Origin of the sequence: Paenibacillus oryzisoli (genome assembly GCF_050467285.1) — a bacterium.
Taxonomy (GTDB): domain Bacteria; phylum Bacillota; class Bacilli; order Paenibacillales; family NBRC-103111; genus Paenibacillus_E; species Paenibacillus_E oryzisoli_A.
In genome coordinates this window covers 115,344-172,096 of record NZ_JBCMUN010000016.1, presented here as the reverse complement: position 1 = coordinate 172,096, position 56,753 = coordinate 115,344, and the positions used below count along the sequence as shown (strand labels likewise).

Below are 56,753 nucleotides of genomic sequence, written 5' to 3'. Positions count from 1 at the left end.
TATATACAGAAATGACAGGGAAAATATCAAATGTGCATAAATATTTTGTGTTAAGATGGGATCAACCAAGTAACACAATTCCAGCTCATCTAAAAAAAGATGGTTTAAGACACATACACCCAGATCCTGCTCAAGCAAGATCAATTACTGTGCGTGAGGCCGCTAGATTACAAACATTCGATGATGATTTTGAATTCTTAGGTAGTATGGTGCAAAATTATGAAATGATAGGTAATGCAGTTCCGCCTGAATTCGCAAGAAGATTAGCCGCGGCTGTAAGTGAATTAATGTTAAGAACCAAGTTGCAATAAATGCAACTTGGTTCTTTTTTAGTGAATGAACTTTCCGAAAATGTTATTCTGGTGAAATGACAACATTTCTATATTTGGCCAAAATAAATGATTTTTGGGTAAATGTATTTCTTTACCGTGAATATCCTGCAATTGAGTAATTTTTGTTTCCATAGCTCTTTCATGAACCTTGATTTTGAAGTCATGTTGAATTGTAAAAAATCCATTATCGAAAGCCCAATGAAGGTCCATAGATAATGCAATGCCATTAGAGGGGTGATCAGAGCCACCGTATTCCTTGCCTTTAATATGGGCCGCATGGACATTTGTCAGTTCCTTAAATGAAATTGAAGTACCACTTACTGCACATTTTTTTTCATATGCGTCAATTACTGCTATCCTGAACCGGCGATTCCTTTTGATCTTTTTAACTAAGGATATTGTTCGTTCTACACCTTCATTTTGAAGGTTCTCCTTGAGTAGATCTGCCAATGCTTCGGAAGACAAAGATGATAAGTCTGAAGTTTCTTGTTGTAATTGTTCTTCGCTAGTTTCAGAATGAAAATCTAAATCCGATGTTTCAAGGTCCCACATTTCATCAAATAGGATACCATTACCAATAAGAGCAAGTATAGGAATTAATGCCGAGGAGCTTCTGCCAACTTTGAATTGTGTTACTAGATCTTTAATTAAGCCATAATTATTAGCTGTTGTCCTAATATGATATATCACGTGATCCTCTGTAGATTGAGAAGATGGCAAAAAAATAATAATATCATCAGGATCCAAATTACTAAAATAACCCGAATATATTCTGTACTCATCTCGGCCATTTTCTTTATGATATACATGTTTATCATTATGGTAGGTATAGATAAAATCATATACCACATCTTGATTTTTTACTCTAACCTTAAAATTCTTGTTAGGATTCGCATATCTTGTTGGAAGTTCTTCAAAATAATTTCTAGCAACATCCTTAGGGACTAGTGCAAATGAGCCAGCTCTTCCGCCTGAAGGACGGATACCAAGTTCATTAGACTGTAATATTTTGGCGAAGACAACTCCTGTATCATACATCTTTGAACCAATAATTTTGTAAAGGCTGCTTTCTGCTTTTAGGCGAGGCTGATAAGTTAAATGATTTCCTTTTCTTGTAAGTAAGGTTTTAAATTTGAAAGGGTTTAATAAGGCTTTTAGTGCTATCAAATTATCCGAAATCTGTTGTTCATTTTCTAAATCAATTTCCATAAGCCTAGAAAGGGAATTTTTTGAAATTTCGTATGTCTCTGTTAAGTTTTGAATTAAGAATTTTCCGTACTCTAATGAATTCATATCACCAACACCTCGCTGATTTATTGTTGATAAAAAGCCGATTTAAACAATATATATTAGTTAAATCAGCGTTCTTGATTAAAATTTACCACTAACGCTGATTTGAGTCAACTATTTCGTTTTATTTAGATGAAAAACCAGACCAAATCAGCGTATTTGGTCTGGTTTTTCATTCTTGAATTGTTCCTTCTTCTTGTATTATCCTTTCGATAAAGCCTTTGATTTTCTCTAGATCAATATCATTATTAGTTCTTAAAGGAAATGCCCCTACACTTGGAGTGACCGAACCAGGATAGTAATAATACAGTGATTCTTCCGTTCCAGGGTATAGAACATATGCTCCAGATGAACCGCGGATAGCATCTTTATAAGCGTGCATTTTAACAATGTCTTCATTTTTACTGAAGCCTTCCACTTCATCTTTCTCTATATTATCTTTTAGAAAATTGATCCGATATTTTGCGTCAAAATGAATGAAAGTCTCAAATGATTGTTCCTTTTTATCAATAACCAGTCTGATTGAGCAGTCAGGTCTCAAAGTAAGCGAATATGACATTTCAGACTTAAGCTTATGATGTTGGAATTCTTTGTTATAGAATAAGGTTGCAGTTACGAGCTTATCCTCGTATTTCTTTGTAAATATGGTTTTACTTTCTCTTCCTTTTTTCAAATTGATGCTGAATAAATCTTTTTCAACTTTGATGATAGAGTTTTCCTTTTCGACTCCAAAAATATCAACACATATTTTTCTCAATTTGATAAAACACCATATTTCATAAAGTTCGTATATTGGTCTAACATCAGCTAAGGTCTGCTCAAGAGCCATATTTGGATGCCATGAGAGTTTTAATCCTAGTTGTAGTCTAAGATCAAATTGTAAGATCTGACGATATCCGTTTCGCTTTTGTAGAACCTGTGAATTTGACGGTATATGATTTAATTGCTGGATTTGATTCCATAATGGTTCTGATAAATATTGTTCTAAAAGATCCAACCATCCGGTTAATTCTTTTAAGCTTGAATTAAAGACACTTTCATTTGCGTTCTCTTTGCTCACTTTTTCCTTTAATTGCACAAAGAGCGTCTCACACAAATTTTCAACTTCAGTTAAAAAGTGCTTAATATATCTATTTTCAGGTGTATCAATAGTTTCGTACTTAAGTGTTTCAAACATCTTAATTGGTGTGAAACCATTAAATATTGGCGCTAAAGCACCGCCCTTATTAAATGGCAAAGTTGTTCCCCGTGAGGCAATTTGGCTAATGTTTGGATACTTTACTAGTGAGGTGTCCACAATGTTATTTTCATTTACAAGTTTTGAGTGAATATTATTCATTATAGTATTCAAAGCTAAGGGCAGAGCATCCGCGGCAAATAATCCCCGTAGATGAAACATAATAATTAGAAAGTCAGCTTCCTTCTCATTTTGAGCATCGAAATGGTACCCCGTTGACATTCCCATTTGAAGCAAAATTTCACTAGACTCTTCTGCAATATCTGTCAAAAGAGAAAGGAAATCTTCTTGGTAGTTGATTTTTGATGAAGCAACCTCACAAAAAAGGCCCTCTTGTTCTCCTATCGACAAATCTAAGATTCCAACCTGGTTCTTAGTTTGTAGTGTACCTGATATAATTATAAACTTTTTGTTATCTCTAGTTTCCTGCTTCCATGTCTTTTCGGGATTAAGCTTAAAATTACTTGATAACCTCAGGTTATTAAAAGGAAACGAATTTATTCCATCTACTATCTTTTCCTTTAGTTCAATCAATGACAATGGAATCGTGACTGATATAAAATAATTTGTATTTTCTCTTAGTTGAATAGGATAGTACATACCGGATTCATCTAATCTTAGACCAATTGCAGGGGAATATGAAAAAGCCTTATCATCCGCTTCAGTTGTTGCAGTGTGGATATATTCTATTGGAACAGAAATACTCTCGCCTTGCTTACCATTCAAATAATCAATTTCTAATTCATATAGTGAGTTTGGCCATTTTATTAGAAGGCTTTTGATATTTATCATCTGATTATATCCCTCAATTAATAAAAGAAGTATAGCCCATAAATTCTAGATTTCTTTTCATTTTTTTAATTTTCTCCAGTGACTTTTCTAATTTAATTTCTGTTTTTTCGATTATTATTTCAAAACCTGATAAAGAACGGTTAATTGAATTACCTATTAAGAAATCTTCCAACACATCCAAACATGCACCAAGCTGTCTTTTGTTCCCATGAATTTTAGGTAAAATCTTTTGTAATACCGCATAGTCAAATGAGGAATGCCAGTTATGATTAGGAGCTATTTTATTGTACATGGCCATGTACTCAATTACCTCCTTCGTTATTCTATATCCAAAATCAAAGTTTGTAGTTTTTAAAATTTTATATATTCCATCAAGAAGTTTCTCAAGAGTTTGATGCGTTTCCTCATAATTACTCTTATCAAGCATAGAAGCTTTCAATAAGTCCAGTGGATGAAGATCGGAGGAACCTTCTCTCTCTCGGTATTGTATAGATTCATCGAATAACTGTAGGACGTTGGTGACATTTTCAACTTCTATTCTTTTGCTTACTTTATTAAAAAAAGTACTTGGTGATTCTGTTTGTAATTCGATTACATGAGCTCGATCGAGCACTTTGGGAGAGAACATGTAGGTTGTCTCATCGACATTAACAGTGCCAACAATAAAAACATTAGTTGGAAGTGTTATACTTCTGCCAGCTTTGGCAAGTATCTCGGCAGATTCTCTGATAAGTTTACCATCATAAGTCTCATTTTCTTCCGTTGCTATAGTGTCTGCAATTAGTGGAACAAGTTCTTTTTCAATTATACCGAGATTATCATTTGATTTTGCGCTGCGATTTGCTTCCATGATTGAAAGAAATGTACTAAAGTATCTTTCTACATGGGAGAGATTCATTTCATCTAAAATCACAAAAAAAGGCAATGTGGTGTTGTTTGGATGCAACGCTTTGAGTATTAATTTTAGTGTAGGAGTAATTTCAAAAGTCTTTTTACCTTGAGCTCCAAAGGGATTAACATATCCTAGCATGTTTCTAGAGTCTGTCCAATCAGCTCCTACTGGTACGTGAACGTAGCGTTTGCTTTCATTATTCTCTGCAACTGCCAACTGTATGTTATTTCTATCATTTTTCGATATTGCGTCATAGTAATTCACATCTTCGCTAGACACTTGAATATTCATAGAGATAGTAACAGTAAAATCCCTATCACCAAGCTTAGCTGTGAAAATATTAGATTGAAGACAAAGATCACGTACTTCTTCCTCGTCAGAACTTACGATCTTACCTGATCTGTTAATTACAACATCAACCCATTTTTTGTTTGTGTTAGTAGATCCCTCTTCTAAGGCTTCAGCAAATTGAAGGGCTAGTCGCGTTTTACCAGTTCCTGAGCTCCCGGTTAATATTACAAATGGTTTTGCTAATAATGCAGAAACAAAGTTGTTTAGTAATTCCATGTTTAACTACCACCCAATCTATATGACTTAATTAGTTTATTTGGTGCACTTATCATATCAACATAATCATTATGAGTTAATTTTTCAAAATCAGTAGGGGACTTGTCCCAAAATACGCACGATTGAATCAATTGCTCTAAGGGATATTTATCTAATTGGTAATATCCTTTAATTGCACTACTTTGAATAATTCTTGCATCGAGCATTCGGTTAAGAAGGATATTTGCTATTTGGCTTCTATTTTCAGGGGATCTATTGTATAGGTTAAACACTTCTATGTTGTAAATAAAGCCTTTATCAATAGTTGTATTTTCCCTAAATAGCTGAAGTACCTCGTATAGCGGATGTACAACTTTACTATTTATTAACTGGTTTAAGTTTAATAGATAATTAAGTAAGTACTCAGAAGAGACGATCCTACTCTTTAAAAAGTCGATTGCTAGACTGGAGAGATCATATCTTCGATATTTTCCATCTTTAAATACACCTAATTCTCTTCCAAGTGTGTAGGCACTGCTCCACTGTTTAGAGGTTCCTATATATTTTTTTTTACCACCATCAACATAAGCATCTAAAGCTTCGCCAAATCCAACGGCAATTTCATCATCGTCATATTTTTCAACTGCAGCAGTGTAGGCTCTTATTAAATCTTTAAAGTTCGCTTTTCTCCAAATGTCAAAATATAAGCTTTCTTGATTTTTCAAAAGTATCACTCCAAAAAAATATTCTATAATAGCAAAATTATATCATATTAGGTGCTTTTATTTCTGACAACATTTGTATCCGTATACCACTTTAAATCAAATCTATATTATTACTTTGGTAAAGACATTCAATTGCGTGCTAAGGATAAGTTAGGAATCTGTGCGCAGTTTAATGTCTTTAAATTCCACGTGAGGGGAGATATCCGATAAGGTTGAAATCATTTTTTGTGTAAATGAAACACCGTGGCGAGGTTAGATAGACGGGGTGAATATGAAATGAATTGACTGAACTCTAAGAAAATCTGGCTTTAACATTGCTGCTAGTTACTCATCCAGTTTTGGGAGAACTACAATCTAACCTATGGAGGCGTGTAATATCTTGGAAAATGCACATTTAGAAATAAAATCACTACTAGCCAGTTCCCTTAGAGAAAAGCCAGGAAGCTATATTATTGAGCAAATATTTAATCTATTCCCAAAGACAGAAGATTTAATTGAAGTTACTGAGCAAGAGCTTATTGCAATTAAAGGGATTGGGCAAATGAAAGCACGGCAAATTCTGGCCGCGCTAAAGCTTGCTCAGACATTAACGGTCCCCGCTCCTCCTACGTATAAGATTCGAAACCCCGAAGATGTCTATAAGCTCGTGGAACCTGAATTTCGCTATTTGAAGAAGGAACACTTCGTTTGTTTGTTCCTAAATTCAAAGAATGGGGTTATAGCAAAAGAACTTGTATCTGTCGGTTGTCTCAATGCTAGCATTGTTCATCCAAGAGAAGTGTTTCGTCCTGCTATTAAGCGAAGCAGCGCATCAGTCATCTGTGTCCATAATCATCCGAGTGGAAATCCAGAACCAAGCCCTGAAGACATTGCGATTACTAAGCGATTATCAGAGGCGGCAACGATTCTTGGGATTGAGCTTCTCGATCACATTGTTATTGGATATTCCCCCAAATATATCAGCTTAAAAGAACGAGGATTGATGTGATCACATCAATCCTCGTTCTTTTATTATTGAGAGTGTTAGAATTATTAGTTACTAAACTTATATAATGACTGCCATTAGGGATTGTAAAACTCAAAAAAACTTCTAATGGACACTTAAAGATGTAGTAATGGACCTCAGGCACCGATATTGTTTTAAAGGAGTGTAACTGGAAAGAGGTTTTTAATTGATGTTGGTGTTATTACCGGTGAAACGCTAATGGTAAATATAGTGAACACCTAAAACTGCCTAAACGCAGAGCAATGATTATGAATTATATATTATATTTATGACGCTATGCTAGATAGCGGTCTTCCGGAAGGATCGGAACATAGGGATACCGGATCATATGTGTGGTCTGGTACCCCCAGGCTCTAGATTAAGTATCTTCTTTTTCAAAGTGAGGTATCATAGCCTGTACAACATCTAAAATCATCTGTTTCTGACTATTATCTAACCCGTTAACCAAATGTGAAAAATGATTAATGAAAGTGTCGCTAGTAGCTTTGATTGAGTCTTGTAGGAGAGAATCCACAGTGACGCCAAGTGCATTGGCAAGTTTAATTACCGTTTCAAGAGAAGGAGTTCGTTCTGCTCTTTCTATGTGGCCCATGAAAGTGCTTGAGATACCAGAAAGCTCGGCCAGTTGTTCCTGCGATAATTTAAGTTTTAGTCTTTCAGTCCGTAATCTATCACCTAATAGGTTTAAGTTCATATAAAATCCCCTCTTATTCAAACTTTATTTGAAAAGTGGAGACAAATTAAACATCTATAAGGGGTATTTTACTATAACCATAAGTGTTGACTTGGGGTTTATTCGTTGCTACACTGATAATACTTTCCAAATGGTGTTAAAGCATCATTGCTTTCAACGGAGGGGGGACGTGGAGAGTTTTTTGAATCTACGAGATTATTGTTGTGTAACGTCAAAGGATTACTAAACAAATAGAAACGAGGATGAATATGAGACTATCTGCTATGGTAAAAGTACTCCTAACTCTAACACTAGTGTTTTCATGTATGAACGTGGCTTATGCGGAAGACGGAATAACCGTTAAGATTGATAATGTTGTACAAGTTTTTGAACAATCCCCGGTCATAGAAAATGGAAGTACTCTTGTACCAGTGAGGGCAATCTTTGAAAAATTTGGTGCGAAGGTAGAATACAGGGAGGTAAACCAATTTACTAAAGAAGTTAGTATTACTCAAGGGGAGAAGTTTATCACTTTAACATTGGATTTTAGTTCAGCAATTTTAGGTACGTATAAGAACGGAATTGGTTACTCCGATAAAACTTTAAAAATGGAAGTTGCACCAAAGATAATTAATAATACAACAATGATCCCTCTTAGATTTGCAAGCGAGAATTTGGGAGGCAAAGTACTGTGGGATGGAACGACAAGGACAATTCATATTTATACGAATCCCCAAGATCCTAGTATTGCAAAACAATCAGAAGAAATAAAACAAAATGAACAAGTCGCTAATAAAAAACAAGAGGAAGAAAAAAATAAAGAAGCATTGTCAAAGCCAAATGACAAAAATGGTCAATTAATTCAAGTAGGCGATAGAGTGAGGTTTTCATTCTTCTATGGAGAAGTCCAGAAGGTAGATGGTGGGAGAATCCAAGTTTACTGGGATAGCAAAGATGATCTGTGGTTAAAAGACAAAGATGTAGATTATATGGCAATGCTCGCTGGAATTCGTTATAAGTCAACTCAGTGGGTAGATGCTAAGGACTTGGAGTTAGAAAGATAATAAAGTTGATTCTTTAAGGGAGAGGCCTAGCCTCTCCCTATTTTTATTTTAATATTTGTAAGGTGATTCAATTAAATATGATAAACGAAAATATGTGATATCTATTGACTGCCACTATTTGAGGAGAGTTTTAAATACTTCTGTTAGATGCACGACTGCTGCGTTTAAAGATCCAATTGAAATCGTTTCTTTGCCAATTACAGCGTTCTTGGTATCAAGCAATGGAACAAAGCACATTTTTCTGCGGGTAGCCTAAATCTCCCTTTAAGAGCGTTAAACAACGCTTGGGGAACGAATGACTGTGTTTCTTCATACTGAAAATTGCTACATCCTACTAATTGCATAGCGGCAGAATTAATCTTTGCCACACCAGGTATTTCGGTGAGCTCGTCGACAGTAGCATCGAACAATCGAGGGATTGTAGGGTAGTGAGTTAATAGTTTTTTATAAGATAACTGTCTTTAATTGCTATAAGTCATTAATAGAAGACGGATGCATCTAATCAAATTTTATATTTGTAAATATTGATTATAGATCATATCGCAGTCTTTACTTTTTTTTGTGGTTCACTTGTTTGCAGAGGGTAAAATGTAACCGAATTTAATCAAGTATAAAGAACAATAAAGAAACACAAAGAAGGTGGCGGTTTAACATGTTTCATGAGTATAATGACTTAGTAACTGTAGATGAATTTGCAGAAATGCTCCGTATAGGGAAAAACGTTGCATATAAAATTGTTAACTTAGGAGAAGTTAAATCATTTAAAATCGGGGGAACACACAAAATTCTCAAGGAATCAATAATTGAATATATCATCGCAAGTTGCAGCCGAAGAGAATCGGATTGAACTGGAGGAAACTATATTGAAAATTTCAGACGATATAAAAAAGCAACTTTATCATTTCGAGAATATAGAACTAAATGGGACTCTCCACATCTCAAACGCAGATCAACTTATGTCTTCTATTACCCTCGGAGAGAGGGTAATGGCAGTATGTGATAGTCTTGAGCTAGATTTTTCAATTGCTAAAGACATGTTGCTCAAATATGGGGTTCATCAAATTAAGAAAAAATCGATAACCTTAACAGCAAATGAGAAAACCCTGCTTGAAAACTTTGCTGATGATACTTTAGGTGAACGAACTTTGGGAGATATATTAAATGAAACCCACTTTACTGACCCAGAAGCATATTTTAAGATGTATGATAGTTCCATCATGCGATTATTCCCTGTGAAAAAAGAGTTAGAGAGATCAAGTCTCTCAAAACAAATGTTCAAGGACATCCCTATCAGCTATGACCATTTAGAATATGGTAAAGAGTCCGGGCTAGGCTTTAATGCAAGATGGCATCCGTATTCCCATAAGTTAGGGTCATTTTTTCAGTTATACATGGAATGCGGTGTTTTGAGAGCGAAAATGGCGATTAATACTGCACCGCACAATATGAATATTACTAGTAATAAACTTTTGTTTGAAAAGTTACTATACCACTATGGAAAATATCAGGAGCTACTGACTGCACTTCCAAGTGAGTATGACATTTCAGAAGATTTGCTTCTTTTTGAGCGAAAAACTGATTTGTTTTTTTTACTTAAAGCCTACTCTATGCTTATTAACGATGAATGGTTTAATTCCATAGAATTTCACAAGCAAGAAGAATACCTGAAAGTTCTCAGTGCATTCACACTAGTAGATGACTTGAAATTAAAAATATACCTTGTCGAGAGATTTATTGCGGAAGGGTCAATTTTTATGTATGCAGATTTTGCACTGGGTTATATCCCATTACTCCGCCTTCTCTTTATTCAAATTCCACTAATGAGAGAGATCATGAATGATGCATTAGTGTATACCAGTTCAAACGTTATTAAAGAAAGAGAAAAAGCCAAAAAGGTAAAGATTAGGTTAAATAATTATCGAATTGTAGAGAACTTCCATTGTTATAATATCACTGAACTTCAAAGTGAGCCACTGTTTAAAATTGACGTTAAGGAACTAGGACATTCAGAGTTATTCTTCAGGCTTTATAAAAAGGTGTATAAAATTCGTGAAGTTAAAAAAGAGTTTATTGAGCAAACAACTAATAAAATTAGCAAGATTATACATGAAAACAGTGATGTACTATTCGGGGAATGGGACAGCCACATAGAGGCTATTTTATATTCAATAGCTGATCAATTTAAGACAGAGGGAGAATACTTATCATTAATCAAGCCTGAAGAAGAGAATAATATTATTGATGCTGATGCAATCAATTTTCATTTTGATCGAAAAGCTATGGTAAGGAAATTGGAGGAAAGTGGAATTAATTTTGAAAACCTAGGTTGGTAGCAGAAAAAACTTTATGAAAACCACTATTCCAGTTTCGGAATAGTGGTTTTCAATGTTTTCAAGGCTTTGTAGCAGTAGGATGAGCTACGTGGTGAATACCCCCACTGAAAATAGGGAGTTACACTTGGCATTGTAAAGCAACATTATAAAACAAGGAGTGGTGGTAATGAAACAAGAACCGGTTAGTGTGTTCTCTGCCGAAGAAGAGAAGTATCTGAAAAAAATGAAGAAGGGTGAGAGCATTCAGTTCATGTCTGCTGACGGTGTAGAGTTTTTCGCTTGCTTAGACAAGAGCAAGATACAATCTTTAGCTTTTATCTTATGTCATATATCCGAAGGGAGAAAGGCCTGCTTTGGAAAGGTAGCAGATCAGACAATACAGTTTCCCTTGGCGGATAATGATTTTTTAAGAGTCTTTTTTGATCGGCGTGATAAAGATAACCTTAAATTTTACGTTAATGATAACGGAGATACGGTGAAGTACTCTAGTAGATACAGTTCAGAACTGAAAAATGAGAGGTTTGTAATGTTTCTAGAAGATGAATACTTTGCTCAATTAGTGTTATTTGATAGCAGTTTGAAGCATAAGATAAGCCAAATTATTGTCACTGATAAGAGCACTAAGACGAACATTCGAACGATAGCTTTAAGTCACATATCCCAATTAATCCCAGAGATTAAATGGACTCAGGTAATGGGAGGTTCATTTGAACCTGAAGAGGATGGAGAGTAGTATGGCAAAAAAACATAGTTTTGAAAGGCTAATTGATTTTAAACCAGGAACCATTTCAAAAAAATTCGCTGATATCAATGGTACCAGAATTGATGAAGATGCTAGTCTTCTTGCTAATTATGGAGACGGTACTATTTCAAAAGAAACAATAGAAGAGTTTAGGGCTGATGTCGATGAAGAGATTCCGAAGGAATCTCTTCAAGAAAAGGTTAATTTAACTAGCGATAAAGATTTAAAGGAAAAAAAGGGGGAAAAGTCCGGAGGGATTGAGTATGATCTCTACATTAAACTGCTTGAGCAGAACCAACTTATATGTTGTCAAGGCAATGTTTTCAAACTCAATCAGAATGGCTGCTTTGACGAGCTCTCTAAAGTCGACCTTAGAATACTGATTAGAGCTAATTGGCCGGAGAAAATAAAGAGGCTACTAAATAAACAGAAAGTCGATGAGATTATTGATCGTGTAGTTCATTCGGAAGAATTACAAATCAATTTTGAAGAATTTGATAATTACTCACATCTTTTGAATTTTGAGAACTGTGTATTGGATGTTCGAACTATGGAAAAAACACAACAAGATAAGAAATACTTATTTACTTCATACATTCAAGCAAACTATACGGAAAGAATGTTGCGTGAAAGTATTTTTATGGAGTTCATCAATGTATGTACACAAGGTGATGAAGAGAAGGTTTTACTTATTCAAGAAATATTTGGCTATTGCATATCTAATTACTGTAATGCTAAGAAATGGTTTGCTTTTATTGGGAAACCAAACTCGGGAAAAAGTACAATTCTAGAAATTCTCCAACGACTAATTGGAGCAAAATATACTAGTGCCGTGCCTTTGCACAGATTAAGCGAAAGATTTCTTATAGCAGAGTTATTTAGAAAAAAACTAAACATCAGCGGCGAGTTACATAACGGTGACATTAGGTACTTTGATACACTTAAAGCATTGACGGGTAATGACGCTATGGTTGCTGAGCGAAAGGGCGAAGCCCCTTTTTATTTTATCAATAGAGCCAAGTTGGTGTTTGCTGGCAATCAAATGCCCTTAGTATCGAAACTCGACAGTACAACAGCGTTTACAGATAGAATTGTCTTTCTGCTGTTTGATTACTCAGTACCGGAAGAAGAGCGTGACTACAGTCTACTACACAAGATTATGGAGGAGAGAGATTTTATTGTAAGTTGGGCAATTGAGGGGTTAAAACGATTAATGCAGAATAGATTTGTATTTACTGAACCACAGGATTCGAAATTCTTTAAAAAACAGTATATACGTAATCAAAACAATGCTCTTGAGTTTGTTAAAGATAGATGTGAACTAGACAGTCACTATAAAGTCCTTAGAAGAGATCTTTATGATGAGTACCAAAATTACTGCAATGAGAACTGCATGAGGGTAATGACAAAAGAAGAGTTTTTCGCGGAAATATCCAAATTACCCGTAGAAGCACATAAATTTAGATATCGCGGTTCCAATCCCTTATACGGCTTCCAAGGAATTGCTCTAAATTCACATGTGAAATAATTTTCAGTTAAGAAAGCAATTTTGTTGTCTACATTATCTACAACTTCCGGGAATCCTTGATTTTACTAGCTTTTAAGACTAATTAAGTGTAGAGGGGGTAATCTACATTCACTCTACATAGAATCTACAATTGATTGGCGGAACCCGTCTTTCTAGGATCTGAAAATCTATATTATTAACTGGAGGAGATATAGAATGGCAAAAGATCAAGAACGTATCTGTTTCACCGTTTCAGAATTAGCTGAAATATTGCCACTTGGGAAGAACTCGCTTTACAAATTAGTTAATCGCAATGATTTCCCGAAAGTTAAAGTTGGAAAGAAAATATTGATTCCTGCTATTGGTCTGACAAAGTGGCTAGAAGACAATAGCGGCCTTATCAGCTAGCAGAAGGAGGGCGTGAAGATGAAGAGGCGAGTTCCAGTGGGTCATGATTCAAATCAGGAATGTTGGTACGGCAAAATCGATGGTCAAAAACATAATTTGGGATGTGGAGAGAGTTTTGAGATTCCCCAGGCGTTATCTTAACTTTTTTCCGGAAAAGAAAGGAAGATTGATGTGGCAGGGAGTATACAAAAGGTAAATAACCGCTTTAGAATTACGAAAGAACTTGGTAAAGACAGCAACGGGAAAAGGCTCAGGGAGTATGCATACGCTTCTACAGAAGCAGAAGCTAAAAAACTATTAGCTGAGTTTGAATACAATCTGCAACGGAACTTGCTTGTGCAATCTAGTGATATAAATTTGTTAGAATTCCTGGAGCACTGGATGGACAATTATGTGAAATATAATTGTGAAGAAACGACTGCATATGGGTATAGGAACATTGTTTATAAGCATATAGCTCCGTTCCTAGGTGATATCCCACTACAGAAGCTACAACCAAAACACATTCAGCAGTACTATAAGCATTTAATTGATGAAAAGAAGCTATCTCCGAATACTGTCCATAAACATCATGCCAGTCTAAGAAAAGCATTAGATTATGGATTGAAACAACAATACGTGTACAGAAATGTAGCAGATGCTGTTTCACTACCAAAAAGAAAAAGATTCGAGGGTAAATCTTATACAAAAGAGCAATTGAGCTTATTGTTAGAAAAGGTGCGTGATACCAAACTAGAATTACCAGTTAAGCTCTGTGTGTTTCTAGGGCTAAGACGTGAGGAGGTTTGTGGATTGAAGTGGGAATGGGTTGATCTTCAAAATCGAACACTTAAAATTCAGGAAGTAAGGACGGTTGCAGGGAAACATGTGATTGTTAAGCCACCCAAAACCGAAAAAAGTAGAAGAACCTTGTTTGTGGAAGATGAACTCTATGACATTTTGCTAAAGACTCAAAAACGGCAAAAAGAATTAAAGCAACTTCTAGGAAAAGATTACGAAGATAGTGGTTACGTATTTACCCGTGATGATGGCAAACCTTATAGGGTAAATTCAGTAACAGAGAGATTCAAAGAATTTCTTGAGAATAATAATCTTCCTCGGTTGAGGCTTCACGATCTTAGGCACTCTTTTGCAAGTATTCTATATGATGAAGGCGTAGATCTATTGGCAATATCCCAAGCATTGGGACACAGCGACCTAAGCACTACGAGTAGGGTATACCTCCATACCTTTGACAAAAATCACAAGAATACAGTAAGTGCCATGAGTTCGGCTTTAAGAATTAACAAATAATGGTTCATGGCATGAAGAAGCACGGTTCTTAGTGCTTCTTTTTCTGTGTCATAAAGTATGCTTTATGACACACTCTAAAAGAACTAGTTTCTACATGCCAAAACACCGTGGAATTGCTTTTGGCATGTGCCGCGGCTAGTAAGGGTGTTTTGGCAAAAATAATCGAGGGGGGAATACAATTGAGGATAGGATACGGGAGAGTATCAGCTAAAGATCAGAACCCTGAAAGGCAGCTTGTTAAATTTAGAGAGTTGGGAATTGATGAGCGATACATATTTGTCGATAAACTAAGTGGGAAGGATTTTAATCGACCTCGTTATCAGGCCATGCGTCTAATGATTAGGGAAGGAGACTTGGTTTATATAGATGCCCTAGATCGGTTGGGGCGTGATTATGATGGGATTATATCTGAGTGGAAGTACATCACTAGGGAACTGAAAGCAGATATAGTTTGCTTGGACAATGAAACATTATTTGATTCTAGGAAGTTTCGAACAATGGGTGACTTTGGCAAAGTAATGGAAGATCAATTTTTAAGTTTACTTGCGTATGTAGCTGAACAAGAAAGGAAGAAGAACAGACAGCGACAAGCTGAGGGCATCGAGGTAGCTAGGGCTAGCGGCGTAAAATTTGGTCGAAAAAGGATAGAGATTGATGAAGCCTTCATTAAGGTGTACAAGCAGTGGAGATCAGGTGTGATTTCGGCTACCGAAGCTATGAAAGAGTTGAATATAAAGCATCGGACATTTTATAGACGTGTGCGCGAATATGAGGAGGAATTACTATAAATTGATTGGACAATCCAGTCTGAATTAAGAATATCTGAAAGTTCGGATTGTTTTAGTAAGAAAGATCGGATATTCTAGGAGTATTGCATTGTTTTGTTAATAAATGGATTTTCATTAAAAAGCAGTATTTGTTTTAGGGGGGTATTATGGCTGCTACCGTTACAGTCGATCAAATTAAAAATGTGATTAGAGAACATTTCAAAAAATCAAATGTAATACCCAACATACTAGGAGAAATAGTTGTTTCTTCAGGTATTGGTCAAGGTGGAAATGCACTTGTATTCGAAGCCAAATGGGGAAATAATCCAGTTGCACTAAAAGTATTGGCTGAGGATTGCTCGCAAAGTATAACAACTAGAACAAAAAGGTTTTTTACTGAGGTTCGGGAAATTATCCAGCTCTCAGATACCTCCGCAGTTGTACCAATTTATCATTTTGATTTTATTGAGATAAACGATCTAAAGCTTCCTTATATGATTATGAGGTTTTACCCCTATACTTTAAAATCTTGGTTAGAGGTAAATCCCATTGATAACCTTGAGGAATTATTACCTATTATGATACAACTAATGAATTGCATTAATGTTATTCATAGCAATAATATTATACACAGGGATCTCAAGCCGGAAAATATATTAATGAGTGAAAATGGGAAGCTAGTATTAGGCGATTTCGGGATTGCTTGGTTTGATCCTGAGCATTACGAAAGAATTACTAAAACGACCACAGGAGAAAGGTTAGCTAATTATGCATTTTCTCCACCAGAACAATTTGAAAAAAGACCAATAGTCAAATCGACAAATGATATTTATGCATTTGGTCAAATAATTCAATGGATAATTACTGGTGAAACTCATAAAGGTACAGGTCGACACACTCTGGCTTCAGTAGATAGTTCTCTCGCTCCCATTGATTCTATTATTAACTCGATGCTACAGCAGGATCCTCTCAAACGTCCTCAGACTATTGGTGAAGTCAAAATGCAGCTTGAGGAGTCCTTGAAGCCCAAGAGAAAGAATGAATATGAAACTGTATATAACGATTTACAAAAGTTTAATGCAATTCTTCGTGAAGCCTTCCCAGGTACAAGAGGTATCTTTAATGTAAATCAAGCGGAAAAAATTGAGCTTGTTTTATCATTGCTCTCAGCTAATGTAGGGGACATTAATCTATGGTGGACACAAGGCTATTCTAACTCGGCGATTCCAGAGATAAAAAAGTTACCTAATGGATTATGGTTAATTGAAGGCGAAGAAAGTGATGTTGAGGAAATCTGGATAAACAAAACGCATTCTTATAATAGAGATTTTATACTGCTAAAAACAAGGCCAATGCAACCTTTCGGTTTATATAATAATCTACTTGAAGACGAATATGAAGAGGCTGGTTTGCATAACGGAGTATATATAAAGAGGTCTGAATTTGATGATGGTTTTGCCATTATCGACGGCAAAAGTGTTAAGCTTGACGCTTCTACAGAGCTAAGAACGCGCCATTTGGTAACTGAGTATAAATTTATAATAACTAATTCTCACTCCCTTGCCTTAATAGAGAATGATGAAATCACCGATACAGTATATGAAGGGATAAAGCAATTCCCTCAAAAAACTGATCAACTGTTGGCTAAACTCAATAAAACTAAAATACATCCCGTTTCCGCAATGCATAAGTAAATTATTGTACAGTCGGGATATATGACACGATAACAAGCAACGTGGATTATTCTGAACTCCTGTCCGTTTTTGTAGACATACTGTAGACAAAAGCCTTATGATTAGATAATCAGTTATAATATTCGATAATATAAGACAACCTATAAGATATTAGAAGCCTTATCATGTAAGCTTTTAAGGGACATAATAAATCTATAAGTGACAAAGTAGAATTGGAGGGACAACAGTTCGACTCCCCTCACCTCCATTACTGAAAACCCTGTACGTGATTTCGGTATCGTAATTGTTGATATCGGTCGAAGGTTGAATCACAATACGGTCGACGTACTCTTGGAGCACTTGTTTTTTGTCCTCGTCATCACCGGACAAAAGCAGGTGCTTCTTGTCATTTATGATGCTCAAAATTAAATCATCGTCGATCTCTTTGGCTGCCTGCATGATCGTTATTTTGTGCAGCTCATATTCCAATGCTTCCTGGCGCTGCTGGGCCTCAACGATTCGCTCCTCAAGACCTCGAATACCCTTCCCTAGAGACCGTATCCAGTTTTCTACAGTTTGCTCCAATTCCTTTAGCTCGTTCTTAATAGGAGCGATTTCAGCGCGGCCGTCACTGCGCTGCTTATCGTACAGTTCCTTAACCCTCGCAATGATTTCAGATGTTCCAGCCTCTGAAAAGCAGGTATCAAGCAGTTTCTCAATCGCGAGTGACTCGATATCGTCTTTGCGGATGCTGGTGTTTCCGCATTTTCCCTGGCATTTGTAATAGGTAAGCAGCGTGTTGTCTGCGCTCTTCGAGTTGCGATATGAGTTGCCTGCATACAATGCCCCGCATTGACCACATGTGATTTTCCCCGTCAGCAGATAGTTCACCTTCGCTTTCATCCTTCCTGCAGTTCGTTTTCGCTCACTCATCTTAGCATTGACCCGTTCCCACAATGCGGAGTCGATAATGGCAGGGATTATGCCAGGGATGAAAATTTGCTGCTCGGCTGCCTTTTTTTTGTTGGTGTTTCTCTTTCCATCCTCGTCCTTTTCACTGGATACGTCCCAGGTAAAGTCCCCTTTGTATTTCCGGTTACTTGCCCATTCTCCGAAGCTATTCTTTGTGAACTTTCGGCCTTCTTGAGTTCTGAAACCCTTCTCATTGATGGCATCCGCGATCCCCTCAAGAGGAAGGCCGTTATCAATGCCTTGAAAGTAAATTTGGACAGCTCTATATCTGTCTTCATCAATTTCCAGTTTACGGGTTTCTTTGTTGACTTTCAATCCGTATGGTGGCCGCCCACCGGTGTGTATCCCCTTCATTGCGTTTTCCAGCATTCCTTTACGCGATTCTCTGGCAAGATTCATCGAATAATACTCGGCCATTCCTTCAAGGACTGATTCTAGTATGACGGATTCAGGGGAGTCATCGAGCTGCTCGAGAACGCTCTCCACGCGAACGCCGTTCTTTTTCAGGATACGTTTATAATGGGCGCTGTCGTACCGGTTACGGGCGAACCTGTCCAGCTTATGGACAACTACAATATCGAATAAGCGCTTGGCTGAGTCTGCGATCATACGTTGGAAGCTTGGGCGCCGGTCTGTGGTCGCGGATCGTTCCTCATCCGGGTATGACTCCACAAGGACGTAACCCTTGCGCTGGCAGTAATCCTGGATCGCACGTAGTTGGGCTGTGATGGACTCTTCACGCTGGTTGTCTGAGCTGTAGCGCGGGTAGGCCGCGGCGCGGATAAGTTTAGTCATGGGTTCACCTTCTTAACTGCGATTTTGGAAAAGCACATCGAGATAAGCCTTTATCAACTGTTTGTCCTGATCGGTGAGTTGGTAGCCGTTGTATGTGATTTCTGGTTGGTTGAGATAAGTGGTAATTTCTTTTAATGCATTGCCAGAAATTTTCCTAATATCGATTTCAAAATTATCACTTTTGACTTTTTGTAATAGATTAAGAAGCCTTTCAATCTTTTCGGTTTGTTCCCAGTCTCCAAGTCTAGGGACTAATTCATCATCTGGTTCTTTGTCGTATAAATGTCCTTTTAAACTATTAACAGTGATAGTTGGATTTTTAAGTGATTCAATAAGTTGCTTTCGAAAATCATCTATTTCTTTTTGTAGATACCTATTTTTCTCAACGCTTTCTTTCAATACATCTTGTATGGCGAAAATTATATTGTAAACTGCGGCGTCCAAGTCGCTCATCAAGTGTCCCGCCTTAATCATTAATTCCTTCTCAGAATAATCATAAGCTTTTGCGAGCGACTTTATAGTTTCGAGCGACGGCTTATCCTTCTCACCTTTTTCAAGTGACCTAAGATAAGTATGGCTGATACCGATTTTCATGGCGGCTTCACGTAAAGGGATTTTACCGCGTAAGTTTCTAAGTATGGTACCAAGTTCAGTATTCATAATAATCCTCCATGCATCGTACAGTATAGAATAATTGTAAAGCATTGACGAACAAAAATAAAGTTTTTTGTAATTTATGTATTTACAAAAGACTTTTAACGCTGTATATTGAATTTGTAAACACTTAGATACCACCCTTGGAGGTGAACCTTTTTGCAAAATAAAGTTAAATATTTGAGGCGAAGTCAGGAATACGATGTTACTCAAGAGCAATTAGCAAAATCTGTAGGCGTGTCTAAATCCACTATATCTGCACTTGAAAGGGGTGGAGGGATTTCTGCGGAGTTAATGCTTAGAATCGCATGTTATTTTAATAAAGATCCTCGTGAAATTTTTTTTGCAGATGATGTAAACGATCAGATAACAAAATTTGAAATAAAGGTTTAGATGTTAGAAGAAAGGAGTTCAACCATGAGGGCAAACATCAATGTCACCGTGAAAACCGTCGAGCATCCGGAGCAGTCCAATCTAACAAATTTGTGGGCCAATCTAATTCTCAAGGAGATTCTGCGGCGTGAAAGCCAGATTGAGAATGTACAGGCGGAGGGGGATCTCGCATGCGGTTCTACGGCGTTCGCAGGGGCTTCCTGGGATTCTGGAAGAGTGGGCCGCAGATAAGGGCATCTCTACCTATATGAGGCACACAAGCCCTGATGGCAAGCAGTACATGATGGATGAGCACGGTCGGTCGACACCGGTGAGGAAGAAGCGGCCAAGACATTTGAAGCTCATATCGGGGCTCAAATGGCAATCGCCGGATTTGAATCAATAAATTTTGGGGGGAGAGTGTCCGTATGAACAAAAATGTGTTTCAAATGGCTATTACTTCAGCTATGAAAACGAAAGTGGCTGGTGCTATTGATTCTCTTCTTAATGATCAAAATTATGCTCGAGAAGATATTGCTTCCGACCTCACACAGGTTGTTGTGCAACTGCATGAAGAAGAAGCTGTGCTTTTAGAACAATTGAAAAAGCCGGCTCCGACAACATTCAATGAAAATGTACCTGCTCTGTCCAAGCAAGCTGTAATTGGCTATGCGCTCTTGGCTGCCGTGAAGGCGGGGGTGGAGTCTGAACAGTTGCATCAGCTTGTGCATGAACTTCACGGTGTGTTTGAGAAGACATCAATTAAAGAGGCTGCTCAATGTTACCGCAGCTCCAATTACTAAATTACGGGAGGCGTTTACCATGTCCAAACTAGAAACGAGCAACGATCCGTCAGTTGTTGAGCTGCGCATGTTGGTGAAAGAGTTCTGCGTCGAAGCGATCCAGGAGGACCGGGTGGATTGGGTTCTGAAGAATATCGCAACATTTCTAAATGAAAATGCTTCCTCCGCTAAAATGGCGAAGCAGCTCACCGCTTACACCTTCAAGGCCATGGGCGTAATCATGGAGCGCATGATTCGGCATTGCGGTCAGCCAGTCGGGACATGGGTATCCAATGAAGAAGGGGGTGGTTACCGTCTCGAGACGTACTGCAAGCATTGCGGATGGGTCGAGAAATATGGAGAAATCGAACGCGAAGAAGCCGCCCCCTCGGCACAAGGGAACGGCTCCACAGAAAGCTCGGAATAGCACTTATAGCATCATATTAACACATTTTCGATGAAAAAGGGGGATCGTCTATGTGCTGTGCAATTTGCAGCAAATCTAATTTGAGAAGGTGAGATCGTGGCCTGTTTTCTCAGAAAATTTTTGGCGCCTCTTACGACGTTTCGTATGCAATGCCAGGTGAAAGCATGGCTGCGGTCCGGAAGCGGAGGCGTAACATGGAAATCAGCGCAAATGATCAGCAAATGCTTCAAGATGACTTGGTTCGGGCAGAGCAGGACCTCAGGCGCCGTGCTTTGTGGGGAGCTATGGAGGATGAACCGACGGCGTCTAGGCTAATCGAAATAGCTATCGAGCACACGCGTCTTATGGAGGCAATCCATGCGCTCCGATCAATTGGACTGGAACGGAATCCAAGCAACATCCAACTGAAATTAAGCGTGGATACGCTGCAAGCCCGAATATCTCAGCTCGCAAAAGAACGTGAAAATCTCACCGAGTCATTCTATGAATACTGTGTTTAAAGCGAGGAGGATGTCCACAGATGGAAAGAACAACAGGATCCGCAGTAAGCAGCTCAACACGTTTGACGATCGACGTGGAAGAGGCGAAAGCAGAGCCTTTCGAGGAACGGATCAATGCTGTTGACGCAATCGTTATGGTGGAGTGCGAGATTTGTGGGCAACTCGCAGAAGAGGGAACGGTGAGTCGATGGAACGATCGGCAGGTCTGCAGGAATTGCGTGTCGGAGTTGGCGCTTGATTCCAGCACAGGGATTTCCTGCGACCGTGATATGGCGGTGAATCGGAACGATTAGCAACTTAAGGAGCTGGCTGGATGAAGATTGTAAGGATGTCACTCATTAGCTGTGACGGGAGAATTATTAACGAATATAGTGTGCCGTATCCGCGTCGAAAAGACGCACTAGACCATGCGATGGATCGAGCGGATCAGGAAGGGCATGCAGGCGTGCTATGGGCTACTTGTAACGATGGGGTAATCCAGTATTTCGCTTTTGATTCATACGATCTCAACATGATTGTAAAGTTCAGCCAAATCGCTGCTGACATCATTAATAATATGAATTTCAAACAAAATCCCGGGGTTCAAACAAAACCCCGGAGTGGCGCTAGAAGGTGATCTAGGACGATGAGTGATGCAGAGTTAATTATAGCCGTCGGTAAAAGTCGGACAGAGACTATTTGGAGAAATGATTATCTCACATGGAACGAATTCGTCATGCGATTGAAGCGTGTGCGCCGTACGGAAGAGACTATGGAGCAATATGCTGCCATGACTGATGCACAGAAGGGCAAAATTAAAGATGGCCCTGCATTTGTGGGCGGGGCGGTTCGCGGGGGCCGCAGGAAGCGAGATAGCATTGATTCTCGGTGCCTGTTTACTTTGGACGTAGATCACGCAGATGAGGGGTTTATCTCAATTGCACAAATAATCATTCTTGGCGGTGTAGCCCACGTCATTTACTCTACCCATAGCCATCGACCGAACAAGCCTAAATACCGTCTGATCGTATTGGCTTCCCGAGAGATGACTCCTGATGAGTATGCTGCTGCTGCCAGAATGCTAGCTTTCATAATCGGCATGGATTACTTTGACCGTACAACTTTTGATGTAAACCGGCTCATGTACATGCCGAGTTGCTCTAAAAATGCCGACCCGCTATTTGTAGACGGATCACAAGCCGCACCAATAGATGTGGATTGGTTACTATCGCAATACGAAGATTGGCAAGATATGGGCCAGTGGAAGAAGCACCCAAATGAAGCGGTAGATGTCGCCAAGGCTCGAGGAAAGCTCAAAGATGCCCGTGAAAAGAATGACCTTATAGGGCAGTTCTGTCGTTCCTACAGCATTGAAGAAGCTATTGCAAAGTTTATTCCGGATGTCTACCTGCCTGTCCCAGGGTATGATGACCGCTGGACATATTCGGGCGGCAGTTCTGCGGGCGGCATGCTCACTTACTCGGACGGCCATATGTATTCAATGCACCAGTCTGATCCGGCGAACACAGGGCATTGCCTTAATGCCTATGACCTGATTCGAATTCATAAGTTTGGTTCCTTGGATGAAGGAGTTAGCGATAAAACCAATTTCTCAAAATACCCTAGCCAAGTAGCTATGCGTGAACTGGCTGCCACGGATCCACTCGTACGAGAGTTGGCAATTGAGGAGACCTTTGGGGAATCGATGGGAAATGCTGAAATCGAAGACGATCTATCGGGCTCCGATGAAGGTGATATGGGATCAAAGTGGATGCTGCAGCTGGAAACGGATCACAGAAATCCAAACAAGATATTACCTACTGCAGAAAACGTAGAGATTATTTTGAAGAATGGCCCATTTCAGGGAGTGCTAGCCTATGACGAGTTCTTAAATACTGAGGTTATCCGGCGCCGGCTGCCCTGGAGGGAGCGGAAACGTGTAGGCGTGGATTACGAGCCTTGGCTGGGGGCCGATGATAGTCGCCTGCAGCATTATTTCGGCAAAGTGTACAAAATTAACTCAAAAGCAATCATTTCGAACGCTTTCAAAGAAGTCACGCATCAAAATGAATTTCACCCGGTGAAGGAGTACCTGATCTCCCAAAAGTGGGATGGCAATGAGAGATTGGAGAGCCTCTTCATTCAGTATCTTGGTACCGAGGACACTGAGTACGTGAGGGCTGTCACGCGGAAAATGTTCGTGGCTGCGGTGGCAAGGGTATTCAACCCTGGATGCAAATTCGACTATATGCTGGTTCTGGTGGGCCCCCAAGGCGCCGGTAAAAGCACGATATTGGCGAAAATGGGCCGCCAGTGGTTCAGTGATAGTCTGAAGTCCTTTGACACCAAAGAGGCCGGAGAGCATCTGCAGTCAGCATGGATCTTTGAATTCGGGGAGCTAGCGGGGATGAGCAAGACGGAGGTCGACGAGATCAAGCAGTTCATTACAAAGACCAGTGACAAGTATCGTGTGGCCTATGACCGCGTCATTACGGATTTCCCGCGAAAATGCATTTTCTTCGGCACGACGAACAATTACAACTTCTTGAAGGACGACACCGGGAATCGGCGCTTCTGGCCAATTGATGTCGATCCAAGCAAACGTACGAAAAATGTTTTCACCGATCTAACCGAATATGAGATCGGTCAGATATGGGCGGAGGCGCTCCATGTTCAGCAGCAGGGAGAGTCTTTAAAACTCTCGGATGCGCTAGAGAAAATGGCCGGTGCGGTCCAAGGAGACCACACGGAGGATGACCCTAGACTCGGTTTAATTGCAGAGTATTTGGAAAAGCCGCTGCCAGAGAATTGGCTCGGAATGGATGAGTACGAGCGCCGAGGTTACCTGGAGATGCCTACGGGACACGCGCAGCGAAAACTTGTCTGCGCTTCTGAAATATGGGTCGAATGCCTTGGGAAGAGACTTGGCGATATGCGGACTTGGGAGGCAAGGGAAATATACAGCCTTCTTCGCAAAATACCCGGATGGCGAGAACGAAAAACACGAGCTTACTTCCAAAAATACGGGAAACAAACGACTTTTGAACGCACCGTTTAGCCAAGCGTGAACACTGTCCGGTAAACTGTCGATGCTGTCGATGCTGTCCCTAGCAAAGACAATACGGACAATATGACGGACAGTAAATTTTGGGTTTCTGTCCGTCGAAAAAGTAAGACACGGCAAGGGTTACAGCTATTCAGGACAGTATGGACAGTAAATTTAATAATAATAGATTAAATTGTATTTAGCATATGGAGCATATGCAGACTTATATGCTAATGATGCTAAATGATGCTAATTCATTATTATATATACGCGACACGTTTTTTACTGCCATCTGTCCTGCGCCCTATGGAAGGAGGGCATTTGAGTAAATGGATTTTATAAGACAAGCCCGTATCGAGCTTCTTGCCTATAACGCCTTGAGGACCACTGGAGAAGAGCTTCAAGCCGAAATGCGAGACTTGGATGCAGATATACGGGGAAAGGCAGCTAGCCTAACCGGGATGCCGCAGGCGCGCGGCGGGTTGCCGAAGTCCATAGTGGAAAAGCAGGCGATCTATCGAGAGTCGAAGCTGAATCTTCTCAGCAGACGTTTGAAGCGAGTCAATCGCAGAATAGCCGCCATTGATTACGCCATAGGGCGGCTGGAGCCGATCGAGCGGGATGTGATTACCCGGTCCTTCCACAGCATGGACTATGAGAGCGATGGGGAAATTGCCGAGTCGTTGTCACTCACTGTGGATGTTCTGAACGACATCAAATACAGGGCGCTTCGCTTTATAGGTATTATACTTGAGACAAGCCGGCATAAGTACAGATATGAGATGGCGAGCAAAGCGGCAGGGCATTTCCTGAGATTTCGGAGCCCTTAAAAAGAGAAACGATTAATTGGTCACAGTATGGTGATGGGCGAGCGATTGCCCGCTTGGAGGTGATAAGAGATGGCTTTAACCCCGAAACAGAAACGTTTTGCCGACTATTACGTTGAGACAGGCAACGCAACGCAGGCCGCTGAGCGTGCCGGATACAGCGCGAAAACAGCCAGAGTGATAGGCCCTGAAAACCTGTTAAAACCTGTTATTCGCGAATACATCAATACCCTGATCGCCGAAAAGGATGCGCTGCGGATTGCAAAACAGGACGAGGTACTGGAGTTCCTGACCGCCGTTCTCCGCGGCCAAGTACAGGAGCAGATCCCGCTGGGCATGGGGATGGGAGAACAGAGCCTGGTCAAGAAGGAGCTGGACGGCAAAGATCGCTTGAAGGCCGCCGAGCTCCTTGGTAAACGCTATGGCATGTTCAAGGACAATATCGAACACACAGGTGAGATAACAATCAAAGTTGGATTGCCAGTAGAGATGATTGCTGCAGGTGATAGTTAATGTCGATCTTACGGAGTTGCACGGGAGTTGATGCTATGCCGGCGAGAGAGCCTCCAAGTGTATCGAACATATCAAAAATCAGTAGTTTTCACTGTTAAGAAAGTGAGGTGCGGTAATGGCAAAATTCCATGATTGGCTAACACCCGAGGGACTTGTGCAGATTGAGGGCTGGGCTAGAGACGGTCTTACTGACGAGCAGCTCGCCCATAACATGGGGATTAGGGCCGGTACCCTGTACGAGTGGAAAAAGCGGTTCCCTGACATCTCTGACGCCTTAAAAAAGGGCAAAGAGGTTGTTGACCGACAGGTTGAGAACGCATTGCTTAAACGGGCATTAGGGTACACATATGACGAGGTGACGAAAGAGCGGACTAATACGCTGGACGAGAACGGGAATGTCGTTGCGGCGCTTGTGGAGACGAAGGTCGTCACCAAAGAAGTGCAGCCGGATACAACAGCTCAGATATTCTGGCTGAAGAACAGGAAGCCGGCTGAATGGCGAGATAAGCAGGTCGTGGAGCACGAGGGAGAGATCGGCGTCAAAAAGCTTGAGGATCTGCTGTAATTAAAAATATAATGCGGATGAGTTCCGCAAGGAGGCATGAAGTATGAGTTTAGAACCGTTTGTTGAGTTTTCTCGCAATATGACATTGAGCCAAGTGATCGAGGCCGCAGCCACGAACTTTCAAAACACCGAGTGGCTGCTGCAAGGTGGGCTGGACGAGCTGAACATCCGCCGGGTGAACGCCGAGAAGATTTACACCGGTACCCTCGATACTGGTAAGGTAACGATTTATGGAAAAGACGGCAGTTATTTTTACAGCATTGATAAGAACGGGATTACGGCCAACAACGGCAGCGAAGACACATTGAAGTTCGATCTGGCGACTGGGTTGCTGACCATTGTGTCGGCGCTTATTCAGTCGGCTATGGGATTTCCGCGGGTGGAGCTTGATCCGACGAATAACAATTTCCGAATCGAGCAGGATGCGACAACGAACATCACGTTTAATCCGAATTACTTAGGGACAACGCCGGTGATTAATTTTCACGATGGAGCATTCGATGGGTACATCGGTTATTTCAATGCTCTTAATAAGCTGGCGTTAACTACTCCAGACGATGGCGGCGTCGAGGTGGAAATATCAAATGGCGGGCTATCAGGAGACGTGAGCCTGCGACCAGCAGACAATTTGAATGTTCCACGATGGTCGAACGTATGGAATGAGCCAGATGGGGTGTCGCTCCAGACTGAATTAGATCAAAAGGCTAATGGTAGTGGAATAAACGGGACGGTTTACGTTGCTAGTACTAGCGGAGGCCCTGCGACAACACCGATCACTTTTGTCGATGGCGTGAGAGTATCTTAACAGATTATGGTAATCGATGTATACTCAGTGTAGATCAACTACACTGAGAGGGATGTGATTTACATGAGAAAGTATATAATTGGGGCGATATTTGGGTTCCTTGTTGCTACGGCAGTTGGAGCGCGCGCCGAGGGGGTAAAATCATTGATCGGTGAAGTTATTGACGGAGCGTTTAATGTAAAAGTGGACGGTAAAGAACTAGCTGACCAAGCTGTCGTGATTCAAGGTACCAGCTATTTACCGGTGAGAGCGATCGGTGAGGCTACGGGCTACGATGTGGCGTTTGATCCGAATGCAGGAATTGAATTGACGAAGAAGGCCGACGAAGTAGCTGAGCAACCGGCAGAGCAAAATCCAAACATAGTCAGAGCGCAGCGGATAGAAGAACTCCGCGCCAAGTCGGAAGAAATAAAAAAAGAAATTACTGGTCTTTATCAAACAGTGAGAAAATATATGTCTCTTGAAATGACTGACCCGCAGTCCATTGATCAAAATGACTATCAAGCGGCAAAAAAAGCGTGGGAAGCTAAGAAAGAAGAGTTAGCGGCAGTTAATAAGGAGATCGCTGAATTGACTGGACGACCGGTGCAAGATTAATTTCGCGATTGGTTCGGAGGTATTGAACAGAGAATCATCCAGTGGATACCTCTTTCTTTGCCCTGCTGTTCAATTCATCCCTTTGTCATATGTTGAACAGGATATGAAGGGGTTTCCTACTTCGGACAAGCAAAAACCCTAAGGAGTCAAATCGCAGACTACGAGCAGCAGCTCGCCGCGTTACAGGCCCAACAGTAATTAAAAAGATCTACAGAAAGAGGATGGTTGCATGAGCCTGGTATCAGTGGTTGCTAGGGAGAACTTCGTTACCGTGATGAGTGATGGTAGAGTTCAGGACAAAGTTGGAACTATTCAGGAAGATTATCAGAAATTCGTTCAGCTATCTCCAAATTTGTTTTTAGCATTTACTGGGCATGCGGAGCCAGCCGAAGCTCTACTCAAAGCGTTTGAGATACAAGGGTTTAAAAATATGCTTCCTGAAATGGCATTTGAACAATTCAATTTTCTGATAACAGGTTTAATTAAAGCATTCATTAGTAAATCTCCCTACAAGCTATTGATGGCCTATGGAGGAGTAAATGAAAAAAACGAGGTTGTCGTCTACTATATTAATTCATTGGATCTAAGTTGTGACCATTATTCTCCAAAGGGAAATGACATTAATGTTATTTGTCTAGGCAATGGTCATGCAACGTCACCCTTGTTGGGAACGTATCTGAATAGAACGGGAAGCGATACTCCTCAACAGATTTTATCTGCTCAAAGGATGTTGAATGATCACGTTGCTGAGCTGGATGAGAGTGTGAATAAGCATACTTTTCAACTAATCATCGAGAAGTTAGAAAAATAGGGAGCGGAACTACACTTCAAAAAAATTCAGCCTTAATATAATACTATACAAACATTCCAGTTAATGGTATTATTTGTATAAATCGTGAAGCACACGTCAAAAGAGCCTCGTTGGGAAAGCATCCCGCGGGGCTCTTTTTGTGTTCTATTTGCTTCTTTTACCCCTGTTCGCATATAATGGGAACAAATGTTTGTGTTTTGAGGAGGTGCTTATGCTACGCGACATTGATCGCAAGATGCTGGCAATTCTGCGGAATTACATGGCAATCCACAAAACGGCTCCAGGCTTTAAGCTGTTGGCAGCAAAGACCGGCAAGATGGAGAACGAGATCAAGCACGTCCTTAACCGGTTGCGCGAGGCAGGCTACATCGAGTGGGACGGCAAGTACACACTTACGATTGCAGTTCTCCAAGCATGGGGGCCGCGGGCGCCTGCACCAGCTCTGCCTAATATGCTTGATTGATGGGTTTCCGCGAGTAATCAATTAGCAACTGCTACTGCCCCACCACGTGGAAGAATAAGCGGGGATGATGTCCTGAGTGGAGGTTCCAAGTGGGAAAAATAAGACCGAGTGAAGATGCCTGCAAGAAGTTCGTCACCGAAGTTCTTCCCCTTATACTGCAAGATCTTAAACGCAAAGGGAAGATTCGGATAATCAAAACAGATGACGGGAGTGAGAAAATTGAGTTTGTTAATAAATGATCAATCTATGCCATAGTGCATAGCAGTTTTAGATCAAAACCCAGGATTGCGTTCTGACCGATTCCTCCAAAGGAGCAGCTACAAAGCCGGCACCGGGAGTCTTATCAGAGCGATCTCTTCCGCAAAAGCTGCGACATGCAGTTCCGTCGCCCACGGCTCAATATTTCAATTCCACCGAAGCCTCTTCGTGCTGATGCCGCCGCACATGTGGATATGGCGGCATCGCGTGCACCGTGCGCGGCCTGTTCAGCAGAAAGAACTCAGTCAGCGTTGTCGCCTGCCGCCGTGTGAAGCAGCAGCTCAGGATCGTCGATCCCTGGGTCTACCGATACGACGAGGCGATGATGCTTCTCGAGAGGGAGCGTGCCTGAGGGCTTGTCATTACTACTTGATGGACGAACCAGCGGTCGCGTTCCTGCTGGGCCTCGATCAGCTCGATTTCTTCGGCTGTCTCGCAGTAGGCAGGACGCTGGATGTGGCGCTGGTCGCGTTGAATGACGAGAACCCTGCGTGCTCACAGTCGCCGCCGCGGGCCAGTTCTGATGCCGCGCGAACAGTCTTCGAGTGAGAGTCGCTGTAGTCAGGAATCAGGCTGTGTAGATCCGTTCTCGTTCGCGGTAGCGGTAGCGGTAGCGGAAGGTCGGTCAGGAACAGCGGCGTTACGAAGTCGCACTCGGCCGTCTGACCGGCGACGTACTGCTCATCGCATTCAGGCGGCCGAGTGCGAAACACAGCCCGGCCGCCCTGAGGATGAGTCCGAGGCCCCGGCGACGGAGCCTACGAGCGACGGCAGGAGAAAGCTGACGACTATCACGTCCTCGAGGTGTACCCTGCATCCAGAACAGCGCGCGGTGCAGGTGTAATACGAAGAACAGCCCTGAGCAGGACGGAGGTTGTCTGGACGAGCAGGAAGCCCCAGGCGGTCCACGCCTTCGTGTCGTCGCCGTGGTTTTCCACCAACGTCCCGTCGAGGTTGCTCAAGGTCCCATTCTCGGGCTCCGTCATCGGGCGGCCCCGATCACGACGACCACAGTGCGCATTCCCGCACCCTCTCCGCTGACAAGGAAGTGCCGCCCAACGGTCGCCTGTGGCGATCAGGTGCGCGAGGCCTTTGTACGAACGGTGCAGCCAGCATGACTTTCTTGATCCATACGTCACAGAAGCATACCTCGTGTGCTTCCTGACCGATCTTGCTGCGGTCGTACCCGGGCAAGCCGCCGTGGTGGTCCATTCCAGAAAGCCGAGTAAGAGCAGGACAACCGGTTCGTCCTGGAAGAACTTGTTGTGTAGCTCGCGCCCGCGATCGCATCGGACAGGCGGCTAAGCCCCCGGCCAACTGTCTAGCGGCCGACTTCGAAGGCCGTACAGGTGAGCGGGGATGAGTCCACGTAGAGCAGCTGCCGGACTGGGGTATAGCAGTCGAGGAGCGTGTCGATAACCTGACGGTAGGCGGGGGAACCTGGGGATCCACTGCATCATCTCGTCGTGACCGCGCCTCTCCGTCCGGCTATCCCCGAAACATGCGGGGCGGCTGCTATCGTAAATGTCGCCGTTTGCGCTCCCAAGTGGCCGGCGGGTGTCAGCGCGGCCTATTGTGGGGCGCCGTCGTACCACAGCACGAGTGCGGACGGATATTCGATACATAACGGGTTCTCGACAGCAGCTCGTGCCCTGCAGCCTCAGACTAGATGGATGCCCTCCGGTCGTTCCCTGCCTCCCCGTCGCGGCTGAGGTTCGTGGTCAAGGTCTGGCGGCTGAACAGGTCTAGTATGCCCGCTGAGTTGACCAGAGCGAGCAGCACGATGCCCTTCGAGCCAGTGAGCGTACAGCTCGCCGTGACGTGCGTCGTACGGCACGCTATCTTCATGTTCACATTGACGGGTACAGCTTTTGCGCTTCCGAAATTCGGAACCGCAAATTCCTGAACTTAAATCATTTTGATGTAGGTTCGAAAAACGCTGCAATCCTCTACCTCTGGACGGAAAAGGGCGCTTGGATGCAAGCCAAGTCGCTAAACACGGACGTGGCGTGGTCAGCTTACGAAATGCTCGTTGACGACTATTACAACATCAAGCAATCAGCTCCATCCACGACAATGGAGTTCATCGCCTTGGCTAACCGAGCTGTAGAGTTGGAGTGCAGGCAGGCCGAGCAGGATAAGGAGTTGGAGTTGAATATGACCCGCGTTAAAATTTTAACTGAAGATAAGCTGCCGGACATCCTGACTCCACAACAAGTGGCTGATTACACCGGTATCTCAAGACAGCGTGTATACGATCTATGCCAGTACGGAGAGCTCAAGAGCTTTACGATCGGAGCGTCGCGGAAGATTAAGAAGTCGGAGATGATGGAGTGGTTGGACAGGCTTTCGGGAGAATAGCTTGCCATTGATTAGCTCCATCACCCCCGTGAATTTAACGGGATGCTAGGACGAAAGAGAAGTGCAAAAAGATGACTGTATCAATTGAAGCGGCGATCCGCGCCATCATTGCCGAAGAAGTAGCAGCCGTCGAACGCCGGATACGCGAAAACTTATCTGCGGGGACGGACCGGACGCTTGATGTTCCAGAAGCGGCTGCTCATCTCGGTGTGTCGGAAAAATTGATTTACCGCATGTGCCAAGAGCGCCGCATACCACACGAGCGATACGGCATGCCTGGATCGCGCCGACCGACGATCAAGCTAAGGCTAAATGATTTGGAGAAATGGCGAGCGGATCAGCGAGCATTGAATTATCGTGGCTGATCAATAGGTAGAAGCTGAAAGCGAGGTGAGTGAATGTGATCTCCTTAAATCCCACTCTCGATGTGAAAGATTGTGCAGAATATCTCAAAATTAGCCCTGTTACGGTTAAAAGTCGTTTGCGCGAGGGCAAGCTCAAAGGTTATAAGCAAGGCATTTACTGGCGCATTAAGCGCGAATGGCTGCTCGAATACGAGCAGGAGCTGATTAATACAAATCTGCCCATAACCCAATAGTGTCCTGCCATGAATGCTTCGGTGACATGGGGTTACTTCAAATCAGGGCATGCCTCAGCAACGCCCTCACTTTTGGGATCAGTAGATACAAAGATAGTACCGGCAGAAGACTGTCCTGATTTATGGGCCTTGGGTGGTAACGCATTCCAAGACGGTTAGAATGGTGATAGAAAGTCGTCAATGTATTAAGCGAGGTGACAAGTTGTGATCAAAATCGAAGTCGATCAAGCGGAGATAACAGCCTTAGTTAAGGAGCATGTCAAAAAGCTTGTCACGGAGGCGGATACGGAGCTCGTGTTTTGGGATACAAAAGAACTGCGGCGCCGAACCTGCTTGAGCTGGAGTACCATCCAAGAACATTTCTTTTTCGATTCAAGGTTCCCGAAACACAAAGTCGGTAGCAAGTGGCTATTCCCAGCTCGCGCAACAAGAGAGTTCCTCGAACTGTGGTTATTGGAGCAGCCGCGGAATTGATAGGCGGTTTCAAAGCATCCCCGGCGCCTACCGGGATGAGCCCCGCACCAGGGAATCTACATAAGCGATTAGATCCTCGCGGCGTACTCTTCTGCGACTCCCGATTGTGAAGCTCGGCAGGCTTCCTTTGCTAATCAACCGATCAACAGTAGGTTTGCTGATTCGAAGGAATTTAGCTGTTTCGTTTACGGTTAAGTTTTGTGGAAGCTCTTCTGCCGGATTAGGAGTGGCGAGCTCGGAGATGAGTTCTTGCAAGCGCTCCATGACACGGCGTTCGACTTTGGCGGCGACGATCTCTGCAAGCTCCTCGATGAAGCTATCGGCAGCTGAAGGCATGGGGTAGCACCCTTTCTGAAATGAATTATTGGACTGTAAGGAGCGAGAGTATTCACTATGAGTCCGTATTACACTGCAAACGAAGTCAAAGATATACTCGGTGTATCAACCAGCCAGGCCTATGAACGAGTGAGGCAGCTGAATATAGAACTGCAAAGTAATGGACTTTGGACCGAGCCGGGTAGAGTGCCGAAAGCGTATTTCCACGAGAGACTACAGGAGAAATTTATTAAAATCGAGGTGCGATCTGTGTCCATCGTTTTTTACAATGCCAGAGATATACAGTATATGCTTGGTCTAAATTCCGTTAAAACCGCCTATTTGCGCATTGTAAAGTTGAATAAAGAACTTGAGAAAATGGGGTATTGGACAGAGCCGGGAAGAGTGCCGAAAAAGATATTTCATGAGAAGTACCCTTATATTGAACCGATGGACCAAGAGGAAAAACATTAATTTAACGGATCATCATTTTGATGGGGCGTCGCTGCACTTTCGAAATTCGGATCGGTCAAATTTCAAATATGCACGCAACAAATCATATTGATTTATCGCAAAATTTTAACCGCCTTGACCTCTGGACCAAAAGGAAGCATGGATGCACAAATGCTTATTGTGAATTTCAACAGAAGCAAGGAACGTTACTTCGAGGGGCCAAGCCCTAAGCGAGTTCAAGACGACGACATTACAAAATGATATGTCGTTCTCCAAAGTGACGAAAAGCGCGAGTTCCTAGACCGTCATGAAATTCACGATGGTTCGAAATAGTGATCAAAGGAATGGTGAAGAACACATATGTATAAAATTCATATTTTGTGAATAAGTATGTACACACCTCGCCATATCTGGGTTTTTAGAATTCAATGTTGCTATAATACTCCAGACAAAGCCATTATAGGCGATTATTCACGATTTATTCACGATTTATTCACCGTTTATGCATAGAGAATAAGGGCAGACTACCTTGCAATGTGCAGATAACCCCGCCGGCAAAATGTGTTCCCAATGCCTGCTTTTGATGGTAGAATGTAACAATCTCAATGTTTGAAAGGGTCGATAGATAGAAAATGGAGATTTATTTGCCGAAAGAGTTAAATGCACAAACATCAGTCGAGTTCTACAGGGAAACGATGGATCAGATAAGGTTGCGCCAACCAGATGAAGTAATTTTCAATTTTGGCAAATTGGAATTTATAAGACCAGCCGGTATGGTGACACTAACAAATATGATCGGATTAATTGAGTACGAATATCCTGGGCTTACAGTAGCATGTTCGTATCCAGACGCGTATGATATTAATCCACTAGACAGAGCATTTGCAGCCATTGATTTTCTTGACGATTGCTTATTCTTTGAAAAAACAATGGGGAGCAAGATCCATGATGCATCCGGCGAGAGAGGGACTACAAACGGCTTAGAAAAATTAAATGCTAATTCCTTTAATCAGCAGTACATTGACAGGACAATAAGCTGGCTGAAGATGAATGTGGGCTTAAAAAACAAATCTTTTTCATTTTTAGGGACCGCTTTAAGTGAAATTTTTAATAATATTATCGATCATTCTGGATCTCCGATTGGTGGATGTGCGTTTGCTCAGCACTACCCAAGAAGTAAAGAAATTAATTTATGTATAGCTGACACAGGAATGGGAATAGCTAGTAGAATGAGGACCAAATTCAGCGAAGATGATCAGGGAGTACCGTTGGTGTCTGATTCTGAATACATAAATTATGCGACATACAACAAGGTATCAACTAAATCAAACCCTAGGAATAGGGGAATGGGCTTGAACACCTTGTTGCACATAATCGATAATAACAAGGGCTCTCTGATGATACTATCCAATGAAGGGTCTTTAAGATATAATAATGGAAAGCGGAAATTAGTTGACTTAAACGGGTATTATAAAGGTACACTGATCTGGCTTTCCTTTAGAACTGATACATTAGAAGAGGAAGAAGAGGAGGAATTAGAATGGTGATATTGATTAGTGGCCTCGTTGCAGGGTGTAATACTAATCAAGAAGGCGATGTGATTTATAAACTAATCGCTCCTGAGATTATTAACGGTCATACGGTCACTTTGTCCTTTAAAGGAATAACTTCTGTTTCAACTTCATTCTTAAATACAGCGGTTGTCCCATTATTAGATATTGTTAGCATGGACCATATCAAGAAACACCTAAGAGTAGTTGAGTCCACTAAGTTCATTAACTCGATGATCGTCAAAAGACTTAATGACGAGTTGTCTCTAGTTCGAAATTAACAAACTTAGTGTCTGCTATCTTGGCTACCTCCTGTAAATCACGTACAGGGTTTCCAAGAGTGTAGCCTCACCTCCATACAAAGAAGAAGCACCCGAGAGGGTGCTTTTTTCTTTGTATAGGTGGTTTCGGGAGTAGAGCCCCTCTAGGTTCAGTCCGCGCGGACCGAAGCAATAGCGGAGGGAGCACGGGATTGAAATGTACCGCTAGGGTCGCCATCGATGAGTGGGCTTCGGCAGCAAGGTAGATGGACATTTCAATACTCCCCTCACCTCCCGATTTCGTTCAAGTAACCAGCAGAATACTTTAAATATCTTTTAGATGAATGCGAACGTAAGTTCTGATATAATGTAGCCATAGTAACTTGAAAACGAAAGGAATCAGCTATGAATGCGATAGAAGTTATAGTCCAGAATTTGAGCGAGGTTCGGCGCAGAAGCTTGATTATTTGGGGAAGTATTCCGGATGATTTTTTGGACTGGAGACCAGATTTAGAAGCTATGAGCATAAAAGAGATGATCCGCCATGTCCTGGATAGTGAACACTATTACCACCTTGCCTTGTTGAATAAAGGAAGTCTAACCGCCTATGAATCCCCTTATGAGGCGCATCCTTTTGTAACGCTCCAAGAAGAGCTCGACTTTTCAGAAACTTATCGAAACGCATTTATGAATACAGTAAAGTCCTATACACAAGAGGATTTAACAAGAATCCAGATTGATAGAAAAGACGTAGGTTATATTCGGTCATTAAGTGATATGCTTATGAGGATTGCCTACCATGAAGCAGTACATTCAGGTCAACTGTTGGATTATTTACGGTCAGCCGGTTTAAAGAGGCCAAAGGTTTGGGACTGAAGTTAAAGAGAGGTAATAAAAGGGGGCCCCTCTTTCAGACCGTGTCTAAAGAGGAGCCCTATTTAGGTGAATATTAAGTTTGTGAATGCTCGGTACCGGGTGGAACGAATAGCGGTGGTATTTTAATCCAGCCGCGAGTTAGCATTAATTGTTTTAATTTAGCTCCCAGCATGACTTTTTCAGCCTGAAATTGAAGAAACATTATACCGACATCTGTGCGTATGGATTCTGCATGTGTACTCGCTGCACGTATGATCAAACTTGCTATTTTTAAAGATAACTCGTTGGCAAGTACTTCATCCTTCAATTTCACACCAAACGGAATACTGTTAGGATCCGAGTGGGGCATATCTTCATGAGCAGGAGGTAAAGTAATTCCTTCTTTCAGCAAGAATGTATAGAGCCGTTCCCGTTGATTTTTGTTGAGTTCTAGATCTTCTTTAAGCATGTTTTGTAGTTCCGAATCATTTGTGGTATTTATACCAGATTGAACAGTTACTTTGGCTAATTCAAGTCCCGCCAAGTAAAACCAACAGGCCATGACCTCCCCCACATGAAGGGGTTGAGGTTTTTTTTCATTCGTTAGTGATTTAATCGTATCGATTGCTGCTTCCAATACATTAGTCATTCATTCAACTCCTGATATGTTAATAATATTCTAAATTATTATTTGCAGTGAAGGACCTTTTATTCAAATGGTGCACATATCATTCACAACGGAAACGTTAGTTGAAAGATGTAATCGAAATGAAATATTATTTTCATTCTTTTGTTAATGGCTTTTTTGGATTAAGTTTTTCGTTGACTGGTACATCTTTTCGGTATAAACGTCGATATCGTCTCGAGACATGCGCAAACGGGCTACAGAAGTACCATACCCGATTTCTTTGCTGTCCACAGCCAATTCGTTAAAAATAGCATCTGCGAAGGCATCCAACGGTTCTCCTTGTGGATGCAATCCGGTTCCTCCCAAATCCGTGACTACCGCTGGAGGAGCAACTTCAATAACGGTGACAGACGTCTCGGATAGCTGGTGCCTTAAGCTTACGGTGTACGAATGAAGCGCTGCCTTGGTCGCCGAATACATGGGTGCAATCGCAAAGGGTGTAAAAGCCAGTCCGGATGTGACGTTAATGATTGCCGCCGAATCCTTGGTGGAAAAATAAGGAGCAAACAGCATGGTCAAGTGGAAGGGGGCTTCAAGATTGGTCGAGATTTCTTTCCTGAAATAACCCCAATTGTCTCTGGCATCTGACTGAAGCACATTAAAACGATGTTGAATGCCAGCATTATTGACCAGCACGTTCACTTCCGGATAGTTCGCCGTTACCCAATCAAATAGTGCTAGACGATCAGATACCTCTTCCAAATTACATACGCGAGTGATAAGACCCGGAACTTTGTCTTTCGCATCTTGAAGGACATTTTCACGCCGGCCGCATACAATCACGGTATTGCCGTTTTTAATAAATCGTTCTGCCAAAGCTAGTCCTATTCCAGTGCCTCCACCTGTAATCAATAGAGTATTGCCGGAAAGCTTCATGGTCGTTCCTCCTCCTCATTCTGTTTGATATAGCGTTCAATTTTTTCATCGATTGTAGGCAAGTATTCGGTCAACATTGCAATCTTGTCTAGTATTCTTTGTTTGTGTGCCTTCATCATGTCAAGCCGATGTTTAAGGGTGGCATCTCCTTCTACAATCCACTCCATATACTGCCTGATGCTTTTTATGGGCATATGCGTGTTTTTGAGACAGACGACAGCTTGAAGAAGCCCTATTTGACGTTCTGAAAATAAGCGTCTGCCTGCATCATCGCGCTCGATTAGCGGAAGCAGTCCTTTCTTTTCATAATAGCGTAATGCTGATTCTGGAATATTGAATTTAGCTGACACTTCACCGATGGAATTATACTTCATTTGGAGGCCTCCGATCCTTCATTTCAATGTCGACATGAATAGGATACGACTTAAACCATGGTTTAAGTCAAGGCTTCAAATGAAGTGGTTGAATTATTCAGTTCATCATGAATATACACTAATCACCAACGACATAATAACCTCCAGAGGTGAAGATCATGAGATGCATATATTGTGATAACGTACAGCAACTAAAGGGCAAAAAACATAAGTGCTTCATTTGTGCCATCACAAAACCCCGTTAACAGACTAATCAAAGCACTTCACTTCAGCATTTAAACACTTTTTCGGTCAAACACCATTTAAAGGAGTTGCAACTATGGGAATCTTATCTGGTAATCAAAAGGATGAACCATTACATTACGGGGAGATCTATGATTTGTGGCAGTTCTCAATGACGGCCAAAGGCTGTGTTTCTGCCAACCGAGCATATCAGTATCATGTTGGGGATAATGACCTTAAGAAAATACTTGTCGACATCATTAACCAAGCTGAGCTTGAAATAAGTGAGTGCGATTCTATATTAATAAATAATGGTATCGTGCCTTCCCCTTCTTTACCTGAAAGACCTGAAACTAAATTAGAAGATATTCCGGTTGGTATAAAGTTCTCCGAACAAGAAATCGCTTCTATGGTTGGAGCTGATACCTCCCTTAGCTTAGTTGCATGTAGTCAAATTATGAGTAAGGCAACACGAGAAGACATTGGGGCCCTATTTGCTAAATATCACGCAACCAAAACAGCAATTGGAATGAAAATCCTTAAAATTAGTAAAGAAAAAGGTTGGTTGATCCCTCCTCCGCTTCAAATTAAGAGACCAGAGCTTGTAGAAGCTTAATTATTGTATAGTCAAAATCGTGGACGTGGCATCTGCATGTTACGCTAAGCAGAACTATAGCCACGTGACTCAGGTGAAAGTTCAGTGACTCCTTATTTACGAAAAGCAGGGAAGTTGCAACCTATAGGAAATTCCATCGAATAAGAAAATGAGCCAGGGTCCGATTAAATTCGGCCTGGCTCATTTTTAGTTTACATCGCATCTTGTCTGGCTCCATACAGCTCTTTCTTAGCGACATAAATTCCCGCTGTGTCGAGTTTAAAAATCACGTCGATGTGGTCATTGTAGATGATAACTTTATCGTCGTAACTCGACAAAATTTTCATAGCAGATTTTGCGATATTCGTTTATGATATAGGTATTTTAGTCCTTTATAACTATATCCAGGGTGGAAAATGGTTGCCGGTGTACGACAAGAAAGGAGCGGAAATAAGCGATTGGATTTATTTTTATGGGAGTATAGTCCTAATAAGAAGACGAGGCTTAATGATTAGATTTTAAATTGTAGCCGGAGGAATAGAAAGATATGTTATCAACTAGATTTTTCAAAAGAAATAAGCAAAGATTTATCACTGTCATGAACGTGCTTTTGGTGCTGGCCGTGTTGACTGTACAGTTCGCGTTTGGCGCAAGCAGCGTCAAAGCGTCAAATGCATTGCTGTGGAATAATCTAGAACCTGTTGCAACTCCGTCCCAATCAGCTTGTTCACTTTCTGTTTCTGCGTTGAATGGGGTTCCGTATGTTGCCTATTGCGATGAGAACAATCAAGTGTGGGTAAAAAAGTATAATGGCACAGGATGGGACCAGCTTGGCGAGGCAGCAATAGGCACGGCTGCAGCCGATACTGCTTTGGCTGGCAATAAAGCAGTGGCCCTATATATCGATCCGGCTAATCCTGCCGCTGTCCCCTATGTCGCATACACAGACACCGATTACAAGCTCTGGGTCAAGAAATTTAACGGTAGTAGTTGGGACACGCTGGGCGGCGGAGCAGTGTCGGGGGACGGGGCGGCATACATCAACCTCTATGTTAGTGGCGGTATTCCCTATGTCGCTTATTCTGACTATCATTATGACATGAAAGCGACAGCAAAAGCGTACGACAGCGTTTCCGACACTTGGAATGCACTAGGAAGTCCAGGTTTTACAGCGAAGATGGCAATATCACACGCGCTGAGTTTGCAGTGATCTTGAATCGCGTGTTCGAAATTAACGGAGGTGACAATCCTAGTACTGCATTGAAGGACATTGATAGTCACTGGGCAAAAGAATCCATTGAGAAGCTCCAAGAGGCAGGGTTAATCAGCGGCTACGAGGACGGTACGTTCAAGCCGGATAGCACAATTACACGCGAGGAAATGGTTGTCATGTTATCTCGTGTAGTAAATCTCAACAATGTAGCGAAGGACACGACCAAGGGTAACTTCAATGATTTAGATAGCTCGTATGCCGCAAACGAGATCAAAGCCGAAGCACAGGCTGGTATCATCAGCGGTATTGCAGATGGGAAGTTCGATGCCAAAAGTAATGCCACACGTGCAGAAGCTTTGCAAATTATCTTGAATGCGCTGGAGCTTAATCCGCAACTGAAGACGCTGTTGGATTCGCTCAATTAATAGTTCACGCCTCACCTCCATAAAAGTACAAAAGACACCTTCGGGGTGTCTTTTGTTTAGAGTAGGACCCATTTATCGATCCTAATGTTCACAACTGCGAGGATACAGCTTGTACTGCCTGAGACAGCGATTTGCAGTACATCTAAAGCTTCTTCTGGCTGCGGAAACTAGCCCTCTCTTGATATTCCCTTCCAATACTTGGCATGATAGAATCAAGTATCAGATTCTATTACAAAGGGGCGAATTCATGCAAATCCACCAAGAACCGGGCAAGGCTGTTCAGGATACGGGGCCTGCCGCTGCTGAATCCGATTCATTGCATTCACCTGAACGCGTATCAGCAGGCAACTTCTCCGGCGCCGCTCTGCAGCGGGCGAGGCAGCAACCGCAAGCGATGAGCCCGGCGCAGATGATGTATTTGCAGCGCACGATCGGTAATCGCTCAGTCGCCGAGCTGTTTAAGCAGCATTCGCCGGAAGCCAAGCCGGCCGAGGAGTCAGGTGTGAAGCCAGCAGGGCCGAAGCCGATTGCGGACGCGGGCAGGATACAAGCAGCGCCTGCAGCCTCTCAAGATGCTATTCAGCGTAAGGTGTATATCAAAAGGACGCTAATTGGCGGCTATCGGCACAAGACCAAAACCGGCCGCGGCAGCGAGGGCGCAGGGGGACGGAACGTCAATACGATGATCGGGGATGACAAGTCCCGCTATTTTAACAGTAAGGATGAGATGTCGGAATATGCGGCGAACACCACCGAAAAAATCGGGTACGTCGACAAGACGGATGCCTGGATTCGTATTCCGGATGAGTTGACGGTCATCGGGGAAATACATACGGAGACTACACTGCATGATGTGGTTAAAGCTGTGGGAACCGATAAGTTTATGTATGAAGGCTATACCGAGCATCCGGCAGAGGCTGCGGACAATCCAGAGCTGGAATCGGCGATGAGTCAGCGGGATGCCGTTGGCCATGCCAAGTTCGGCGGCATCGGCACCGGTCCTGGGGCCAAATCGCACTATGCGGAAAGCTTTTATCCGAAGGTCATTCGAGGCCTGCAAGGTCTGAATGTCAGTTACGATTATCGGGTGATGGGGTCGGAAGCGGAGAAAAAACTATTCGGCATGGCCATTCGATTTGCGGCAAGCGCGGATGAAGAATCCCCGCTGTATCAGACTTACGCCGCTCAGGAAGATTTGTGGCAAAGGACCGCGGCCAGCCTTGAAGGTGATGACCTCTCGGCGGAACCTCTAACGGAGGCTATGAACGCTGCGAAGAGCAAAGCCTTGTTTACTGCCTTTATCCGGGATGTGACGGCTTATGCCACGCAGAAGGCTCAGGAGGAACAAGCACAGGCATCAGCTGAGGATAAGAAGGCTTTTGCCGACAATTGGCATGTAGCCAAGAAGGATTACGGTGCCGCAGGGTCTGAGATCATGAAGGCGGAGAAAGCCCGCGACTTCTCCATGTTCCAGCATATTAAGAAAGCGAAGACCGACGGCTACCTGTTGTACGGGCTTGGCGATCTGCATCTGCAGCGGATTAAGGAGCTGCTCGACGCGGAGGGCATCAAGTCAGTGAACATGAATACGTTCATGGATGAGCAGAAGACGACGCACCCGCAGACCTGATTTCAAAGGACAGACGAGATTATCCCAAAAGTCATCAAGATGACTAAGGGGCGGTCTCTAGCCCGACGCTGGCACTCATGATTCTATGCGGCATGATTACGTGGAAGTTATCCGGCTATTATGCGCTGCTGCTGCTGTCAGGTCTGGAAAGCACACCGAAGGAAGTGCATGAGGCCGCGCTGCTGGATGGCGTAACCGGACTGAAAAAGTTCTGGCAGATTACGCTGCCCATGATTTATCCGCAGATGTATACGGTGTTGATTTTAGCGATCGGCATTGTGTTCCATATCTTTACCGAACCGTTTGTTCTCACAGGCGGAGGACCTAACTTGGCTACGAATACATGGCAAATCGAGATTTACAATCAAGCGTTCACCCGCTTGAGCGCAGGCTACGGCACAGCCATCGCGGTTATCAATGCGAGAAGTGGGGGACCAAGCATGGCTGGTAAACGGCTTAGATTAACCTTATTGTATGTCTTTGCTTCCGTACTGCTCTTGATGAATGTGTGGCCATACATCTATATGATTTTATCCTCCTTAGCGCCTTGGGATCAGGTGGACAAAAGCTTGATTCCCACACACTTCACGCTTCGATCGTACACCTGGATCTTTACGGGAGGAGAGAGCGGGGCTTCCCGACCTTGGCTGGGCGCGTTGTTTAACAGCTTTTTCGTAACGCTGAGTTCCACGCTGCTTATGCTTTTCTCCGCCGTCCTTGTCGGCTATGCGATTACGAAGCTGAAGTTCAAAGGGAGCCGCGCAATCAATACGATTATTTTGTTCCAAATGTTTTTCCCGGCGGTCATCATCCTGGTGCCAACGTTCATGATTGTCAAAGAAATGGGACTCGTGAACACCTATCTGGGTATGATTTTACCGAAATCCGTGAGTTTATGGGCGATCTTCATGTACACGAACTATTTCAGGGGCATTCCGAACGAAATGATTGAAGCGGCTAAAATGGACGGCGTCTCCGAGATGCGGGTGGTCTTCCAGATCATCATGCCGATCGCCAAATCGATCACAACGATTCTGTTCTTGTTCATGGAACGTTGGGTGGAGCTGCTCTGGGACATGCTGGTCGTCAAAACGGAGAAGCTGATTACGCTGAACGTCATGCTTGCGCAAATGTTCGGCCCGTATCAGGAGTATCCCGGCCCGCTGTACGCGGCTTCTGTGATTCTGACGCTGCCTGTGCTGATCCTGTTTATTGCGTTTAGCAAGAATTTTAAAGAGGGCATGCAGTTTGCTTTGAAGTAAGGTAAAAAGGGAGGCTGTTCCAAAGTCATTAGACTTCTGGGGCGGCCTCTTTTTTAAAATGCAGTTATATATATGTATGTGTATACAAATATTTTAAAAATAACAGAAAGTAGTGTATGATTTAAATATAAACGTATACACTTATATTTATGTGGGTACATATTTTAAATGCGGGAGGTGATTTCATGCCTAACTTATCAAAAATTGATTTCAGTGGTGTAAAAGAGACTTTTTTGGATGTCTTTAACAAACTCAGCCTACCTGAAGAAGAATTTTTTGATTTGATTCGTCGATACCCGGACATCAACAAGCTTGATGATCTCATAACCGTTATTCAAACGGAAGACAACAGCAAGGAGAAGGTAATCTACCCCGAAATCATAGAGTTGTTTGAGAAATATTATGGACTTGTCGATTCAAACATACTTAAAGAAAATCAAGTAAGTTACTATCACATTAAAAAGCTTGAGGAAATGGGCAAAATTGTTAAACTTAAACGTGGGCTCTATGCGCTTCGAGATACCCATTATGTTGTTGAAGAAATAGTAGAAGCTTCTTTTTTTGTACCCAAAGGAGTCATATGTCTGTACTCGGCCTTGGTTCATTATGAACTAACCACGTTTACGCCTAGTGAGCATAATTTTGCCGTATCCCGTAAAGACAGAAAACCTGCTCTCCCCAATTACCCTCCCATTCGACTTTTTTCTTATGATGATGACACGTTTGATATAGGAGTTGAAAAAATTGAAAAGGAAGGGCATGTAATTAAAATATACGATTTGGAGCGAACAATTTGTGATGTAGTCAAATATAGAAATAAGCTTGATGCCAATGTCGTTAAAGAAAGTTTGAATACCTACTTCGCTCGAAGGAATACAAATTACACAAAGTTACTTAAGTACGCAGCCAAGATGCGCATAAAGACGATCCTTAATAACTATCTTGAGGTGTTATAGTTGATCACAAATGTTGCGGCTTCAGTTATTGATCGATTGAAAAATGTTGCAAAAGCAAATAACAAAACCTTTAACGTCATCTCCATTCTTTATTATCAGGAGCGTTTCTTAAAACGCTTGTCAATGTCCGGTTATAAGGAAAATTTCATTCTTAAAGGTGGTTTGTATTTGTATTCTGTCACACAATTTAAATCTAGACCAACGAGAGATATGGATTTCTCAGGCCGTAAAATCAACAATGATATTGCTGTGCTGGTGGATATCGTTAAATCAATATGCCAGTTACAACCTGAAGATATTGATGATGGTATTGTTTTTCATGTGGATCGAATCGTGTCAGAGACTATCAAAGAGGATGCAGAGTACGAGGGAGTCCGGATAAAGATACCTTGCTCGTTAGGCAATATGAAGGAAACCTTGCAGCTAGATATTGGGTTTGGGGATGTGATTGTACCAAGTCCTCGAATCATAGACTTCCCCGTTCTTATTCCAACAATGGAAAGGCCGGAAATATTCGTCTATACCGATGAGTCTGTCATAGCGGAAAAGTTTGAGGCGATGATCTCTCTGTCCGTAGCAAACAGTAGAATGAAGGATTTTTTTGATATATTCACGTTGGCCCGGACTACATCTTTTGAAGGGATACGCTTATACGAAGCTGTGTCTGAGACATTTAAGCGAAGAACAACTTATACCGAAAGAGAACACGTTATTTTTATGGCTGACTTTTATAGGGATAGGCGTAGAATTGCGATGTGGAGTGCATTTATTAATAACTTGAAACTGGAGTATTCACCCACATTCCAAGAGGTTATGGAACTTATTTATTTCTTTCTAAAACCAGTGTATGATCATGTACTGAACGAAAATGAGTACCTGGCTATTTGGGATCAGCACACCTTGAGTTGGAAGACCGGAGAGACTGCTGTTCTCTGAGTTACCAACCTTTCTCTCAATACACTTCAAAACTGCCCTACGACAAATTAAATATTTCAAGACACTGACATAAAGAATTAGTTGAACGAACTTGAAGATAGGTGAACCCATGCAAACACTCAAAAAAATCACAGACTTTGACATACAAGGCGGAGCATTCACGCTTCTGAACCGAGTCTCGCGCTATGCTGCGAGAGGCGTTCTGCTGGATCAGGACGGGAACGTGGCGATGATGGACATGACGCGGGTAGGGCTGCTTAAACTGCCTGGCGGAGGCATTGAGGCCGGGGAGGAGGAGGGGGAGGCCTTTCTGCGCGAGATTCAAGAGGAGACCGGCTGTTCGGCGGAAATTGTGCATGCGCTGGGCTATATCGAAGAGCATAAATGGCGCAATTCGTTCATGCAGCATTCGGCCTGCTTCATCGCGAAAGCAACAGCGGTGGGCGGCCCTGTGTCCTTCACTCGGCAGGAGGCTGCCCTAGGGATGCAGGTGACATGGCTGACGTTGCCGGAAGCCCGGGAGCGCTTGGCGGAGGCATTGCGGGGCGTCGAAGACTACTCGGATCGTTTTATGCTGATGCGCGACCTTACGATTCTGGACGAAGCCGCCAAATGGCTGGCTGGATACGGCACGACGATCCCAATCCGCGCGTTAAAATACGGCAACCGACCGCACTACGACTGGGAAACGACGCTGCTGGAACGAGGAGACGCCCATCTCTTTGTGCTGGGGCACGCTGGTCGCAAGCTGCGGCATTACACAAAGGGACAGACGTTTACGATCGACCGGTGGACGGTTGAATTTTTCCCGTTGGATGCTTGGTTTACCGTGAGTGCGGACGTTGTTGACGGACAGATTGTCCAGTATTATTGCAACATTTGCGAGCCGCCTCGCCTTGATCAGGAGGGGGTTTCGTTCATTGATTTGGATCTTGATCTCGTCTATAGAGACGGCGTCTGGCAAGTCGTGGATGAGGATGAATTTGCCGAGCATACTGTGAAATTCGGGTATCCGCCTGATCTGGTTGACCGCGTGTGGCAAGAGCTGGCGAAGCTGCAGGCGCGGATTGCGTCGAGGCAGTTCCCTTTTAATGGGGCGATAGAGAGGCTTATCAGCCAGACACCGCACGAGGTATGACTAGCAAAATGCAGGAAGGCGAGCTCGCGCAGCTCGCCTTTTCTATTACTCGACGTCAAGGTTACCGTCCAGGGAATGAAGTTCGTAGGCTTCGCTGTCATGCACATAGCGAATCTTCAACGCTGCGCCTGCCTGCCGAAGGCATTGGCGAATTTGAGCCATGGCGCCGAAAAGCTGTGCAGCCGCCTTCTTCGGCTCACATTGCGGCCAGAAGGTGTCCGCCAAACGCTCTTTACTCACCAAGCAGTTGCGATGATGGAGCAAATAAGCGAAGAGCTCCTGCGCCTGCGTCGTGCGCCAAGGGATGTCTGGCAGAGGCGCCAGCTCGCAGCTAGCTCGATTGTTCCTCTCCTCTACACGCTGAACGGTTTGAATTAAGCGGCTGCGCTGCAACGGCTTGAGCACATAATCAAGCTGATTGAACTCGAACGCTTCGATCGCATACACATCATAAGCCGTCATGAAAATAATTTTGGCTGAAGGACACGTCTGCAGCAGCTCGTCCGCGACCTGCATGCCATTGATCTCGGGCATATGGATATCCAGAAAGACGATATCCGGCTGTGACAGACGGGCGGCTTGCAGCGCCTCAGCAGGGTCTGTATACGCAGCCGTGACGGTAAGTGAGGTTAGTTCTTTCAACATTTTGTCCAACTGCAGCAAGGCAAGCCGCTCATCATCGATTAAAAGTGCTCGAAGCAAGTTCATCCCCCCTTCTTTGCTTCATGCTGGCGTTTGACGAATTGAAAAGAAACCTGCGTCCCCTCGCCGGGACGGCTGTGGATCGTGAGCCCGGCGCCGTACATTTGCTTCAAACGCCGATTCGTATTCCACAACCCGATGCCGCTGCGCCCCTTAGCTGCAGGATCCAGCAGTTGGCGCACGCGCCCTTCATCCATACCGACACCGTCGTCTTCGACCGCAATATGGACCACATCGGACTGTTCCATGATCCGAATCGACAGTGTTCCTCCTTGAGAACGGCTGAGCAATCCATGCTTGACCGCATTTTCGATCAAGGGCTGCAGTACGAGCGGTGGGAGGAGCTGCTGCAAGTCTGCCTGCACGTGCCAATCGACGGTTAGCCGATCTGCAAATCGAGCTTGTTCAATAAACAGATACGATCGCACAAGCTCCAGCTCGTAGGCGAGGGGCACAAGCTGCTCCAGGTTCCACATATCGAAGCTGATGCGCAGATACGCGCTAAATGCTGCAATGAGCTCATTCATTTGATCCGTGTCGACGCTGCTTAAAGCGGTTATGGAATTCAACGCATTGAATAAGAAGTGCGGTTGAATTTGCGCCTGCAGATAGGCAGCCTCCATCCGCAGGCTGCGGCTGACCGACTGCCGGAGCGTCACCAGGGCGCGCACGCGCGCCTTGAGCTCTACGACATCGGTCGGCTTCGCGACGTAATCATTCGCGCCGGACGCGAAGCCGGCGTACACATCCTCTGCTCCGCTGCGTGCCGTTAACAGTAGAATCGGGAGCTCGAAGCTCGAATACCGCTCGCGAATACGCTTCGACAGCTCATAGCCAGACATATGCGGCATCATCACATTCGCAATGACCAGGTCCCAAGGGCGTTCCGTCAGCCGAGCGATGGCTTCCTGACCGCTCGATGCCGCGGCAATATCATAAGGTTCCCCGTGAAATAGGGCGCTGAGCACGCTCAGATTCACAGGGTCGTCATCAACCGCCAATATGTGGAATCGTCCCGAGTCTTGCCCAGGCCCAGGTTTCGGCGTGGTCGAATCTTCCATGATATGAAAGGTGTTGGGCCCATCCCCCGTCTGCGGGGATAATGGGATGGCAGCTGCGATGGAGTCTGTTTTTTCGGCTAAAGGCAGTGTAAACGTAAAAGTCGCCCCCTGGCCCGCTTGCGACTCTAACGACAAGGACCCGCCTTGCAACTGGATCAGCTGCCTGCAGAGGCTGAGTCCCGGCCCCATCCCTTTGCCGTTCCCGGCGTTTCCGTGCTCATAGGGCTGGAAAACGCTTTGCAGCGTCTCCGCATCCAGACCTGCGCCAGTATCAACGATATACACGTATGCCGTGTGGCCCCGAGCTTCGGCCTTTATTGTAACGGCGCCTTCGTTCGTAAACTTGATGGCATGCCGAAGCAGGCTGAAGAGGATTTGAATGACGCGCTGCTCGTCTGCGATCACAAGCGGAAACGGTTCGGGAATGGCCATCTCGAAGCGAATCGGCTTATTCGTCATGAAGCGCACCATGTCGAGCACACCGGAAACGACGGGGGCAAGCCGCAGCTCGTTCAAGCGGAGGAGAAGCCGGTTCTCCTTAATGAGCACAAGATCCGACAATTCATTAACCATGAACGAGAGGCGGTGACCGATCGTAATCAGCAGCTCCAGATCGGCATCATTTTTCCCGGCCAGAGGTTCCTGACCTCTCTCCCGCACAGACTGCGCGATATTGATCATATCGTGCAGGGGTGTTCTTAATTCGCGCGAGGTGGAAGCGAGGAATTCATCTTTCATTTTATCCGCCTGCTGAAGCTCCTGCGCCAACCGGGTCGCCTGCTCGGCATGCCAGAAATACTGTTTGAACCAATAGGCGGCGAAGCTCACGATTGCGAAGAAGATATCGTAAGGGTAAAAGCCGAAATCCAGGAGGGTCCGGTTTTTGATAATGCCCCAAATAATGCTTGATGTCACGCTAGAAATCGCGAGCAACAGGAAAATAGCGTCGCGATGCTGTTTGGTTGCCATTCTCAGCAAATAGACAGGCGCAAAAATCGTGGAGAACGTCGTGATCAGTGTAAAAAGGACATTGCATTCGACCAGCAGCTTGGCGGGGGCCAATAAAACAAAGAGCACATAGGCAAAGCAGCAGCGATAATACCAATGGAATACCCGGTACTTCCGATTTTGCGGAAATAACCCTTCGGTCATTTTTAAAATGAAAATAGCTGTTCCTGTGTAAGATAGATACACAATTTTCACAGTCCACTCATAATTGATGGCTGGAAACATTTGTAACAGCAGCTTGTCGTTATCGATTAGAATGCACAGCATCAAGGCTAAGGTAAGTAGAAAGAAATAGGCCGGCATCTTCTGGCGGCGGTTAAGTAGAAAGAGTAAGCCGGCGTATATCCCGTGCAGCGCGATCACAACAGACAATCCGAACTGAAGGGCGGCTTGTTGCCGTCGTTCCTGTTCGGCCGCTGCTGCACTTCCCAGTCGAATGGGCCGCAGGATACCGCCGCCCGGTGGATATTTATAGTTGGCGACCTGGAGAACGAGTTCGATTTCGTGTTCATTCGTCTGAAACGAGGTAGCGTATGAAAGGGTTCTCGCTTCATAGCGTTCCGCCTGTTCGGCTGGCTGCCCCAGTTTCATGAGGGATGTGCCGTTAACGAGCAATTCCGAGGAGGTGCGAATGATAGGAACGATCAGTCCATAAGAAAATCCAGGCTGCTGGTCAACCAAAATACGCAGGCGGTACGTGCCATAGCCGTAAGAGGAGCCGTTCGGCATGGCTGAATTCCAAGGGCCGGGGACATGCAGCAGACTCGGTTGCAGAGGAGGTCCAGCGCTCGCTGAGTTCCGGGGGAACAGCCATTGCCCAGGATAAAACGCCCATTCCCCCTCTAAGGGGATGGTTCGAGTGCTGGCAAAATCCCAATTCCGCAAATCGATGACCCCTTGCACGGCGTGCGGATGAGGAGGATCCATATGCCGGGATACCCACATCAGACGCAGACCGGTAAGCAGTAATAGAAACAATATAAGAATTAGCGTTATTTTACGTTTCGTCATAATCCCTATATAGTTCGACAAAAGCTGTCGTATTCCTGCCTTTCCTACTGGGTCTAACGGTTCGCGTGACACGATGCACCCGGATACCAGTGCCGCGATCAGGCATAATGAAAGGCGCTTTGCCAGCATAGGCAGAGCGCCCTTTTCATGCGTTCGGGGCCTGTTATAACAAAGAGATGACCAACAAGTTATACAGCACCAGCGGCAGGATGACATTAGGCTGTACCCATGGGTTGGGAGCCCATGGACCACCAAAGGCACGGTCATTTGAGCTCGACACATGCAGATACAAGTGACCTTCGTCAACTTGTACGATGACGCCCTCATGCACTTGTCCGTTCATCATCTGAACGCGCACAGGGCGGGTGACATGGTCATGGCACAAGTTGAAAAGCTTATCCTGCACGTCTTTGACATGCTTAGAGAGGGCCGGGTCCGCTTGATACAGGGTTTGCTGAGGTTGAAGCATGGGTTGGTTCATGGTAATTCCTCCACAGGATGATTTTAAAATTATCCTATGCAGGAGCCTAGCCGATGGTGTCTTTTGCTTTTTGAGAAGATGTGCTGTGCATTGAGCCGCCTACGCTTCTGCATTACAATGAAGGCATAGGGATTGAAGAAGACAGGGGGGGGCAGTGTGGGCCAACTATACGATACGTTAGCTGCTTTTTTCCTGCAGGTGCCCATTGACATCTACGGCGTTTTTCAATGGTGCTTTTAAAAGGGGAATACCAAGGCCATAAAGCGAAGCCAACGACCAAAAGCGGGATCTTGATCGCGCTGAGGGGCGAAGCGGATTTTATCTATGAAGGGACTAGCTATGCTATGCGTCAGGGGGTCACCCTCATTGGAGGATACAACCGTTCGATGGAGATCGTCGTGCACTCGGCGGAGTTCGAGTACTTTTTGGTGCACTTTTTGCCGGTGACGCCGGATTCGGAACAGGCACGGTTGATTCGGGAAATCCATCTGTTTCATATCGATATGGATGCTTCGCTTTTGCAGATGATGAAAGAACTGCGGCGGCACTCAACCGGGCTCGGCCATCTTGAGCTGCTGGAGAGGAAAACGTTGTTCTACCAGTTGGTGAACAAGACGCTGGCCTACGAGCGTTACCTGCAAAACAGCGAGAGCCATTCCATGATGGAGCAGACGATTGCATACATCCGGCAGCACTACGCGGAGCCGATCACCTTGGAGAGCCTTGCGGAACAGCAGGGGATGAAGGCGAAATATTTTTCACATCTGTTTCAAAAGTATACGGGGCTTGGTCCCATCCACTATTTGATCCAGTACCGGATGAAGATGGCGTATGAGCTGCTGATGACGACGCCGTTTGCCGTGGGGGATATCGCTCGCAGTGTTGGGTATCCGGATGCGTATTATTTTAGCCGGTTGTTCAAGAAGCATTACGGCATGTCGCCAACCGCGCTGAAAGAGAGTGAGTAGAAGGAATAAATCCATGCGTCCATCGGGAAAATCTCTATTTGCGGGAGCGGGACAGGGTGATACCATATTAACGATAATGATAATCGTTATCACTAATATACCGCGATTTACGAGAGGGAGATTCAGATGAAAAGACGTTATATGCCGCTGGTCACGGCGTGTGTCATGGCGCTGCTGCTTGTGGTGGTTAGCGCATGCTCCAGCAGTTCGACATCCAGCAGCGAGAGCAGCAGCAGCCCGTCCTCAGCGCCTTCTGCAAGCGATCAGCCGACGAAAGCCAGCTTTCCAAGAACGATAGCCAGCGCCAAAGGGGATGTCACCATTGCGAAGAAGCCAGAAAGAGTCGCCCTGGTTCACTGGGGCCTGACCCAAGATCTGCTCAGCTTCGACATTCCGTCGATCGGCTTGGCGCTGCCTTTTACAGAGCAACAGTCGGTACTCGACACCCCCGTGTACAAGCCGTATACGAGCAAATTTAAAGAAATTAAAATTGTCGGGGAGAATACCGAAGTGAATTTGGAGAAACTGCTGCAGTACGCGCCGGACCTGATCATCGCCGGCACGGCAACGAATCAGAAGGTGGCTGATCAGCTCGCGAAGATTGCGCCGACCGTATTCCTTGATGAAGAGAAGATGGATGTCTGGAATGACTGGCAGGGTGTGATGACGAAATTTGGCGAAATGCTGGGCCAGGAAGACGCGGCGAAGCAAGCGATTGATACATTTGCGGCTAAAATTGCGCAAGCGAAGGATCAACTGAAGAATGTGCAGGGCAGTGTCGCTTATCTCCAAGTGAGGGAAAAACAGATGTGGCTGCAAGGCACGAAGTACGCTGGCCATTACTATGAGCCGCTGGGTCTGAAGCCGCCGGAGCAGGCGAATGGGGAAGGCGCAGCGCTTACGCTGGAGGGCTTGGTTCAGATCAACCCGGATTATTTGTTCCTCGGGTACTTTAATTATACAGATAAATCATTGCTTGCACTTGCTGACGAGTGGGAGAAATCGGACGTCTGGAAGACGCTTAAGGCTGTAAAGAATAATCGCGTATATAAAATCGACGGCTCACTCGCCTATGGCTACGGCCCGCTCAGCAGAACATACGGGGTTGATGAGATTGTGAAGACGCTGAAATAGAGAGAATGGAAGAGCACCCTGCGGGGTGCTTTTTTTTCTTGAAAAAAATTTTGAAAAGATGAAAGTTGTTGGAAAGGTATCTTTGGGATTTAGTGGAATATATGATTGAAGTAGATAATAGGGGGATTTCATTTGATTTTATTGTATGTTTTTTTGGCAGTAGCTGCGGTGGCGGGGATTACCGGGATCGCGCAACTCGACTTTGGCATGGCAGGCATATCTTTTGCGCTAGGCCTCTGTATTGTAGGCATTATTCTGGCATTTAAGCGGGAAACAAAGAAAACGCAGCAGTTCATCGGTTGGCTGAAAGAGAATAAAGACGCGATCTATAACGAAAGAGCGGAATATGCGGGCGTTCCGATCAGTCCTTATACCATACTTTCTCAGTATCAAACAGTGATTTCGCTTGGTGTCTTTACCTCTACAATTCCATCGAGAATGTTGATACGCGAATCTGGACAATCTACAGCATTTCAACTCGGTTACTCGTTGTTTGCGGTGATTTTTGGATGGTGGGGACTGCCTTGGGGGCCGATTCAGACGGTACGTGCATTAATTAGCAACGCTGCCGGGGGTTATAAAATAACGGTTCACGAAATGATTCATTTCGGTAAAGCGCGACCTAAAGTAAAGGGGATGCCGCCTATTGTCAAAGCGGTGTACAACAATGAATTCAACAAAGTTATTAAATTGGTGGACGCTGGTAAAGATATTCATGTCAAAGATTCGGAAGGCAGATCCGCTCTTTTACGCGCTGCTGAGAACGGGAATGTCGAGATGTTCAATTATTTGGTCGATCATGGTGCTAATCTGCAGGAGAAGGATAAGCACGGAGATACATTGTTAATTCGTGCTTCCGTAAACGGCAGCGGTGCTGTTGTGAAGAGGCTGCTTGAGTTGGGCAGCAATCCTAACGATGTCAATCAAGACGGAGACTCCGCATTGACGCATGCCGCAAGCCGTGGATATACGAATGTCATTGGTCTCTTGTTGGAAGGGAAAGCGAATCCCAACTTAGCTCATGATCATCGGCTGACGCCGCTGATGATGGCCGCTTTATTCGGGGAAACGGCAGCCGTCAAGCTGCTTCTGGCCAAAGGGGCCGACCCTGCGATAACGGATGGCAACGGAATGGCCGCTGAAGGCTATGCGGAGAGACGAGGCCATCAGCATATTGTTGAGTTGCTGCGATCTGCTATGGAGTCCCGCCAGAAAGTGATGGCTTAAATTGTGTAGAAAAGACGCCTTTATCTCCACACAGTGAGTGGTTGTGAAGGCGTCTTTTTTAACAAGATCGCGCCATTAGCCATTACTGGCGGTCGTTTTAGTGATTATCGAGTCAATTGATTAATTGTTTCGGATATGCCGACATAACGAGTGGTTGAACTTCCCTTTCCAGCCCCGCTAGGGTATGTTTAATCATATTGCACGCGTGTGCATCTGTACAGAAGCGGTGCGGATGTTACGTTAGTGCATCGCGGGCCGACGGTGTATCAAGGGATCAAGCCTACCCTGCTGCTCGATATTCGCAATCTGATCGAAAAGGGCAGGATCAAGTTCTACGCGGAGTCCGCCATCACGCGCATTGAGGATACCTGTGTCCAAGTACAAACTGGCGATACGCAGCATAAGATTCCCAACGATTTCGTATTCTCCTTGATCGGCTATCGACCGGACGCCGCCTTGCTGCGGGACGCGGGGGTCATCTTCGATCCTGCGACGGAGATCCCGCATTTTGATCCGGAAACCTATGAAACGAATGTGCCGAATCTGTTTGTGGCAGGTGTCGTGACCGGCGGGATCACCAATAAAGTGTTTATTGATGACGGACATCTCCATGGGCTCGAGATTGCGAAAAAGATTGCTGACCGGCTGGTCACCGCAAGGGCTTGACCCCATTGTTGTTCGGTTGGCACGACAATGTAGATGGGAAGCGCAAGAAACGTGCCGGGACTGTGCGGGAAGCGGGGCAAGCATGCATCCAGAGGTGGACGCTCGATACTGCGCATCTCGTTTGCGGGAACTGAGGGGGTACTTGGATCGAGCAGCGAGCCTGCAAATAGGCAGGAATTTTCCCCGTTCCCTTCCCGATTGATGAAATGCCTGCAAGAGAGCAGGAATTTTTGGCGATCCCCCCATGTTTGAGCGAGTTTAGCCTAAAAAACCTGCTTTATCGCAGGAATTTTGTGGAAAATGGCATTTTCACAAAAGAATCCTGTCTTTTTGCAGGAATTTCTCTGTTTCCCTGGCAAATTTTCCAAGCCGGGGTTTAGCCCTAGCAAAGCCAAAAAGCTGCTCCGCCAGAACGGCGGGCAGCTCCTTATCCACGTAGGCTTTACTGACCGGCATTCTTATCCGGCTGATGAATCCCGAACAGATTACCTTCCGGATCGATGTAGTATCCCTGCCACGCCATGCCGGGCAGCGCGTATTTCGGCAGAGCGACCGTGCCGCCCAGACGAAGAATAGCCGCTTCCGCCGCATCGTAGTCGCCGACGCCGATCGTGCAAGCGTAGCCGCTCAGTGCCTGACCAGGCTGCGGTGCCGCACCATGACGCTGCATCAGCGCGCCATTGATACCCATTTCTTCCCCCTCGCCAGTGACGGCGCCGAAATAAGGCATGCCGGCATACTCGCTCCAGTCCTCGAATTTCCAACCGAAAATCTCGCCGTAGAACGCTTTGGCACGCACCATATCACTCACATGAATCTCAAAATGTACGACTCTTCCCATGGTTGCCTCCTAAGGTTTGGCTTTGCATAATCTCTTCTATAGACAGGGTTTCCATTCCTACTTGAAATATAAGTTTCTTTAGCAGGTGTACCCATCCCGTAGGCAGTGAACAATATCCGAAAAGGCTGCTTGTCCTTTCCCGAAAAATGTGATAACGCTTCCCTCGTCCAAACGTGTAGAATAGATAGCGACAATTTTGCCTGGCAATCAGGAAGGGGAGGCATCCCGTGTTCTACTCACTCAAAAACCGCTTAATCGCGTTCTTCGTGCTTCTGCTCGTCATCTCGTTCGGCACGATGTCGTTCCTGTTATTCCGCGAGTCGCGCGCTACGATTCGTTCGTATATTGAAACCTCTGCGCTGGAGAAAATGGATGAATACGGCTCCTTCGTCAGTACGGCGGCGTTGCAGATGTACGACCTGGCGTCGCTCGTCTACAACAGTGAAGAAACGAAAAGCTGGGATCACGTTCAGCTCGATCCTGCGATTCCAAGCGGTGAGAAAATGCTCGCGAACATCCAGATGAGCAAGTTTCTCACCCATGCGGTCAACAGCTACTCCGGCGTCTCGTCGGTGTCGCTCTACCGCAAAGACGGCCTCATTGTCAGCGACAACAATGACATCTCAAGCGGCTGGTCGTATCGGCAGTCCCCTTGGTACAACGATTTTGTGACACGGGACAACCACTGGGTGTCGGCGCATACGGATGATTTGGAAATCAAGCGGTCGCGGCCCTATCCGTTTCTCAGCCTGCTGCTGCCGGTGAATGACTTCGAGCCGGCGCGCGCGCAGACGGTCATGAAGATCAATGTCGGGGCCGACTTTTTC

General features: G+C 44.2%; 65 protein-coding genes and 1 pseudogene (2 of these 66 cut by a window edge). 48 read left to right on the top strand and 18 right to left on the bottom strand.

Annotation, left to right across the window (positions count from 1 at the left end; all coding sequences use genetic code 11):
- Positions 1-311: the 3' portion of a DNA cytosine methyltransferase gene (locus ABE504_RS25335; RefSeq protein ID WP_430094213.1), read on the top strand. It extends 952 nt beyond the left edge of the window; 311 of the gene's 1,263 nt are visible here — the last part of the coding sequence; its start codon lies beyond the left edge, outside the window; its stop codon occupies positions 309-311.
- Between the two features lie 18 nt (positions 312-329).
- Here ABE504_RS25335 and ABE504_RS25330 read toward each other — a convergent pair whose 3' ends face one another.
- From ABE504_RS25330 to ABE504_RS25315, 4 genes are all read right to left on the bottom strand, one after another.
- Positions 330-1,625, bottom strand: a complete 1,296-nt coding sequence (locus ABE504_RS25330) for an HNH endonuclease (protein ID WP_430094211.1) — start codon at positions 1,623-1,625, stop codon at positions 330-332.
- Positions 1,626-1,794: 169 nt separating this feature from the next.
- Positions 1,795-3,651, bottom strand: a complete 1,857-nt coding sequence (locus tag ABE504_RS25325; protein WP_430094208.1) for a DUF2357 domain-containing protein — start codon at positions 3,649-3,651, stop codon at positions 1,795-1,797.
- 13 nt (positions 3,652-3,664) lie between these two features.
- Positions 3,665-5,110, bottom strand: coding sequence for an McrB family protein (locus ABE504_RS25320; protein WP_430094330.1), 1,446 nt, complete (start codon positions 5,108-5,110; stop codon positions 3,665-3,667).
- A 2-nt stretch (positions 5,111-5,112) separates the two neighbouring features.
- On the bottom strand, positions 5,113-5,814 hold the full coding sequence (locus tag ABE504_RS25315; RefSeq protein ID WP_430094206.1) for a hypothetical protein: 702 nt from the start codon (positions 5,812-5,814) through the stop codon (positions 5,113-5,115).
- 379 nt (positions 5,815-6,193) lie between these two features.
- Here ABE504_RS25315 and radC point away from each other — a divergent pair, with 379 nt between their 5' ends.
- Positions 6,194-6,802, top strand: coding sequence for a RadC family protein (gene radC / locus ABE504_RS25310; protein WP_430094203.1), 609 nt, complete (start codon positions 6,194-6,196; stop codon positions 6,800-6,802).
- Positions 6,803-7,178: 376 nt separating this feature from the next.
- Here radC and ABE504_RS25305 read toward each other — a convergent pair whose 3' ends face one another.
- Positions 7,179-7,514 carry a helix-turn-helix domain-containing protein gene (locus ABE504_RS25305; protein WP_430094200.1) on the bottom strand — a complete coding sequence of 112 codons (336 nt, stop codon included), beginning with the start codon at positions 7,512-7,514 and terminating at the stop codon, positions 7,179-7,181.
- A 263-nt stretch (positions 7,515-7,777) separates the two neighbouring features.
- Between ABE504_RS25305 and ABE504_RS25300 the strand changes: the two genes are divergently transcribed.
- A complete protein-coding gene (locus tag ABE504_RS25300; protein WP_430094197.1) occupies positions 7,778-8,557 on the top strand; it encodes a copper amine oxidase N-terminal domain-containing protein in 780 nt (259 codons plus the stop codon).
- A gap of 114 nt (positions 8,558-8,671) precedes the next feature.
- Here ABE504_RS25300 and ABE504_RS25295 read toward each other — a convergent pair whose 3' ends face one another.
- Entirely contained in the window at positions 8,672-8,794 is a 123-nt protein-coding gene (locus ABE504_RS25295; protein WP_430094195.1) for a JAB domain-containing protein, read from the bottom strand.
- Positions 8,795-9,209: 415 nt separating this feature from the next.
- Between ABE504_RS25295 and ABE504_RS25290 the strand changes: the two genes are divergently transcribed.
- The 8 genes from ABE504_RS25290 to ABE504_RS25255 all read left to right on the top strand — a co-directional run bounded on the left by ABE504_RS25290 (position 9,210) and on the right by ABE504_RS25255 (position 17,301).
- A complete protein-coding gene (locus tag ABE504_RS25290; RefSeq protein ID WP_430094193.1) occupies positions 9,210-9,404 on the top strand; it encodes a helix-turn-helix domain-containing protein in 195 nt (64 codons plus the stop codon).
- Between the two features lie 16 nt (positions 9,405-9,420).
- Positions 9,421-10,890 (top strand): hypothetical protein, encoded by a 1,470-nt coding sequence (locus ABE504_RS25285; RefSeq protein WP_430094190.1) that lies wholly within the window; start codon positions 9,421-9,423, stop codon positions 10,888-10,890.
- Positions 10,891-11,056: 166 nt separating this feature from the next.
- On the top strand, positions 11,057-11,623 hold the full coding sequence (locus tag ABE504_RS25280) for a hypothetical protein (RefSeq protein WP_430094187.1): 567 nt from the start codon (positions 11,057-11,059) through the stop codon (positions 11,621-11,623).
- Position 11,624: 1 nt separating this feature from the next.
- Entirely contained in the window at positions 11,625-13,160 is a 1,536-nt protein-coding gene (locus ABE504_RS25275; protein ID WP_430094184.1) for a DNA primase family protein, read from the top strand.
- Between the two features lie 195 nt (positions 13,161-13,355).
- Positions 13,356-13,547, top strand: a complete 192-nt coding sequence (locus tag ABE504_RS25270) for a helix-turn-helix domain-containing protein (RefSeq protein WP_430094182.1) — start codon at positions 13,356-13,358, stop codon at positions 13,545-13,547.
- A 171-nt stretch (positions 13,548-13,718) separates the two neighbouring features.
- The gene (locus ABE504_RS25265; RefSeq protein WP_430094180.1) at positions 13,719-14,840 is read left to right on the top strand and encodes a site-specific integrase; all 1,122 of its coding nucleotides are present in this window, start codon (positions 13,719-13,721) and stop codon (positions 14,838-14,840) included.
- Between the two features lie 179 nt (positions 14,841-15,019).
- On the top strand, positions 15,020-15,628 hold the full coding sequence (locus tag ABE504_RS25260; RefSeq protein ID WP_430094178.1) for a recombinase family protein: 609 nt from the start codon (positions 15,020-15,022) through the stop codon (positions 15,626-15,628).
- A gap of 146 nt (positions 15,629-15,774) precedes the next feature.
- Positions 15,775-17,301: a serine/threonine-protein kinase gene (locus ABE504_RS25255; protein ID WP_430094176.1), complete on the top strand. Its 1,527-nt coding sequence runs from the start codon at positions 15,775-15,777 to the stop codon at positions 17,299-17,301.
- 192 nt (positions 17,302-17,493) lie between these two features.
- Here ABE504_RS25255 and ABE504_RS25250 read toward each other — a convergent pair whose 3' ends face one another.
- Together ABE504_RS25250 and ABE504_RS25245 are read right to left on the bottom strand one after the other, a co-directional pair.
- Positions 17,494-19,047, bottom strand: a complete 1,554-nt coding sequence (locus ABE504_RS25250; RefSeq protein ID WP_430094174.1) for a recombinase family protein — start codon at positions 19,045-19,047, stop codon at positions 17,494-17,496.
- A 12-nt stretch (positions 19,048-19,059) separates the two neighbouring features.
- Positions 19,060-19,707, bottom strand: coding sequence for a helix-turn-helix domain-containing protein (locus ABE504_RS25245; RefSeq protein ID WP_430094171.1), 648 nt, complete (start codon positions 19,705-19,707; stop codon positions 19,060-19,062).
- Between the two features lie 153 nt (positions 19,708-19,860).
- Between ABE504_RS25245 and ABE504_RS25240 the strand changes: the two genes are divergently transcribed.
- The 15 genes from ABE504_RS25240 to ABE504_RS25170 all read left to right on the top strand — a co-directional run bounded on the left by ABE504_RS25240 (position 19,861) and on the right by ABE504_RS25170 (position 29,388).
- Positions 19,861-20,094, top strand: coding sequence for a helix-turn-helix transcriptional regulator (locus tag ABE504_RS25240; protein ID WP_430094169.1), 234 nt, complete (start codon positions 19,861-19,863; stop codon positions 20,092-20,094).
- A gap of 24 nt (positions 20,095-20,118) precedes the next feature.
- Entirely contained in the window at positions 20,119-20,325 is a 207-nt protein-coding gene (locus tag ABE504_RS25235; RefSeq protein ID WP_430094168.1) for a hypothetical protein, read from the top strand.
- A gap of 176 nt (positions 20,326-20,501) precedes the next feature.
- The gene (locus tag ABE504_RS25230) at positions 20,502-20,876 is read left to right on the top strand and encodes a hypothetical protein (RefSeq protein ID WP_430094166.1); all 375 of its coding nucleotides are present in this window, start codon (positions 20,502-20,504) and stop codon (positions 20,874-20,876) included.
- Between the two features lie 19 nt (positions 20,877-20,895).
- Positions 20,896-21,282, top strand: coding sequence for a hypothetical protein (locus ABE504_RS25225; RefSeq protein ID WP_430094165.1), 387 nt, complete (start codon positions 20,896-20,898; stop codon positions 21,280-21,282).
- Positions 21,283-21,476: 194 nt separating this feature from the next.
- Entirely contained in the window at positions 21,477-21,782 is a 306-nt protein-coding gene (locus ABE504_RS25220) for a hypothetical protein (RefSeq protein ID WP_430094162.1), read from the top strand.
- A 20-nt stretch (positions 21,783-21,802) separates the two neighbouring features.
- A complete protein-coding gene (locus ABE504_RS25215; protein WP_430094159.1) occupies positions 21,803-22,075 on the top strand; it encodes a hypothetical protein in 273 nt (90 codons plus the stop codon).
- Between the two features lie 20 nt (positions 22,076-22,095).
- The gene (locus ABE504_RS25210) at positions 22,096-22,398 is read left to right on the top strand and encodes a hypothetical protein (protein WP_430094157.1); all 303 of its coding nucleotides are present in this window, start codon (positions 22,096-22,098) and stop codon (positions 22,396-22,398) included.
- 9 nt (positions 22,399-22,407) lie between these two features.
- Positions 22,408-24,819 (top strand): VapE domain-containing protein, encoded by a 2,412-nt coding sequence (locus ABE504_RS25205; RefSeq protein WP_430094156.1) that lies wholly within the window; start codon positions 22,408-22,410, stop codon positions 24,817-24,819.
- Positions 24,820-25,136: 317 nt separating this feature from the next.
- Positions 25,137-25,637 carry a hypothetical protein gene (locus tag ABE504_RS25200; protein WP_430094154.1) on the top strand — a complete coding sequence of 167 codons (501 nt, stop codon included), beginning with the start codon at positions 25,137-25,139 and terminating at the stop codon, positions 25,635-25,637.
- Between the two features lie 69 nt (positions 25,638-25,706).
- Positions 25,707-26,147 carry a terminase small subunit gene (locus tag ABE504_RS25195; RefSeq protein ID WP_430094153.1) on the top strand — a complete coding sequence of 147 codons (441 nt, stop codon included), beginning with the start codon at positions 25,707-25,709 and terminating at the stop codon, positions 26,145-26,147.
- A 115-nt stretch (positions 26,148-26,262) separates the two neighbouring features.
- The gene (locus ABE504_RS25190) at positions 26,263-26,712 is read left to right on the top strand and encodes a helix-turn-helix domain-containing protein (protein WP_430094151.1); all 450 of its coding nucleotides are present in this window, start codon (positions 26,263-26,265) and stop codon (positions 26,710-26,712) included.
- Between the two features lie 43 nt (positions 26,713-26,755).
- Positions 26,756-27,517 carry a hypothetical protein gene (locus ABE504_RS25185; RefSeq protein WP_430094150.1) on the top strand — a complete coding sequence of 254 codons (762 nt, stop codon included), beginning with the start codon at positions 26,756-26,758 and terminating at the stop codon, positions 27,515-27,517.
- 63 nt (positions 27,518-27,580) lie between these two features.
- Entirely contained in the window at positions 27,581-28,114 is a 534-nt protein-coding gene (locus tag ABE504_RS25180; protein WP_430094147.1) for a stalk domain-containing protein, read from the top strand.
- A 229-nt stretch (positions 28,115-28,343) separates the two neighbouring features.
- A complete protein-coding gene (locus ABE504_RS25175) occupies positions 28,344-28,925 on the top strand; it encodes a hypothetical protein (RefSeq protein ID WP_430094145.1) in 582 nt (193 codons plus the stop codon).
- Between the two features lie 211 nt (positions 28,926-29,136).
- Positions 29,137-29,388, top strand: a complete 252-nt coding sequence (locus tag ABE504_RS25170) for a hypothetical protein (protein ID WP_430094143.1) — start codon at positions 29,137-29,139, stop codon at positions 29,386-29,388.
- A gap of 1,049 nt (positions 29,389-30,437) precedes the next feature.
- Here ABE504_RS25170 and ABE504_RS25165 read toward each other — a convergent pair.
- Both ABE504_RS25165 and ABE504_RS25160 read right to left on the bottom strand, forming a co-directional pair.
- The gene (locus tag ABE504_RS25165; protein WP_430094142.1) at positions 30,438-30,785 is read right to left on the bottom strand and encodes a hypothetical protein; all 348 of its coding nucleotides are present in this window, start codon (positions 30,783-30,785) and stop codon (positions 30,438-30,440) included.
- Positions 30,786-31,311: 526 nt separating this feature from the next.
- Positions 31,312-31,494 carry a hypothetical protein gene (locus tag ABE504_RS25160; RefSeq protein ID WP_430094140.1) on the bottom strand — a complete coding sequence of 61 codons (183 nt, stop codon included), beginning with the start codon at positions 31,492-31,494 and terminating at the stop codon, positions 31,312-31,314.
- Between the two features lie 129 nt (positions 31,495-31,623).
- Here ABE504_RS25160 and ABE504_RS25155 point away from each other — a divergent pair, with 129 nt between their 5' ends.
- The 4 genes from ABE504_RS25155 to ABE504_RS25140 all read left to right on the top strand — a co-directional run bounded on the left by ABE504_RS25155 (position 31,624) and on the right by ABE504_RS25140 (position 33,079).
- Positions 31,624-32,007 carry a helix-turn-helix domain-containing protein gene (locus ABE504_RS25155; protein WP_430094138.1) on the top strand — a complete coding sequence of 128 codons (384 nt, stop codon included), beginning with the start codon at positions 31,624-31,626 and terminating at the stop codon, positions 32,005-32,007.
- 71 nt (positions 32,008-32,078) lie between these two features.
- Positions 32,079-32,372 (top strand): helix-turn-helix domain-containing protein, encoded by a 294-nt coding sequence (locus tag ABE504_RS25150; protein ID WP_430094135.1) that lies wholly within the window; start codon positions 32,079-32,081, stop codon positions 32,370-32,372.
- A gap of 35 nt (positions 32,373-32,407) precedes the next feature.
- Positions 32,408-32,605: a helix-turn-helix domain-containing protein gene (locus tag ABE504_RS25145; protein ID WP_430094132.1), complete on the top strand. Its 198-nt coding sequence runs from the start codon at positions 32,408-32,410 to the stop codon at positions 32,603-32,605.
- 204 nt (positions 32,606-32,809) lie between these two features.
- A complete protein-coding gene (locus ABE504_RS25140) occupies positions 32,810-33,079 on the top strand; it encodes a group-specific protein (RefSeq protein WP_430094131.1) in 270 nt (89 codons plus the stop codon).
- Positions 33,080-33,106: 27 nt separating this feature from the next.
- On the opposite strand, the gene ABE504_RS25135 is transcribed toward ABE504_RS25140, so the two are convergent.
- Complete coding sequence (locus ABE504_RS25135) at positions 33,107-33,415, bottom strand: helix-turn-helix domain-containing protein (protein WP_430094129.1); 309 nt, start codon at positions 33,413-33,415, stop codon at positions 33,107-33,109.
- Positions 33,416-33,472: 57 nt separating this feature from the next.
- On the opposite strand from ABE504_RS25135, the gene ABE504_RS25130 reads away from it, so the two are divergent.
- From ABE504_RS25130 to ABE504_RS25115, 4 genes are all read left to right on the top strand, one after another.
- Positions 33,473-33,868 (top strand): hypothetical protein, encoded by a 396-nt coding sequence (locus ABE504_RS25130; protein WP_430094128.1) that lies wholly within the window; start codon positions 33,473-33,475, stop codon positions 33,866-33,868.
- Positions 33,869-34,491: 623 nt separating this feature from the next.
- Positions 34,492-35,394, top strand: coding sequence for a hypothetical protein (locus ABE504_RS25125; protein WP_430094126.1), 903 nt, complete (start codon positions 34,492-34,494; stop codon positions 35,392-35,394).
- Positions 35,388-35,678: an STAS-like domain-containing protein gene (locus tag ABE504_RS25120; RefSeq protein WP_430094124.1), complete on the top strand. Its 291-nt coding sequence runs from the start codon at positions 35,388-35,390 to the stop codon at positions 35,676-35,678. Before ABE504_RS25125 ends, ABE504_RS25120 begins: the two co-directional genes overlap by 7 nt.
- Positions 35,679-36,062: 384 nt before the next feature.
- Positions 36,063-36,533, top strand: a complete 471-nt coding sequence (locus ABE504_RS25115) for a DinB family protein (protein ID WP_430094121.1) — start codon at positions 36,063-36,065, stop codon at positions 36,531-36,533.
- A gap of 73 nt (positions 36,534-36,606) precedes the next feature.
- Here ABE504_RS25115 and ABE504_RS25110 read toward each other — a convergent pair whose 3' ends face one another.
- The 3 genes from ABE504_RS25110 to ABE504_RS25100 form a co-directional block, all read right to left on the bottom strand.
- On the bottom strand, positions 36,607-37,161 hold the full coding sequence (locus ABE504_RS25110) for a DUF3231 family protein (RefSeq protein WP_430094118.1): 555 nt from the start codon (positions 37,159-37,161) through the stop codon (positions 36,607-36,609).
- Positions 37,162-37,305: 144 nt separating this feature from the next.
- Entirely contained in the window at positions 37,306-38,076 is a 771-nt protein-coding gene (locus tag ABE504_RS25105; RefSeq protein ID WP_430094116.1) for an SDR family oxidoreductase, read from the bottom strand.
- The gene (locus ABE504_RS25100; protein ID WP_430094114.1) at positions 38,073-38,450 is read right to left on the bottom strand and encodes a MerR family transcriptional regulator; all 378 of its coding nucleotides are present in this window, start codon (positions 38,448-38,450) and stop codon (positions 38,073-38,075) included. The genes ABE504_RS25105 and ABE504_RS25100 overlap by 4 nt, the downstream gene beginning before the upstream one ends.
- Before the next feature lie 319 nt (positions 38,451-38,769).
- On the opposite strand from ABE504_RS25100, the gene ABE504_RS25095 reads away from it, so the two are divergent.
- The 9 genes and pseudogenes from ABE504_RS25095 to ABE504_RS25055 all read left to right on the top strand — a co-directional run bounded on the left by ABE504_RS25095 (position 38,770) and on the right by ABE504_RS25055 (position 46,827).
- Complete coding sequence (locus ABE504_RS25095; protein WP_430094111.1) at positions 38,770-39,288, top strand: DUF3231 family protein; 519 nt, start codon at positions 38,770-38,772, stop codon at positions 39,286-39,288.
- Between the two features lie 526 nt (positions 39,289-39,814).
- Positions 39,815-40,477 (top strand): hypothetical protein, encoded by a 663-nt coding sequence (locus tag ABE504_RS25090; protein ID WP_430094108.1) that lies wholly within the window; start codon positions 39,815-39,817, stop codon positions 40,475-40,477.
- Between the two features lie 11 nt (positions 40,478-40,488).
- The gene (locus ABE504_RS25085) at positions 40,489-40,905 is read left to right on the top strand and encodes an S-layer homology domain-containing protein (RefSeq protein ID WP_430094328.1); all 417 of its coding nucleotides are present in this window, start codon (positions 40,489-40,491) and stop codon (positions 40,903-40,905) included.
- Between the two features lie 247 nt (positions 40,906-41,152).
- Positions 41,153-42,535, top strand: a complete 1,383-nt coding sequence (locus tag ABE504_RS25080) for a hypothetical protein (protein WP_430094106.1) — start codon at positions 41,153-41,155, stop codon at positions 42,533-42,535.
- A gap of 77 nt (positions 42,536-42,612) precedes the next feature.
- Positions 42,613-42,888 (top strand): annotated as a pseudogene (locus ABE504_RS25075) (carbohydrate ABC transporter permease); the annotation flags it as partial.
- A gap of 87 nt (positions 42,889-42,975) precedes the next feature.
- On the top strand, positions 42,976-43,797 hold the full coding sequence (locus ABE504_RS25070) for a carbohydrate ABC transporter permease (protein WP_430094325.1): 822 nt from the start codon (positions 42,976-42,978) through the stop codon (positions 43,795-43,797).
- Between the two features lie 185 nt (positions 43,798-43,982).
- On the top strand, positions 43,983-44,753 hold the full coding sequence (locus ABE504_RS25065) for a type IV toxin-antitoxin system AbiEi family antitoxin domain-containing protein (protein ID WP_430094103.1): 771 nt from the start codon (positions 43,983-43,985) through the stop codon (positions 44,751-44,753).
- Positions 44,754-45,689 carry a nucleotidyl transferase AbiEii/AbiGii toxin family protein gene (locus ABE504_RS25060; RefSeq protein WP_430094100.1) on the top strand — a complete coding sequence of 312 codons (936 nt, stop codon included), beginning with the start codon at positions 44,754-44,756 and terminating at the stop codon, positions 45,687-45,689.
- A gap of 109 nt (positions 45,690-45,798) precedes the next feature.
- Positions 45,799-46,827 carry a DUF402 domain-containing protein gene (locus ABE504_RS25055; RefSeq protein WP_430094099.1) on the top strand — a complete coding sequence of 343 codons (1,029 nt, stop codon included), beginning with the start codon at positions 45,799-45,801 and terminating at the stop codon, positions 46,825-46,827.
- Between the two features lie 45 nt (positions 46,828-46,872).
- Here the strand turns inward: ABE504_RS25055 and ABE504_RS25050 are convergent, their stop codons facing one another.
- The 3 genes from ABE504_RS25050 to ABE504_RS25040 form a co-directional block, all read right to left on the bottom strand.
- Positions 46,873-47,529 carry a response regulator gene (locus ABE504_RS25050; protein WP_430094098.1) on the bottom strand — a complete coding sequence of 219 codons (657 nt, stop codon included), beginning with the start codon at positions 47,527-47,529 and terminating at the stop codon, positions 46,873-46,875.
- Positions 47,530-47,531: 2 nt separating this feature from the next.
- The gene (locus ABE504_RS25045) at positions 47,532-50,630 is read right to left on the bottom strand and encodes an ATP-binding protein (RefSeq protein WP_430094096.1); all 3,099 of its coding nucleotides are present in this window, start codon (positions 50,628-50,630) and stop codon (positions 47,532-47,534) included.
- Positions 50,631-50,772: 142 nt separating this feature from the next.
- On the bottom strand, positions 50,773-51,090 hold the full coding sequence (locus ABE504_RS25040; RefSeq protein ID WP_430094093.1) for a hypothetical protein: 318 nt from the start codon (positions 51,088-51,090) through the stop codon (positions 50,773-50,775).
- A gap of 227 nt (positions 51,091-51,317) precedes the next feature.
- On the opposite strand from ABE504_RS25040, the gene ABE504_RS25035 reads away from it, so the two are divergent.
- The 4 genes from ABE504_RS25035 (at position 51,318) to ABE504_RS25020 (ending at position 55,085) form a co-directional block, all read left to right on the top strand.
- The gene (locus ABE504_RS25035) at positions 51,318-52,058 is read left to right on the top strand and encodes a helix-turn-helix transcriptional regulator (RefSeq protein ID WP_430094090.1); all 741 of its coding nucleotides are present in this window, start codon (positions 51,318-51,320) and stop codon (positions 52,056-52,058) included.
- A 126-nt stretch (positions 52,059-52,184) separates the two neighbouring features.
- On the top strand, positions 52,185-53,192 hold the full coding sequence (locus ABE504_RS25030) for an ABC transporter substrate-binding protein (RefSeq protein ID WP_430094089.1): 1,008 nt from the start codon (positions 52,185-52,187) through the stop codon (positions 53,190-53,192).
- A 132-nt stretch (positions 53,193-53,324) separates the two neighbouring features.
- Positions 53,325-54,419: an ankyrin repeat domain-containing protein gene (locus tag ABE504_RS25025; RefSeq protein ID WP_430094086.1), complete on the top strand. Its 1,095-nt coding sequence runs from the start codon at positions 53,325-53,327 to the stop codon at positions 54,417-54,419.
- Positions 54,420-54,626: 207 nt separating this feature from the next.
- The gene (locus tag ABE504_RS25020; protein WP_430094083.1) at positions 54,627-55,085 is read left to right on the top strand and encodes an NAD(P)-binding domain-containing protein; all 459 of its coding nucleotides are present in this window, start codon (positions 54,627-54,629) and stop codon (positions 55,083-55,085) included.
- Between the two features lie 442 nt (positions 55,086-55,527).
- On the opposite strand, the gene ABE504_RS25015 is transcribed toward ABE504_RS25020, so the two are convergent.
- A complete protein-coding gene (locus ABE504_RS25015; RefSeq protein ID WP_430094081.1) occupies positions 55,528-55,926 on the bottom strand; it encodes a VOC family protein in 399 nt (132 codons plus the stop codon).
- A gap of 227 nt (positions 55,927-56,153) precedes the next feature.
- Here ABE504_RS25015 and ABE504_RS25010 point away from each other — a divergent pair, with 227 nt between their 5' ends.
- On the top strand, positions 56,154-56,753 hold the 5' end (the start) of the coding sequence (locus tag ABE504_RS25010) for a cache domain-containing sensor histidine kinase (protein ID WP_430094079.1). It continues 1,212 nt past the right edge of the window; only the first 600 of its 1,812 coding nucleotides appear in the window; it begins with the start codon at positions 56,154-56,156; its stop codon lies beyond the right edge, outside the window.

Bases quoted from the DNA above. Each gene is read 5' to 3' on its own strand.
- ABE504_RS25190 (WP_430094151.1), top strand. From the start codon at position 26,263: ATGGCAAAATTCCATGATTGGCTAACACCCGAGGGACTTGTGCAGATT.
- ABE504_RS25130 (WP_430094128.1), top strand. From the start codon at position 33,473: ATGAGTCCGTATTACACTGCAAACGAAGTCAAAGATATACTCGGTGTA.
- ABE504_RS25270 (WP_430094182.1), top strand. From the start codon at position 13,356: ATGGCAAAAGATCAAGAACGTATCTGTTTCACCGTTTCAGAATTAGCT.
- ABE504_RS25070 (WP_430094325.1), top strand. From the start codon at position 42,976: ATGGCTGGTAAACGGCTTAGATTAACCTTATTGTATGTCTTTGCTTCC.
- ABE504_RS25055 (WP_430094099.1), top strand. From the start codon at position 45,799: ATGCAAACACTCAAAAAAATCACAGACTTTGACATACAAGGCGGAGCA.
- ABE504_RS25040 (WP_430094093.1), bottom strand. From the start codon at position 51,090: ATGAACCAACCCATGCTTCAACCTCAGCAAACCCTGTATCAAGCGGAC.
- ABE504_RS25235 (WP_430094168.1), top strand. From the start codon at position 20,119: ATGAGGGCAAACATCAATGTCACCGTGAAAACCGTCGAGCATCCGGAG.
- ABE504_RS25275 (WP_430094184.1), top strand. From the start codon at position 11,625: ATGGCAAAAAAACATAGTTTTGAAAGGCTAATTGATTTTAAACCAGGA.
- ABE504_RS25210 (WP_430094157.1), top strand. From the start codon at position 22,096: ATGAAGATTGTAAGGATGTCACTCATTAGCTGTGACGGGAGAATTATT.
- ABE504_RS25170 (WP_430094143.1), top strand. From the start codon at position 29,137: ATGCTACGCGACATTGATCGCAAGATGCTGGCAATTCTGCGGAATTAC.
- ABE504_RS25295 (WP_430094195.1), bottom strand. From the start codon at position 8,794: ATGTGCTTTGTTCCATTGCTTGATACCAAGAACGCTGTAATTGGCAAA.
- ABE504_RS25030 (WP_430094089.1), top strand. From the start codon at position 52,185: ATGAAAAGACGTTATATGCCGCTGGTCACGGCGTGTGTCATGGCGCTG.
- ABE504_RS25175 (WP_430094145.1), top strand. From the start codon at position 28,344: ATGAGCCTGGTATCAGTGGTTGCTAGGGAGAACTTCGTTACCGTGATG.
- ABE504_RS25180 (WP_430094147.1), top strand. From the start codon at position 27,581: ATGAGAAAGTATATAATTGGGGCGATATTTGGGTTCCTTGTTGCTACG.
- ABE504_RS25120 (WP_430094124.1), top strand. From the start codon at position 35,388: ATGGTGATATTGATTAGTGGCCTCGTTGCAGGGTGTAATACTAATCAA.
- ABE504_RS25065 (WP_430094103.1), top strand. From the start codon at position 43,983: ATGCCTAACTTATCAAAAATTGATTTCAGTGGTGTAAAAGAGACTTTT.
- ABE504_RS25300 (WP_430094197.1), top strand. From the start codon at position 7,778: ATGGTAAAAGTACTCCTAACTCTAACACTAGTGTTTTCATGTATGAAC.
- ABE504_RS25200 (WP_430094154.1), top strand. From the start codon at position 25,137: ATGGATTTTATAAGACAAGCCCGTATCGAGCTTCTTGCCTATAACGCC.
- ABE504_RS25330 (WP_430094211.1), bottom strand. From the start codon at position 1,625: ATGAATTCATTAGAGTACGGAAAATTCTTAATTCAAAACTTAACAGAG.
- ABE504_RS25110 (WP_430094118.1), bottom strand. From the start codon at position 37,161: ATGACTAATGTATTGGAAGCAGCAATCGATACGATTAAATCACTAACG.
- ABE504_RS25015 (WP_430094081.1), bottom strand. From the start codon at position 55,926: ATGGGAAGAGTCGTACATTTTGAGATTCATGTGAGTGATATGGTGCGT.
- ABE504_RS25090 (WP_430094108.1), top strand. From the start codon at position 39,815: ATGTTATCAACTAGATTTTTCAAAAGAAATAAGCAAAGATTTATCACT.
- ABE504_RS25305 (WP_430094200.1), bottom strand. From the start codon at position 7,514: ATGAACTTAAACCTATTAGGTGATAGATTACGGACTGAAAGACTAAAA.
- ABE504_RS25255 (WP_430094176.1), top strand. From the start codon at position 15,775: ATGGCTGCTACCGTTACAGTCGATCAAATTAAAAATGTGATTAGAGAA.
- ABE504_RS25320 (WP_430094330.1), bottom strand. From the start codon at position 5,110: ATGGAATTACTAAACAACTTTGTTTCTGCATTATTAGCAAAACCATTT.
- ABE504_RS25135 (WP_430094129.1), bottom strand. From the start codon at position 33,415: ATGCCTTCAGCTGCCGATAGCTTCATCGAGGAGCTTGCAGAGATCGTC.
- ABE504_RS25095 (WP_430094111.1), top strand. From the start codon at position 38,770: ATGGGAATCTTATCTGGTAATCAAAAGGATGAACCATTACATTACGGG.
- ABE504_RS25150 (WP_430094135.1), top strand. From the start codon at position 32,079: ATGACTGTATCAATTGAAGCGGCGATCCGCGCCATCATTGCCGAAGAA.
- ABE504_RS25105 (WP_430094116.1), bottom strand. From the start codon at position 38,076: ATGAAGCTTTCCGGCAATACTCTATTGATTACAGGTGGAGGCACTGGA.
- ABE504_RS25205 (WP_430094156.1), top strand. From the start codon at position 22,408: ATGAGTGATGCAGAGTTAATTATAGCCGTCGGTAAAAGTCGGACAGAG.
- ABE504_RS25080 (WP_430094106.1), top strand. From the start codon at position 41,153: ATGCAAATCCACCAAGAACCGGGCAAGGCTGTTCAGGATACGGGGCCT.
- ABE504_RS25290 (WP_430094193.1), top strand. From the start codon at position 9,210: ATGTTTCATGAGTATAATGACTTAGTAACTGTAGATGAATTTGCAGAA.
- ABE504_RS25220 (WP_430094162.1), top strand. From the start codon at position 21,477: ATGGAAATCAGCGCAAATGATCAGCAAATGCTTCAAGATGACTTGGTT.
- ABE504_RS25225 (WP_430094165.1), top strand. From the start codon at position 20,896: ATGTCCAAACTAGAAACGAGCAACGATCCGTCAGTTGTTGAGCTGCGC.
- ABE504_RS25280 (WP_430094187.1), top strand. From the start codon at position 11,057: ATGAAACAAGAACCGGTTAGTGTGTTCTCTGCCGAAGAAGAGAAGTAT.
- ABE504_RS25185 (WP_430094150.1), top strand. From the start codon at position 26,756: ATGAGTTTAGAACCGTTTGTTGAGTTTTCTCGCAATATGACATTGAGC.
- ABE504_RS25250 (WP_430094174.1), bottom strand. From the start codon at position 19,047: ATGACTAAACTTATCCGCGCCGCGGCCTACCCGCGCTACAGCTCAGAC.
- ABE504_RS25115 (WP_430094121.1), top strand. From the start codon at position 36,063: ATGAATGCGATAGAAGTTATAGTCCAGAATTTGAGCGAGGTTCGGCGC.
- ABE504_RS25325 (WP_430094208.1), bottom strand. From the start codon at position 3,651: ATGATAAATATCAAAAGCCTTCTAATAAAATGGCCAAACTCACTATAT.
- ABE504_RS25215 (WP_430094159.1), top strand. From the start codon at position 21,803: ATGGAAAGAACAACAGGATCCGCAGTAAGCAGCTCAACACGTTTGACG.
- ABE504_RS25100 (WP_430094114.1), bottom strand. From the start codon at position 38,450: ATGAAGTATAATTCCATCGGTGAAGTGTCAGCTAAATTCAATATTCCA.
- ABE504_RS25195 (WP_430094153.1), top strand. From the start codon at position 25,707: ATGGCTTTAACCCCGAAACAGAAACGTTTTGCCGACTATTACGTTGAG.
- ABE504_RS25035 (WP_430094090.1), top strand. From the start codon at position 51,318: ATGGTGCTTTTAAAAGGGGAATACCAAGGCCATAAAGCGAAGCCAACG.
- ABE504_RS25160 (WP_430094140.1), bottom strand. From the start codon at position 31,494: ATGAAGATAGCGTGCCGTACGACGCACGTCACGGCGAGCTGTACGCTC.
- ABE504_RS25155 (WP_430094138.1), top strand. From the start codon at position 31,624: ATGCAAGCCAAGTCGCTAAACACGGACGTGGCGTGGTCAGCTTACGAA.
- ABE504_RS25230 (WP_430094166.1), top strand. From the start codon at position 20,502: ATGAACAAAAATGTGTTTCAAATGGCTATTACTTCAGCTATGAAAACG.
- ABE504_RS25245 (WP_430094171.1), bottom strand. From the start codon at position 19,707: ATGAATACTGAACTTGGTACCATACTTAGAAACTTACGCGGTAAAATC.